The organism is Cupriavidus sp. SS-3 (assembly GCF_035818815.1).
Lineage (GTDB): Bacteria > Pseudomonadota > Gammaproteobacteria > Burkholderiales > Burkholderiaceae > Cupriavidus > Cupriavidus taiwanensis_C.
Map to the genome: position 1 here is coordinate 1 of NZ_JAYLVT010000025.1, position 56,777 is coordinate 56,777.

General features: G+C 68.2%; 48 protein-coding genes (1 of these 48 running past the window's edge). 15 read left to right on the forward strand and 33 right to left on the reverse strand.

The genetic code is table 11. The annotated features are described in order from the left end of the window. Positions 1-104: 104 nt before the first annotated feature. The 8 genes from U9J39_RS26940 to U9J39_RS26975 form a co-directional block, all read right to left on the reverse strand. On the reverse strand, positions 105-1,244 hold the full coding sequence (locus tag U9J39_RS26940) for an MFS transporter (RefSeq protein WP_326348557.1): 1,140 nt from the start codon (positions 1,242-1,244) through the stop codon (positions 105-107). A gap of 230 nt (positions 1,245-1,474) precedes the next feature. Then, complete coding sequence (locus tag U9J39_RS26945) at positions 1,475-2,482, reverse strand: tripartite tricarboxylate transporter substrate-binding protein (RefSeq protein WP_326348558.1); 1,008 nt, start codon at positions 2,480-2,482, stop codon at positions 1,475-1,477. Positions 2,483-2,627: 145 nt separating this feature from the next. Next, a complete protein-coding gene (locus tag U9J39_RS26950) occupies positions 2,628-5,351 on the reverse strand; it encodes a nitrate reductase (RefSeq protein WP_115712675.1) in 2,724 nt (907 codons plus the stop codon). A gap of 40 nt (positions 5,352-5,391) precedes the next feature. Further along, positions 5,392-6,633: an NAD(P)/FAD-dependent oxidoreductase gene (locus tag U9J39_RS26955; RefSeq protein WP_116313610.1), complete on the reverse strand. Its 1,242-nt coding sequence runs from the start codon at positions 6,631-6,633 to the stop codon at positions 5,392-5,394. A 61-nt stretch (positions 6,634-6,694) separates the two neighbouring features. Next, entirely contained in the window at positions 6,695-7,078 is a 384-nt protein-coding gene (gene nirD / locus U9J39_RS26960; protein WP_115712679.1) for a nitrite reductase small subunit NirD, read from the reverse strand. A 26-nt stretch (positions 7,079-7,104) separates the two neighbouring features. Continuing rightward, entirely contained in the window at positions 7,105-9,666 is a 2,562-nt protein-coding gene (nirB, locus tag U9J39_RS26965; protein WP_115712680.1) for a nitrite reductase large subunit NirB, read from the reverse strand. A gap of 65 nt (positions 9,667-9,731) precedes the next feature. Then, positions 9,732-11,051 (reverse strand): NarK family nitrate/nitrite MFS transporter, encoded by a 1,320-nt coding sequence (locus tag U9J39_RS26970; protein WP_115712682.1) that lies wholly within the window; start codon positions 11,049-11,051, stop codon positions 9,732-9,734. Between the two features lie 329 nt (positions 11,052-11,380). Then, positions 11,381-11,857, reverse strand: coding sequence for a winged helix-turn-helix transcriptional regulator (locus tag U9J39_RS26975; protein WP_326348559.1), 477 nt, complete (start codon positions 11,855-11,857; stop codon positions 11,381-11,383). Positions 11,858-11,935: 78 nt separating this feature from the next. Between U9J39_RS26975 and U9J39_RS26980 the strand changes: the two genes are divergently transcribed. Continuing rightward, complete coding sequence (locus tag U9J39_RS26980; RefSeq protein ID WP_116313612.1) at positions 11,936-12,517, forward strand: GNAT family N-acetyltransferase; 582 nt, start codon at positions 11,936-11,938, stop codon at positions 12,515-12,517. 19 nt (positions 12,518-12,536) lie between these two features. Here the strand turns inward: U9J39_RS26980 and U9J39_RS26985 are convergent, their stop codons facing one another. Beyond that, positions 12,537-13,349, reverse strand: a complete 813-nt coding sequence (locus tag U9J39_RS26985) for an EamA family transporter (protein WP_231942326.1) — start codon at positions 13,347-13,349, stop codon at positions 12,537-12,539. 208 nt (positions 13,350-13,557) lie between these two features. After that, the gene (locus U9J39_RS26990) at positions 13,558-13,980 is read right to left on the reverse strand and encodes a Fur family transcriptional regulator (RefSeq protein WP_115699928.1); all 423 of its coding nucleotides are present in this window, start codon (positions 13,978-13,980) and stop codon (positions 13,558-13,560) included. A gap of 99 nt (positions 13,981-14,079) precedes the next feature. Here U9J39_RS26990 and U9J39_RS26995 point away from each other — a divergent pair, with 99 nt between their 5' ends. Further along, a complete protein-coding gene (locus U9J39_RS26995) occupies positions 14,080-16,251 on the forward strand; it encodes a TonB-dependent siderophore receptor (RefSeq protein ID WP_326348560.1) in 2,172 nt (723 codons plus the stop codon). A 9-nt stretch (positions 16,252-16,260) separates the two neighbouring features. Further along, positions 16,261-17,433 (forward strand): DUF1624 domain-containing protein, encoded by a 1,173-nt coding sequence (locus tag U9J39_RS27000; RefSeq protein ID WP_326348561.1) that lies wholly within the window; start codon positions 16,261-16,263, stop codon positions 17,431-17,433. 27 nt (positions 17,434-17,460) lie between these two features. On the opposite strand, the gene U9J39_RS27005 is transcribed toward U9J39_RS27000, so the two are convergent. From U9J39_RS27005 to U9J39_RS27055, 11 genes are all read right to left on the reverse strand, one after another. Next, positions 17,461-19,368: an efflux transporter outer membrane subunit gene (locus tag U9J39_RS27005; protein ID WP_326348562.1), complete on the reverse strand. Its 1,908-nt coding sequence runs from the start codon at positions 19,366-19,368 to the stop codon at positions 17,461-17,463. A gap of 38 nt (positions 19,369-19,406) precedes the next feature. Then, positions 19,407-21,368 carry a glycosyltransferase family 2 protein gene (locus tag U9J39_RS27010; protein ID WP_115712695.1) on the reverse strand — a complete coding sequence of 654 codons (1,962 nt, stop codon included), beginning with the start codon at positions 21,366-21,368 and terminating at the stop codon, positions 19,407-19,409. 2 nt (positions 21,369-21,370) lie between these two features. Then, a complete protein-coding gene (locus U9J39_RS27015) occupies positions 21,371-22,705 on the reverse strand; it encodes a hypothetical protein (protein ID WP_326348564.1) in 1,335 nt (444 codons plus the stop codon). A gap of 23 nt (positions 22,706-22,728) precedes the next feature. Next, positions 22,729-24,129 carry an HlyD family secretion protein gene (locus U9J39_RS27020; RefSeq protein ID WP_115712698.1) on the reverse strand — a complete coding sequence of 467 codons (1,401 nt, stop codon included), beginning with the start codon at positions 24,127-24,129 and terminating at the stop codon, positions 22,729-22,731. Positions 24,130-24,587: 458 nt separating this feature from the next. After that, a complete protein-coding gene (locus U9J39_RS27025; RefSeq protein WP_115712700.1) occupies positions 24,588-26,054 on the reverse strand; it encodes an MFS transporter in 1,467 nt (488 codons plus the stop codon). 45 nt (positions 26,055-26,099) lie between these two features. Then, positions 26,100-28,028, reverse strand: coding sequence for a TRAP transporter large permease (locus U9J39_RS27030; protein WP_116313623.1), 1,929 nt, complete (start codon positions 28,026-28,028; stop codon positions 26,100-26,102). Continuing rightward, positions 28,025-28,654: a TRAP transporter small permease subunit gene (locus tag U9J39_RS27035; protein WP_326348565.1), complete on the reverse strand. Its 630-nt coding sequence runs from the start codon at positions 28,652-28,654 to the stop codon at positions 28,025-28,027. The genes U9J39_RS27030 and U9J39_RS27035 overlap by 4 nt, the downstream gene beginning before the upstream one ends. A 17-nt stretch (positions 28,655-28,671) precedes the next feature. Next, positions 28,672-29,715, reverse strand: a complete 1,044-nt coding sequence (locus tag U9J39_RS27040; protein ID WP_232348311.1) for a TRAP transporter substrate-binding protein — start codon at positions 29,713-29,715, stop codon at positions 28,672-28,674. Positions 29,716-30,118: 403 nt separating this feature from the next. Further along, the gene (locus U9J39_RS27045; RefSeq protein ID WP_115712708.1) at positions 30,119-30,814 is read right to left on the reverse strand and encodes an intradiol ring-cleavage dioxygenase; all 696 of its coding nucleotides are present in this window, start codon (positions 30,812-30,814) and stop codon (positions 30,119-30,121) included. A 63-nt stretch (positions 30,815-30,877) separates the two neighbouring features. After that, complete coding sequence (locus tag U9J39_RS27050) at positions 30,878-31,087, reverse strand: hypothetical protein (protein ID WP_115682935.1); 210 nt, start codon at positions 31,085-31,087, stop codon at positions 30,878-30,880. 332 nt (positions 31,088-31,419) lie between these two features. Further along, the gene (locus tag U9J39_RS27055) at positions 31,420-31,887 is read right to left on the reverse strand and encodes a nucleoside deaminase (RefSeq protein WP_115712710.1); all 468 of its coding nucleotides are present in this window, start codon (positions 31,885-31,887) and stop codon (positions 31,420-31,422) included. Positions 31,888-32,106: 219 nt separating this feature from the next. On the opposite strand from U9J39_RS27055, the gene U9J39_RS27060 reads away from it, so the two are divergent. Beyond that, positions 32,107-32,778, forward strand: coding sequence for an ankyrin repeat domain-containing protein (locus U9J39_RS27060; RefSeq protein WP_326348566.1), 672 nt, complete (start codon positions 32,107-32,109; stop codon positions 32,776-32,778). A gap of 108 nt (positions 32,779-32,886) precedes the next feature. Next, a complete protein-coding gene (locus U9J39_RS27065; protein ID WP_115714206.1) occupies positions 32,887-33,417 on the forward strand; it encodes a MarR family winged helix-turn-helix transcriptional regulator in 531 nt (176 codons plus the stop codon). Positions 33,418-33,463: 46 nt separating this feature from the next. Here U9J39_RS27065 and U9J39_RS27070 read toward each other — a convergent pair whose 3' ends face one another. The 10 genes from U9J39_RS27070 to U9J39_RS27115 form a co-directional block, all read right to left on the reverse strand. Continuing rightward, positions 33,464-33,979 (reverse strand): aromatic-ring-hydroxylating dioxygenase subunit beta, encoded by a 516-nt coding sequence (locus U9J39_RS27070; protein ID WP_172582345.1) that lies wholly within the window; start codon positions 33,977-33,979, stop codon positions 33,464-33,466. Between the two features lie 37 nt (positions 33,980-34,016). After that, complete coding sequence (locus U9J39_RS27075) at positions 34,017-35,306, reverse strand: aromatic ring-hydroxylating dioxygenase subunit alpha (protein ID WP_326348567.1); 1,290 nt, start codon at positions 35,304-35,306, stop codon at positions 34,017-34,019. A 12-nt stretch (positions 35,307-35,318) separates the two neighbouring features. Next, positions 35,319-36,599: an NAD(P)/FAD-dependent oxidoreductase gene (locus tag U9J39_RS27080; RefSeq protein WP_326348568.1), complete on the reverse strand. Its 1,281-nt coding sequence runs from the start codon at positions 36,597-36,599 to the stop codon at positions 35,319-35,321. A 10-nt stretch (positions 36,600-36,609) separates the two neighbouring features. Next, a complete protein-coding gene (locus U9J39_RS27085; RefSeq protein WP_115682929.1) occupies positions 36,610-36,915 on the reverse strand; it encodes a non-heme iron oxygenase ferredoxin subunit in 306 nt (101 codons plus the stop codon). A gap of 82 nt (positions 36,916-36,997) precedes the next feature. Then, on the reverse strand, positions 36,998-38,041 hold the full coding sequence (locus tag U9J39_RS27090; RefSeq protein WP_116314706.1) for a branched-chain amino acid ABC transporter permease: 1,044 nt from the start codon (positions 38,039-38,041) through the stop codon (positions 36,998-37,000). Then, positions 38,041-38,925 carry a branched-chain amino acid ABC transporter permease gene (locus U9J39_RS27095; protein ID WP_116313629.1) on the reverse strand — a complete coding sequence of 295 codons (885 nt, stop codon included), beginning with the start codon at positions 38,923-38,925 and terminating at the stop codon, positions 38,041-38,043. The genes U9J39_RS27090 and U9J39_RS27095 overlap by 1 nt, the downstream gene beginning before the upstream one ends. A 12-nt stretch (positions 38,926-38,937) precedes the next feature. After that, positions 38,938-39,675, reverse strand: a complete 738-nt coding sequence (locus tag U9J39_RS27100; protein WP_115712723.1) for an ABC transporter ATP-binding protein — start codon at positions 39,673-39,675, stop codon at positions 38,938-38,940. Beyond that, positions 39,672-40,445 carry an ABC transporter ATP-binding protein gene (locus tag U9J39_RS27105; protein WP_115712725.1) on the reverse strand — a complete coding sequence of 258 codons (774 nt, stop codon included), beginning with the start codon at positions 40,443-40,445 and terminating at the stop codon, positions 39,672-39,674. The genes U9J39_RS27100 and U9J39_RS27105 overlap by 4 nt, the downstream gene beginning before the upstream one ends. Before the next feature lie 8 nt (positions 40,446-40,453). Further along, entirely contained in the window at positions 40,454-41,671 is a 1,218-nt protein-coding gene (locus U9J39_RS27110; protein WP_115712726.1) for an ABC transporter substrate-binding protein, read from the reverse strand. A gap of 167 nt (positions 41,672-41,838) precedes the next feature. After that, positions 41,839-43,455 (reverse strand): MFS transporter, encoded by a 1,617-nt coding sequence (locus tag U9J39_RS27115; RefSeq protein WP_326348570.1) that lies wholly within the window; start codon positions 43,453-43,455, stop codon positions 41,839-41,841. A 452-nt stretch (positions 43,456-43,907) separates the two neighbouring features. Here U9J39_RS27115 and U9J39_RS27120 point away from each other — a divergent pair, with 452 nt between their 5' ends. The 8 genes from U9J39_RS27120 (at position 43,908) to U9J39_RS27155 (ending at position 52,714) form a co-directional block, all read left to right on the forward strand. Then, positions 43,908-44,870, forward strand: a complete 963-nt coding sequence (locus U9J39_RS27120; RefSeq protein ID WP_116313634.1) for an amidohydrolase family protein — start codon at positions 43,908-43,910, stop codon at positions 44,868-44,870. A gap of 20 nt (positions 44,871-44,890) precedes the next feature. Beyond that, positions 44,891-45,643, forward strand: coding sequence for a maleate cis-trans isomerase family protein (locus U9J39_RS27125; protein ID WP_115682921.1), 753 nt, complete (start codon positions 44,891-44,893; stop codon positions 45,641-45,643). A gap of 9 nt (positions 45,644-45,652) precedes the next feature. Beyond that, entirely contained in the window at positions 45,653-46,519 is an 867-nt protein-coding gene (locus tag U9J39_RS27130; protein WP_116313636.1) for an alpha/beta fold hydrolase, read from the forward strand. Further along, positions 46,510-47,568, forward strand: coding sequence for a 2,5-dihydroxypyridine 5,6-dioxygenase (locus U9J39_RS27135; RefSeq protein ID WP_116313638.1), 1,059 nt, complete (start codon positions 46,510-46,512; stop codon positions 47,566-47,568). Before U9J39_RS27130 ends, U9J39_RS27135 begins: the two co-directional genes overlap by 10 nt. Next, entirely contained in the window at positions 47,568-48,194 is a 627-nt protein-coding gene (locus U9J39_RS27140) for an N-carbamoylsarcosine amidohydrolase (protein ID WP_115712738.1), read from the forward strand. The genes U9J39_RS27135 and U9J39_RS27140 overlap by 1 nt, the downstream gene beginning before the upstream one ends. A gap of 115 nt (positions 48,195-48,309) precedes the next feature. Next, positions 48,310-50,706, forward strand: coding sequence for a xanthine dehydrogenase family protein molybdopterin-binding subunit (locus U9J39_RS27145; RefSeq protein ID WP_115682917.1), 2,397 nt, complete (start codon positions 48,310-48,312; stop codon positions 50,704-50,706). Between the two features lie 3 nt (positions 50,707-50,709). Continuing rightward, positions 50,710-51,537, forward strand: coding sequence for an FAD binding domain-containing protein (locus U9J39_RS27150; RefSeq protein ID WP_326348571.1), 828 nt, complete (start codon positions 50,710-50,712; stop codon positions 51,535-51,537). A gap of 10 nt (positions 51,538-51,547) precedes the next feature. After that, positions 51,548-52,714, forward strand: coding sequence for a xanthine dehydrogenase family Fe-S subunit (locus tag U9J39_RS27155; RefSeq protein WP_326348572.1), 1,167 nt, complete (start codon positions 51,548-51,550; stop codon positions 52,712-52,714). Positions 52,715-52,759: 45 nt separating this feature from the next. On the opposite strand, the gene U9J39_RS27160 is transcribed toward U9J39_RS27155, so the two are convergent. Further along, the gene (locus U9J39_RS27160) at positions 52,760-53,356 is read right to left on the reverse strand and encodes a helix-turn-helix domain-containing protein (protein WP_115682914.1); all 597 of its coding nucleotides are present in this window, start codon (positions 53,354-53,356) and stop codon (positions 52,760-52,762) included. Positions 53,357-53,484: 128 nt separating this feature from the next. Between U9J39_RS27160 and kbl the strand changes: the two genes are divergently transcribed. After that, a complete protein-coding gene (gene kbl / locus U9J39_RS27165) occupies positions 53,485-54,687 on the forward strand; it encodes a glycine C-acetyltransferase (RefSeq protein ID WP_116313641.1) in 1,203 nt (400 codons plus the stop codon). After that, positions 54,684-55,640, forward strand: coding sequence for an L-threonine 3-dehydrogenase (locus tag U9J39_RS27170; RefSeq protein WP_111521121.1), 957 nt, complete (start codon positions 54,684-54,686; stop codon positions 55,638-55,640). The genes kbl and U9J39_RS27170 overlap by 4 nt, the downstream gene beginning before the upstream one ends. Before the next feature lie 3 nt (positions 55,641-55,643). On the opposite strand, the gene ccmI is transcribed toward U9J39_RS27170, so the two are convergent. Next, positions 55,644-56,777 carry the 3' portion of a c-type cytochrome biogenesis protein CcmI gene (gene ccmI, locus U9J39_RS27175; protein ID WP_326348573.1) on the reverse strand. Its footprint extends 66 nt past the window's final position, so 1,134 of the gene's 1,200 nt are visible here — the last part of the coding sequence; its start codon lies beyond the right edge, outside the window; its stop codon occupies positions 55,644-55,646.

The following is a 56,777-nucleotide window of genomic DNA, read 5'->3' on the forward strand; positions in this document are numbered from 1 at the left end:
TCATCGCCAGGCTCTTATTGTGCAAAACCCCTCGACAGCGTGTGCTGCGAGGGGTTTTTGCTTTGGCGCGGCGGAAACGCTGCGCTCGCATTTTCTTGCTGGAGCTAACGACGCCGTACCGTGGCACTTCCGATGGCCCCAGCCAGACAGATCCCGCCCAGCAACGCCGCGGCAGGCGTGACCAGGGACGTGGCCGACGCGCTTGCAGCGACCGGCAACAGCATCAGTACGGCCACGTTATTGACGCTTTCCGACGCCGCCAACACCTTTCCTTTGTTTGCGCCCGCCCGCTGCGCAAGGATGGCGGTGCTGGCAGGTGCCGCGATACCCAGCGCCACTCCCCAGACCAGCAGGCATCCCAGCGCCACCGGCAGCCCGATCGCGGCCGTCAGGAATAATGTCATGGAGCAGGCGACCACCACGGTAGCGAGAACCAGGATGTTTTCTTCGCGCTGGTAACGCCGGCTGCAATGTCCCGCCAGCATATTGCCGACTCCCAGGCCCAGACCGAATACGGAGACGGCAACGCCGACGGCTCCTACCTCGAGCCCATATCGCATCCGCAGCACTTCGCCCGCAAAGACATAGCCCGCCACTGCGCTGCCATTCCAGGCGCCTTTTGCGAGCAGAAGGCAGAAGATACCGGCGCCTGCATTCTTGATGGACGATTCCTTAATCATGCAGGCGCTTGGCCGATCGTGCGGAATCACGCACCAGCCCGCGCCGAAGGCCACAAGGCAGCTCCCGGCGATCAACAGAAACGGCGTGCGCCAGCCCCAGGCTTCTGTCAGCAAACCGGCCACGGCGGGCCCAGCCGCGATCCCCGCGGTCATACCGAGCATGACGCTACCCATGGCGCCTGCCTGCTTTGCTGGCGGTATCCGATCGGCGATCAGGGCGAAGACGGTGGGGATTGTTGCGGCCGCGGCGAGGCCCCCAAGAATTCGCAAGGCCATGGCGGCGTGCAGTGTCGGCACCAGCCTCAGCGCAATGCTATCGGCGGCGAACAGCAGCGTGGCAGCGAGCAGCACCCGGCGCCGTCCGGCGCGATCCGAGAGCCAGCCCATCAGCGGTGCCGCCGCGGCGTACGACAGGGCATAGGCCGAGACCAGTCCCGAGGCATGCGCCGGGGATGTGTGGAAGGTCGATGCGAGCGGGGCCAGCATCGGGGCGAGCATGAACTCCGCCGCCCCGACCATGCAGACGGCAAGGGCCAGGACGGGCAGAAGGAACGGCGATGGCATCGGAAACTCCGGGGTGGGATGACGGACAGCCGAAGCGCGCGTCATGACGGCGCAACGCAACGGCATCGATGGCTAAAGCCAGCTAAATCGGGGAATTGAGCGGCGCCGCAGGAGTCGGGCGCAGACAGAAGCGGTGCGCGGGGGGCACCGGTCAGGCGGGAGGGGCGGACCAGAAAGGTCCGCCCGGAAGATGGAAGATTCTAACGTATCGCGGGGAAAGGAGCGTGGGCTTAGTCTGCCTCTACCTTCATCGACTTCAGCAGTGGCTGCCACTTGTCGCTTTCCGCCTTCAGCAGCGTCCGCAGGCCTTCCGGCGTCTGCTTGTCGACCGGAACAATTTCCGCGCCGAGTCCGTCCAGCTTCTTGATCACGGCCGGATCCTTCAGTCCTTTTTGCAATGCCTTGGTGAGGCGTTCGACGGCAGCCTGCGGCGTGCCCCTGGGCGCGTAGATGCCGTGCCATACCTTGACGTCAAAGCCTTTCAGCCCGCCTTCCTGCAACGTCGGGGCCTGCGGCAGCGCCTTGATCCGTGCCGGCGTGGTAACGCCGAACAGGCGCACGCGATCGGCCTGGATATGCGGCAGGGTGGCCGTGGTCTGGTCGCACAGCAGGTCGACCTGGCCGCCCAGCAGCGCGGTCAGCGCGGGGCCCGCGCCCTGGTAGGGGATGGCGTTCAGCCTGACGTGCACCGATTGTTCGAACAACAGCCCGCAGAGCTGGGAGACGGCACCCAGGCCGGCATTGGCCAGCGACACCTTGTCCTTGTTCTGCGTCACGTACCGGATCAGTTCGGGCACCGTCTTCGCCGGCAGGTCCTTGCGACCCATCAGCGTCATCGGCACGTCCGCCACCTGGCCGACATACTCGAAATCCTTCAGCGGCGCATACGACAGCTTCTTGTACAGCGCTGGCGCGGTCGCCATGCCGTTGTGGTGGATCAGCAGGGTATAGCCGTCGGCCTGCGCGCGGGCGACGAAGGCGGCCGCCACGGTGCCGCCGGCACCGGTGCGGTTTTCCACCACAATGCTCTGGCCAAGGTCTTGCGACATCGCTTGCGCCAGGGTGCGCGCGACGACATCGGTCGGGCCGCCGGCGGAGTAGGGCACGACCAGGGTGATCGGCTTGGCCGGATAGGCATCGGCCGCTGCCGCGCCTGAGGCGCCTGCCATCGCAGAAGCCGTTACCAGCATGCCCGCCAGCCATCGCGGCCCGGCGAGCCGATACTTCGCATCCTTCATTGCTGTCTCCAGATAGGTGCCGCGCCGTGGGTCCGGGGCGGCTCGTCAGGGTTGCGCGGCTAGCATGGCGGCAAGCCGCGGCGACAGCAATCTGGTTCTCGTGAAGGATGCCTAATGCATGGTGAAAGATCAGTCTGGTAAAAGATCAGGCCGCTTCGGCCACGCGCACCTCCACCAGCAGCTTTTTCAGCTCCGGCACGCACGAGCCGCAGTTGCCACCGGCCTTGACGCAGGCCGTGATCTCCGCGGGCGTTTTCAGGTCGTGCTTGCGCACGGCATCGCAGATGGTGTTGCGCCCCACGCCGAAGCACGAGCACACTGTCGGGCCGGTGTCGGCGCCTTTCTCCATCGGCTGTCCGAGCAGCAGCCCGATGCGGTCGGCGTCTTCCAGGCGCTCGCGACCGAAGAGGCCGGCAAGCCAGGCGCGCGACGGCAGCTCGGGGCGTGTCGAGACATAGACGCAGGCCTCGAGCCGGTCGTCGACGACATGGCCCGCGTGGTACACGCCCGCGGCCCGGTCCTCGTATTCCAGCCAGTCGGCGTCCGGATCGGTTACGCCGAGCAGCGCGCGCGCCCAGGCGGTGCGATCGGTCACGGTGTCGCGGCCGGCGAATTCATAGCGCTGGAACTGGCGGCCCTGCACGCGCGTCCAGTAGGTCAGCGCTTCGGCAGGTAGCGCGCGGCGGCTCAGCATGAAGCCATGCCAGTGCACGCCGAACGGCTCGACCCGTACCGGCGTGTGCTTGAATTCGGGCTCGCCCGAAACAGGATCGACCACCGGATTGACCAGCGCGCCGACCCGCGCGTCGGAGCTGAACTGCCCGTTCCAGTGGATCGGCACGAACACGCTGCCGCGCGGAATGCCGCCGCCGTGGCGCACGCGCGCTACCATCGCGCCCCAGCGCGTGCTGACGCGCGCGAGCTTGCCTTCGCCCACGCCGCACAGCAGCGCGTCCTGCGGATGCATGTCGACAAAGGGCTCGGGCAGGTGGTCGGCCAGCTTGGCCGACTTGCCCGTGCGCGTCATGGTGTGCCACTGGTCGCGCACGCGGCCGGTGTTCAGGATCAGCGGGAAGTCGTCGTCGGGCGCGTGGGCCGGCGCGCGCGGCGGCGTGGCGACAAAGCGGGCGCGGCCATCGGCGTGGGCGTAGCGGCCATCGCCGAACAGTCGGCGGGCGTCCTGTGTGCCTTGCGCGGGCACGGGCCACTGCACCGGTTCCAGCGCGTCATAGCGCACCCGGTCCAGGCCGGCCAGCCCGCCGATATCGAACGCGCGTGGGGCGTCATCATTGCGCCATGCGCTCAGGCGCGCGTGTTCGTCGAAGATCTGGTGCGGCCCGGCATAGTCGAAGCCGCTGAAGCCCATGCGGCGTGCCACCTCGCACAGGATGTCCCAGTCCGCGCGCGCTTCGCCCGGTGCCGGCAGGAAGGCGCGCTGGCGCGAAATGCGCCGCTCCGAGTTGGTCACGGTGCCATCCTTCTCGCCCCAGCCCAGCGCGGGCAGCAGCACATGCGCGGCGGCGTTGGTGTCGGTGCGCTCGATGATGTCGCTGCTGACCACCAGCTCGCACCTGGCCAGCGCGCGGCGCACCTGGTCGGCGTCGGGCAGGCTCACCACCGGGTTGGTGGCGATCACCCAGACCGCCTTGACGCGGCCGGCTTCGATGGCCTCGAACAGCTCCACGGCCTTCAGCCCGGGGCGATCGGCCACCGCCGGCGATTGCCAGAAACCTTGCACCACCTCGCGATGCAACGGGTTGGCCAGTTCCATGTGCGCGGCCAGCATGTTGGCCAGGCCGCCGACTTCGCGCCCGCCCATCGCGTTGGGCTGGCCGGTCAGCGAGAACGGGCCCATGCCCGGCTGCCCGATACGGCCGGTGAGCAGGTGGCAATTGATGATGCTGTTGACCTTGTCGGTGCCGGCCGACGACTGGTTGACGCCCTGCGAGAAGGCGGTCACGGCCTTCTCGGTCTGCGCGAACAATGCGTAGAAGTCCAGCACATCCTGCAGGTTCAACTTGCACGCGCGGGCCACGGCAGCCGGATCGGCGCAGGTGGCGTCAGCGGCTTGCAGGGCTTCATCCAGTCCCGCGGTGCTGGCGCCGACGAAGGCGGCGTTGGCGTGCCCTTCACGCGCGAGGTAGCTCAGCAGCCCGTTGAACAGCCACACGTCGGTGCCCGGGCGGAGCGCCAGGTGCAGGTCGGCCAGCTCGCAGGTGGCGGTGCGGCGCGGGTCGATCGCCACGATCTTCATCTCCGGGCGCGCTTCCTTGGCCCGGGACAGGCGCTGGAACAGGATCGGGTGGCACCACGCGGTGTTGGAGCCCACCAGCACCACCAGGTCGGCCAATTCCAGGTCTTCGTAGTTGCCCGGCACCAGGTCTTCGCCGAAGGCGCGCTTGTGGCCGGCCACGGCCGACGACATGCACAGGCGCGAGTTGGTGTCGATATTGGCGCTGCCGATGAAGCCCTTCATCAGCTTGTTGGCGACGTAGTAGTCCTCGGTCAGCAACTGGCCCGAGACGTAGAGCGCGACCGAATCCGGACCATGGCGGCGGATGATGTCGGTGAAGCCCTGCGCCACGGTGTCGAGTGCACGGTCCCATGACACCTGCTGCAAGCGGCCCTCGGCATCGCGCTGCTTGGGATGGAGCAGGCGGCCTTCCAGGTCGACCGTTTCGCCCAGCGCCGAGCCCTTGACGCAGAGCCGACCCTGGTTGGACGGATGTTGCGCGTCGCCCGCGATCTCGACCTGGCCGTCGGCGCGCACCGTGGCACGCACGCCGCAGCCGACGCCGCAGTACGGGCAGGTCGTGGCGGTGGTAGTGGTCAGGGTTGCAGAGACAACCGGGATGTCGGACAGGTTCACGCGTTCTCCGTGCGGGGGCGTTATATGGCTTGGGGTGATGCTAGGCAGCGAGCGCTTCGCACTGCGCCTTGCCGAACAGCAGGCGCTGGCGCAGCGCGGCCACCGGCGTGCGTTGCTGGATCAGCTCGAAATACCAGGCACCGTCCTGCACGTCGCCGTACAGAACGGCGCCGACCAGGCGCCCGTCCTGCAGTACCAGGCGCTTGTAGACGCCGCGGCGCGCGTCGCGCAGCACCAGGTCTTCGCTGCCTTCGCCGCCGATGAAGTCCCCAGCGGAGTACAGGTCGACGCCAGTCACTTTCAGCTTGGTCGCAGTGGCCTGCTGCACGTAGCGGCGATGGCCGGCGCCGGCGAGATGGGCCGCGCAAACGCGCGCCTGGTCCCAGATCGGCGCCACCAGCCCGAAGGTGGCCTGGCGATGCTGGACGCACTCGCCGACGGCATAGATGCGCGGATCGTAGGTCTGCAGCGTGTCGTCGACGACGATGGCGCGCTCGCAATGCAGGCCGGCGCCTGCGGCCAGTTCGATGTTGGGGCGCACGCCGGCGGTCATTACCACCAGGTCGGCGGGGATCTCGCTGCCGTCCTTGAAGCGCACGCCGGTGACGCGCCCGGTGCCGAGAATTTCCGCGGTCTGCGCGCTCAGCAGGAAGCGCAGGCCCTTGCGTTCCAGCGCGCCTTTGAGCAGCGTGGCAGCGGGCTTGTCGAGCTGGCGCTCCATCAGGCAGTCGGCCAGGTGCACCACGGTCACGTCCATGCCCTGGCGCAGCAGGCCGTTGGCCGCCTCCAGCCCGAGCAGGCCGCCGCCGATCACCACCGCATGGCGGTGGTTGCGCGCGGCATCCAGCATGGTCTCGACGTCCTGGATGTCGCGGAATGCGATCACGCCTTCGAGCTGGTGTCCCGGCACCGGAATGATGAACGGCCTGGAGCCGGTGGCCAGCAGCAGGCGGTCATAGCGCACCTCGCGCCCCGAGGCGGAACGCACCATGCGGCGCGGCCGGTCGACCGATACCACCGGATCGCCGGCGAGCAGCTCGATGCCGTTCTCTTCGTACCACTCGCGCGTGTTGAGCATGATGTCCGCCACTGTCTTCTCGCCCGCCAGCACCGGCGACAGCAGGATGCGGTTGTAGTTGCCGTGCGGCTCGGCGCCGAACACCGTGATGTCGTACAGGTCCGGGGCGAGCTTGAGCAGTTCCTCGACGGTGCGCATGCCGGCCATGCCGTTGCCGACCACGACCAGGCGCGGGCGGGCTCGAGGGTTGGCTGAAGGCGTCATGCCGGCATCTCCGTTGGCAGGGCAGATAGACAGGGGCAGCATCGATTGACCGGGGCCTGGGTCAGGCGGCGAGTTCTTCCTCGGCCTCGCGCATGGCCGCGGCGGCGGCGATCCACACCTTGCCGTCATAGACGCGCGCGGGGTAGGCGTTGACCGACTGTTCAGGTGCCTCCAGGCATTCGCCCGTGCGCAGATCGAAGTGGTGCTTGTAGATCGGCGAGGCCACCACCAGCCGCTCGCCCAGGTTGCCGACCAGCCCGCGCGACAGCACCGCGGCCTGCGCGTTGGGATCGAAGTTGTCGATGGCGTAGACCTCGTCGCCGCGGCCGATGCGGAAGACCGCGACCTGCCGGTCGTCGACCAGCGCGCACACACCAGTATTGGGCACGATATCGCGTACGGTGCAGACGGCGGTCCAGGTTTCGGCATGGTGGGGATGGCTCATCACGTTCTCCTTGGTTGCTGGCACGGTCAGGCGGCTTTCGCGGGCATGGAGACCACGGGAATGTGGCTCAGCCGGGAGCGCTGCAATTTCCGTTCCTCCGGCGTGGCCGGGCGAATCTGGCCGCGCTCTTCGATGAAGACCAGGTTGTCGTCGCGGCGGTCGCTGTTGACGAAGTGGCGGAAGCGCTTGCGCGTCTCGGGGTCGGTCACGGCCTTCTTCCACTCGTCTTCATAGGTGTCGACCACGTGCTGCATCTCGGCTTCGAGCTCGGCGGCGATGCCCAGCCTGTCGTCGAGCACCACGGCCTTCAGGTAGTCCAGCCCGCCTTCCAGGTTGTCGCGCCAGACGCTGGTGCGCTGCAGGCGGTCGGCGGTGCGCACATAGAACATCAGGAAGCGGTCGATGTAGCGCACCAGCGTGTCGTGGTCGAGGTCGCTCGCCAGCAGTTCGGCGTGGCGCGGCTTCATGCCGCCGTTGCCGCAGACGTACAGGTTCCAGCCCTTGTCGGTGGCGATCACGCCGACGTCCTTGCCTTGCGCCTCGGCGCATTCGCGCGTGCAGCCCGATACGCCGAACTTGATCTTGTGCGGCGCGCGCAGGCCCTTGTAGCGGTTCTCCAGTTCGATGGCGAGGCCGACCGAATCGCCCACGCCGTAGCGGCACCAGGTGGAACCCACGCACGACTTCACCGTACGCAGCGCCTTGCCGTAGGCATGGCCGGATTCAAAGCCGGCGGCGATCAGCTCTTCCCAGATATAGGGCAGTTCCTCGGCACGCGCACCGAACAGGTCCACGCGCTGGCCGCCGGTGATCTTGGTGTAGAGGCCGTATTTCTTCGCGACCTGGCCCACGGCGATCAGGCCTTCGGGCGTGACCTCGCCGCCCGGCATGCGGGGCACCACCGAGTATGTGCCGTCCTTCTGGATGTTGGCGAGATAGTAGTCGTTGGAGTCCTGCAGGCTCGCGTGCTCTTCCTTCAGCACGAACTCGTTCCAGCACGACGCCAGGATGCTGCCCACGGTGGGCTTGCAGATGTCGCAGCCCATGCCGCTGCCATGCGCTTCCAGCAGCGCGTCGAAGGTCTTGAACTTGCCCACGCGCACCAGGTGGTAGAGCTCCTGGCGCGAGAACGGGAAGTGCTCGCAGAGATGGTTGTTGACCGCCATCCCTTGCTTCTTCATCTCGGCCTTCATGATCTGCGTCACCAGCGGCACGCAGCCGCCGCAGGCCGTGCCGGCCCTGGTGCAGCTCTTGAGCGCGCCGATGCTGGTCGAACCATCGCAGACGGCGGCGCAGATCTCGCCCTTCGATACGTTGTTGCACGAGCAGATCTGCGCGGTGTCGGGCAGGGCGTCGGCACCCAGCGCCGGCCTGGCCTTGCCGCTGCTGTCGGGCAGGATCAGGAACTCGGGCGACTCGGGCAGCTCGATCCTGTTCAGCATCATCTGCAGCAGCGTGCCGTACTCGCTGGCATCGCCGATCAGCACGCCACCCAGCAGGTACTTGCCGCAGTCGGACACCACCAGCTTCTTGTAGACCTCCTTGCGGTCGTCGCTGAACTGGTAGATGCGCGCGCCCGGCACGGTGCCATGCGGGTCGCCGATGCTGGCCACGTCCACGCCCATCAGCTTGAGCTTGGTGCTCATGTCGGCGCCGCCGAACTCGGCCGCCTCGCCGCGCAGGTGGCGCGCGGCCACGCGGGCCATGTCGTAGCCGGGGGCCACCAGGCCGTAGATCTTGCCGTCCCACAGCGCGCATTCACCGATGGCGTAGATGTCCGGGTCGGAGGTGCGGCAGTTGTTGTCGACCGCGATGCCGCCGCGGGCGCCGACTTCCAGGCCGCTGGCGCGCGCCAGTTCGTCGCGCGGGCGGATGCCGGCGGAGAACACGATCATGTCGGTGTCCAGATGGGTGCCGTCGGCGAACACCATGCGATGGGTACCGTCCTCGCCGTCGACGATCTCGACGGTGTTCTTGCCGGTGTGCGCGGTCACGCCCAGGCCCGCGATCTTCTGGCGCAGCATGCGGCCACCGCCTTCGTCGACCTGCACCGCCATCAGGCGCGGCGCGAATTCCACCACATGCGTCTGCAGGCCCATGTCGCGCAGCGCCTTGGCGCATTCGAGGCCAAGCAGGCCGCCGCCGACGACCACGCCGGTCTTCGAGCGCGCGCCGCATTCCTGCATCGCTTCCAGGTCTTCGATGGTGCGATAGACGAAGCAGTCCTTGCGGTCCTTGCCCGGCACCGGCGGCACGAACGGATAGGAGCCGGTGGCGAGGATCAGCTTGTCATAGGACAGGGTCTCGCCGGTGGAGACCCTGACCGTGCGCGCGGCGCGATCGATCTCCACCGCACGGGCGTTCAGGCGCAGCAGCATGTTGTCGTGCTGCTCGAAGAAGCCCGCCGGCACCAGCGACAGGTCTTCCGCCGACTTGCCGGAGAAGAACTCGGACAGGTGCACGCGATCGTAGGCGGGACGCGGTTCTTCGCACAGCACGGTCACTTCCAGGTTTTCCGCACCGGCTTCCGCCAGCGCTTCCAGGAACTTGTGACCCACCATGCCGTGGCCGACGATGATCAGTTTCATGATGCTTTCCTTGTCCGGTAGTCAGTCTTTGCTGCTTGATGTTGCGGTGGGGCGATGCCTGGGAATCAGTTGGCCAGCGCGCTGTCGTAAAGCGCCTGCTCGCGCGCCTTGTGCTCGGCGCTGAAGCGGATGGCGATGGCGCACAGCGCCGCGATGGTGGCCAGCACGCCCAGCACCGTCAGGGTCTGCTGCACGTTGCCCAGGCCCTTGAGCAGGAAGCCCGCGGCCACCGCGCCGACGTTGCCGCCTGCGCCGATGATCCCGGCCACGCCGCCCAGCGCCTTGCGGTCGATAAAGGGCACCAGCGCATAGGTGGCGCCGCAGGCCATGTGGGTGAACAGGCCGAACATCAGCATTGCCACCACCGCAAGCGCCACGTTGCCGGCCTGCGCGAACCACAGCAGGCCCAGGCCTTCGCCCAGGATCAGCACGAACAGCAGCGTGGCGCGTGCATCCAGGCCGCGCCGGCGCGCCGCCTTGTCCGACAGCCAGCCCCCCAGCGCGCGCGCAAACAGCGCCAGCAGGCCAAAGCTCGCGGCGGCCATGCCGGCGGCCTTCAGGCTCAGGCCGAAGCGGTCGACGTAGTACATCGCGGCGATGTTGTGGATGAAGATCTCCACGCCGAAGCAGGCGCCGTAGGTGATGAACAGCAGCCACACGCGGTAGTTGGCGCTGGCGGCGCGGAAGCTGGCCCAGCCGCCACCCTTGCCGCCATCCTTGCCGCTGATCTCGATGCCGCGCGCGCGCAACTCCGAGTAGTTGCCTTCCGGGCAGTCCTGGGTGAAGCGGTAATAGACCACCGCCATCACCAGCATCAGCACGCCCGGCACCAGCAGCGCGATGCGCCAGCCGAAGGCGTGGTCAGCGCCCGTCATCAGCACCGCGGCCAGCACCAGCGGCATCAGCGCCTGCGCGGCGCCACCGCCGGCATTGCCCCAGCCGGCCGTGGTTGCGTTGGCGGTGCCGACCACGTTGGGCGCGAACATCACCGAGGTGTGGTACTGCGTGATCACGAAGCTGGCGCCGACCGCGCCGATCAGCAGGCGGAACACCAGGAAGGTCTCGTAGTTCTGCGCCAGCGCCACGCCCAGCACCGGCAGCGCGCCCAGCGCCAGCAGCCCGGTGTAGGTCTTGCGCGGGCCAAAGCGGTCGCACATCGGGCCGATCACCAGGCGCACCAGGATCGTCACCGCGACCGCGGCGATATTGATGTTGGCGATCTGGCCGGCGCTCAGGCCGAACTCGCCCTTGAGCACCGGCATCAGCGGCGCGCAGGCAAACCACGCGAAGAAACACACGAAGAACGCCATCCAGGTCAGGTGGAAGGCGCGCATCTGCGGAGTGCTCAAGCTCAGCAGCTCGATGCGGGTGGCTTTGCCGGTCATCGTCACTTGCTCCAAAAACAAATGGCGTCCCGCAAACCGGCCGTGAAGCCGGTTCAGGGGACGCCGTTGTCCTGACAGCCGCTACAAGGGATAGGGGCTGTGTGTGTGGGGGTGGGCCGGTCGCCGTTGACGGGCCCGGACCCAATTACGCAAGGGGTGTGCCAGCCCGTTATGTGACGGGCAATGGCGTCTGACGGCCGGTCGGCGGGGGCGCAAGCGCTTTGGATGCGCTGTGGTGGGGCGGGCGGCGGGCGCGCGGCACGCTCATGGTGCAGTGCGGTGGACTGCGCTGGTGCGGTGCGGCACCGGCGGCAAGGAAGGCTTTGGCGTTAGCCGCCGCCGGCGGGCTTTCGCACCGGAATGATCTGCATGTCGCGCGGCGACACCTCGGCGCCGTCCTCGTCGACCAGCGCGGCGCGCACCAGCTTGCCATTCGCGCGCGAGCGGACCTCGACCGGGCCGCCGTCGGGCGCCATGTGGCAGTCGCCCCATTGCATCAGCCCGACCAGCACCGGCAGCAGTTCGACCGCGGCACGGGTGGGGCGGTACTCGAAGCGCTCACGTTCGCCGGGTTCGCGGTAGCCGACCTTGCGCAGCAGGCCGGCATCGGTCAGCGTCTTGAGCCGCGCCGACAGCACCGCGGGCGAGCATTCCAGCCGGCGCAGGAAGTCGTCGAAGCGCGTCACGCCGTGGAAAACGTCGCGCAGGATCAGGATCGTCCACTTTTCGCCAATCAGCGACAGCGTGGAGGCGATCGAGCAATGGCGGAGGTCGGACGCAGTGGTGGTCATGATGCCGTGAAGCATAGCATGCTGACTTCATTTGCAAAAGTCAGGTTATCTCCTATACTCTGGCTACAGATTATGAATCCAGAGGGTGGCAGCATGGATCTCCAGGGCTCGGCGCGCGGCGGCGTGACGGAAAGCTGGACGGCGGGACGGGGCACGCAGGTGACGCTGCGCCGCACCCAGGTTCAGGATGGCGCGGCATTGCGTGCGATGGTGGAAGCGCTGTCGCGGGAAAGCCGCTACTTCCGCTTCCTGACTGGCGGGCGCGTGGTCGATGAAATCGTCGCCGGCCTGGCCGCGCCCGGAGACGGTGGCGTGGCGCTGGTCGTGGTCGCGCCCGGTGAAGACGGCAGCCAGACCATCGTCGCCAGCGCCGAATATGTGGTGTCCGGCCAGATTGCCGAGTTCGCGGTGGTGGTGGCCGACGCCTGGCAGGGGCAGGGGCTGGGCCGGCGCCTGATCGCCAGGCTGTGCGAGCTGGCGCGTGCCGCCGGGCTGCACGGCCTGCGCGGCGACGTGCTCAGCGAGAACCGGCGCATGCTGGCGATCCTGCAGGGGCTGGGCTTTGCCAGCCGCCGCAATCCGCAGGACAGCTTCCTGCATGAAGTCTCGCTGGCGCTGGCGCAGCCGGCGCGCAGCGCGCAACGGCTGCCGGCGGACTGGTTCAGCGCGCGCTGACCGGCAGCGCGCTCAAGCCTCAGCCGGCTTCGCGCTTGCCGCGCGAAGTCATGGTACAGCCGACCGAGGCCGTGATGATGCTCGCGATCGCCAGCCACTGCACCGTGCTCAGTTGCTCATGCAGGAACACCAGCCCGGCCAGCGCGCCCATGGCCGGCTCCATGCTCAGCAGGATGCCGAAGGTGCGCCGGTGCAGGCGCTTGAGCGCCACCATCTCGAGCGAATAGGGAATCGCGCTCGACAGGATGCCGACCGCCAGCCCGAACAGCAGCAGGGTCGGACTGAACATCGCGGTGCCCGCGTGCGCGAGGCCGAACGGCAGCACCACCAGTGCGGCCATGGTCAGCCCCAGCGAGGTCGCCTGCCCGCCGTGGGCGTTGCCGGCCATCTGCCCGAACACGATATACAGCGCCCAGCCCACGCCCGCGGCCAGCGCATAGCCGATCCCGACCGGATCGAGCGTGCCGGCGGCATCGCCGACCGGAAGCAACAGCAGCAGCCCGGTCACCGCGAACGCAATCCACAGGAAATCGATCGCGCGCCGCGACGACAGCACCGCCACCGCCAGCGGCCCGGTGAACTCGATCGCGATCGCCAGCCCCAGCGGAATGGTCCGCAGCGACATGTAGAACAGCAGGTTGGTGGCGCCCAGCGCTGCGCCGTACAGCGCGATCGCGCGCGCGTTGGCGCGCGTCAGCGGCATGCGCCACGGCCGCCAGACGCACAGCAGGATCAGCGCGGAAAAGCTCACCCGCAGCGCCGTGGTGCCCTGCGCGCCCAGCGCCGAGAACAGGCTCTTGGCAAACGAGGTGCCGATGCACAGCGAGGCCATCGAGCCGGTCAGGGCCAGTACGGCGATCAGGGTCGAGTGGCGGTGGGCGGTGGCGTGCTGCAAGGTCGGGTCCTGTATCGAGGTTGGGGGCCGGTGCGAATGCTGCCGCATCATGCGGCATGCGCGGCGCGGGCGCCATATACAGGTGCGCGCAGGCGGCTCAGTACAGTTGCGCCGCGTGCGGCCGCAGACCGGCCCCTGCTGCGGCTCAGTGCTCCCGCGCCGCGGCCTTGCGCCGCTTGCCGGGCTTGCCGGCGCAATCCGGGCAGCGCCCCAGCAGCGTCAGTTCGTGGTGCTCCACCACGAAGCCCGGCGGCGTGATCTCTTCCAGGTGGCCGGGACATCCTTCCAGCGGGAACACGCGGTCGCACGTCAGGCACTGGAAATAGTGGCGGTGCGTCACCGCGCCCGGTTCCTCCGCCAGTTCATAACGGTCGGCCTGGCCGGGCAATTCCACCGCGTGCACCTGCGCATCGTCGAGCAGGGCGCGGAGATTGCGATAGACCGTGGCCAGGCCCAGGGACGGCACCTGGCGCTGCGCCGCGGCCAGGATCTCGGCCGGGCTCAGCGGCCGGCCGGCTTCGCGCAGCGCGTCGATCACGGCGCCGCGTTGACGGGTCATGCGTTCCATGCCTAGAATCTTAGTGAGAATTTATTATCATTAGTGAGTCGCCGCGGTTTGCCAGTCGGATGGCCGCCGCGGCGACTCGTTTTTTTCGGGGTGTTCCTTATGCTGCTTGCGCAGCCCAGCCGTGCCCGGCACCCGGTGCCGCTTTCCTTCCTGCGCGTGGTATTCCGGCCAGTACCCGCGCGGCGGCCACTGGCCGCGCTGATGCTGGCGATGTCCGGCCTGGCCGATGCGGCGGAACCCGCGCAGGCCTCCGATATTACGCTGCCGGCGGTGTCGGTGACCGGTACGGCCACCGCATCATACAACCCGCCCGACGCCTCGGGCGCGACCCGCACCGACACGCCGCTGCGCGAGATCCCGCAGTCGGTGCGCGTGGTGCCGCGCGCCATGCTCGACGACCTTGCCGCGACCCGCTTCGACCAGACCTTCGACTATGTCAGTGGCGTCGCGCGCCAGAACAACTTCGGCGGGCTGTGGGACAACTTTGCCATGCGCGGCTTCACCGGCAACGAGAACACCGGCGCCGGCTACCTGGTCAACGGCTTCGCCGCCAACCGCGGCTATACCGCGCCGATGGACGCGGCCACCATCGAGCGCGTCGAAGTGCTCAAGGGCCCGACCTCATCGCTGTACGGCAGCAGCGAGCCCGGCGGCACCTTCAACGTGGTCACGCGCCAGCCGCAGTTCCGGCCCGCGCAGCGCTACGGCTTCGAGCTGGGCACGCGCGACGGCTACCGCGCCAGCGCCGACGTCACCGGCGCGCTGGGCGAAGACATCGCCGGCCGGCTGATCGCGGTGGCCGACCACCAGGGCAGCACCCGCGACTTCATCCACAGCCAGCGCTACCTGGTCGCGCCGTCGATCACGTGGATGCTCGGCAACGACACCATCGTGCAGTACGCGGCGGAATTCCAGCGCTACACCACGCCGATGGACCGCGGCGTGGTCGCCGTCAACGGCCAGTTGGGCCGCATCCCGCGCTCGCGCTTCCTGGGCGAGCCCGGCGACGGCAGCCTGCGCCTGGACAGCCAGTCGCACCAGCTCAGCGTGGAGCACGAGTTTTCGCCGCAGTGGCAGGGCAGGCTCGGCCTGTCGTACCGCGGCGGCGCGCTGGCGGGGCATTCCAGCGAAGCCGCCGCGCTCGCCGCCGACGGCCGCACGCTCTGGCGCCAGCACCGCTACCGCGACTTCCAGTCCGACGATGTCTCGCTGCAGGCCAGCGTGACCGGCAAGTTCAGCACCGGCCCGGTCGGGCATGAACTGCTGCTGGGCGTCGACGCCTACCGCTTTGGCAACACCATGGCGATCCTGCGCAAAAACCCCAGCGCCGCGGCACCGTACGCGATCGACATCTATGATCCGGTCTATGGCCAGCCGGCGCCGCCGCTGGCCTGGAACATGGACACCTACGAGCGCCAGCACAATGTCGGCGCGTACGCGCAGGACCAGCTGCGCCTGGGCGAGCGCTGGCGCGTGCTGGCCGGCGTGCGCTTCGACAGCTTCAGCCAGTCGCTGGACGACCACCTGCGCGGCACCCGCACCACGCAGCACCACAACGCGGTGTCGCCGCGCGTGGGCGTGAGCTACCTGGCCAGCAACAACCTGTCGCTGTTCGCCAATGCCAGCCAGTCGTTCCGCCCCAATGCCGGCAGCGACGCCGCCGGCCAGCCGTTCGAACCCGAGCGCGGCCGCGCGCTGGAGGCCGGCATCAAGTTAGACAGCGACGACCGCCGCACCGGCGCCACGCTGGCCGTGTTCGAGATCCGCAAGCGCAATGTGCTGGCCGCCGACCCGGCCGATCCGTCGTTCTATCTCGCCGCCGGTGAGGCCCGCAGCCGCGGCGTCGAGCTCGACGTGGCCGGGCAGCTTGGCACGCACTGGCGCGTCTCGGGCAGCTTCGCGCTGACCGATGCCGAGATCACGCAGGACACCCGCCTGGCCCCCGGCACGCCGTTGTCCAACGTGCCGCGTACCAGCGCCAGCCTGCTGGCGATTTACGAGGACGCGGCGCCGGTCGGGCAGCGCTATGGCGCAGGCGCCGGCCTGCGTTATGTCGGACGGCGCCCGGGCGACGTGCAGGACAGCTTCTCCTTGCCCGCCTACGTGCTGGTCGACCTGCACGGCTACTGGCAATACAGCCGGCACGTGCGCGTGTCGCTCAACGTGGGCAACCTGTTCGACAAGACCTATTACGCCAGCTCGTACAGCAGCCTGTGGGTGGCGCCGGGCGCGGGCCGCAGCGTGCGGCTGGGCGTGCAGCTGAGCTACTGACGGGGACCGATGATGCCGACACCACTGGCGATTGCCCGGGGCCCGACCCACCGGCTGCTCTCCATCGATGCGTTGCGCGGGCTGGTGATCCTGATCATGCTGCTGGACCATGTGCGCGATATGTTTTTCCTGCACGTGCCGGTCGCCGATCCGATGGATGTCGCCGCGACCTCGCCGGCGCTGTTCTGTTCGCGGCTGCTGGCCCACCTGTGCGCGCCGGTGTTCATCGCGCTGGCGGGCGTGTCGGCCTGGCTCTACGGCAACGCCGGGCACGACCGGCGCGCGGTCGGCGGCTTCCTGCTCAGGCGCGGCCTGTTCCTGGTGTTGCTGGAGCTGACCCTGGTGGGCTTTGCCTGGACCTGGCGCCTGCCGCCGCAGGTGATCTACCTGCAGGTGATCTGGGCCATTGGCCTCAGCATGATGGCGCTGGCCGCGCTGGCATGGCTGCCGCGCGCGGCGCTGGTCGCCACCGGCGTTGCCCTGGTGGCGGGGCACAACCTGCTGGATCCGCTGCACTTTGCGGCTGACAGTGCCTGGCACGTGCCCTGGGCGATCCTGCACGACCGCACCTGGATCGAGGTGGCCGATGGCCTGCGCGTGCGCACTTCATATCCGGTGCTGCCGTGGATCGGCGTGATCGCGCTGGGCTATGCGGCGGGGCCGTGGTTTGCCGCGACCATGCCTGCCCGCGCGCGCCAGCTGAGGCTGGCCACCTGCGGCCTGGCGGGGATGGCCGGGTTTGCGTGGCTGCGCGCGCTCAACGGCTACGGCCAGGAACAGAAATGGATCCCCGGCGCGGATGCCCTGCATACCGCGATGAGCTTCCTCAACGTGACCAAGTACCCGCCGTCGCTGCTGTTCCTGCTGCTGACGCTGGGCGCCGGCTGCCTGCTGCTGCTGTGGCTGGAGCGCGCGCAGGGCGGCCGGGCGGCGCGTTGCCTGGCCGTGTTCGGCGCAGTGTCGATGTTCTTCTACCTGCTGCACCTGTATGTGCTGCAGGGCCTGTACCAGCTTTGCGTGTACCGCTGGGGCCTGAACCAGGGCCGCGTATTCGGCCTGGACCATGTCTGGCAGCTGTGGCTGGCGGCAGCAGTGCTGGCGCTGCTGCTGTGGCCGGCGGTGCGCTGGTTCGCGGTGCTGAAGGCGACGCGGCGGGACTGGCGCTGGCTGAAGTACTTCTGACCAGCGCCGCGAGCCGCCGCGCGAGCCTTAGCGTGGTGCAGTGGCGGCAGCGGCCGGCTGCACCGTCGCCGGGGCCGGTGCCGGTGCCGGCGCCTGCGCCTGCGCCGCTGGCTGCGGCTGTGCGACGGGCTGTTGCTGTGTGACGGCTTGAGGCTGCGCGACCGGCTGTTGCTGTGCGACGGCTTGCGGCTGCGCGACCGGCTGTTGCTGAGCAACGGCTTGCGGCTGCGCAATGGCTTGTTGCTGCGTGACAGCTTGCGGTTGCGCCACCGCCTGAGGTCGCGCGACGGCTTGGGGTTGCGCCACCGCCTGAGGTCGCGCGACGGCCTGCGGCTGCGCCACCGCCTGGGGCCGCACCGCGGCTTGCGGGCCGGCGGCGGGCGCGCCGTTGGCGACCGGAGCGGCCTCGGTCAGTTCACGCCAGCCGCCGCCCAGCGCCTTGTACAGCGATACGCGGCTGGTCAGCCCGGCCAGCTTGTAGGTGATCAGCGCCTGCTGCGCGGTGTAGAGCTCGCGCTGCGCGTCGAACACGCCGAAGTAGTCGTCCACGCCGTTCTTGAAGCGCATCTCCGACAGCCGCCGGGTTTCGCTGCCTTCGCGCACCAGCGCTTCCTGCGCCTGCACCTGGCGCTCGTAGGTGGCGCGGGCCGCCATGCTGTCGGCCACTTCGCGGAACGCGGTCTGGATGGTCTTCTCGTAGTTGGCGACGTTGATGTCCTTGCGCACGTTGGCCGCGTCGAGGCCGGCGCGGTTGCGTCCCGCATCGAAGATCGGCACTGTCAGCTGCGGCGCGAAGACCCACGCCATGCCGCCCGAGAACAGCCCCGCAAGGCTGCTGCTGGCCACGCCCAGCGCGCCGGTCAGCGAGATGCGCGGGAAGAAGGCCGCACGTGCCGCGCCGATATTGGCGTTGGCGGCCTTGAGCCGGTGCTCGGCGTCGAGGATGTCGGGACGGCGCACCAGCACGCTGGAGGGCAGCCCTTCGGGGAACTCGCGCATCAGCATGCGCGCGTCGAGCGGATCCGGCGCGGGGGCATTCGGATTGGCGGGCGCGGCACCGGCATCGGTGACCGACTTGGGCAGCGGCCCGCCGATCAGCAGCGCCAGCGCGTTCTCGTCCTGCGCGACTTGCCGGGTGTATTGCTCCACGCCCACCTGCGCGGTCTGCACCTGGGTTTGCGCGCGATGCTGGTCCAGCTGCGCCATCGCGCCCACCTGGTGCCCGCGCCGGACCATCTCCGCCGCGTCCTGTTGGGTCTTGAGCGTGTTCTGCGACAGCTGCAGCAGCGCGCGGTCGGCACGCAGCGTCAGGTAGGCGCTGGCCACCTCCGCCACCAGGCTGATCTGCGCGCTGCGGCGCGCCTCTTCGGTGGCCATGTATTCCTCCAGCGCGGCATGCTTGAGGCTGCGCACGCGGCCGAAGAAGTCCAGTTCGAATGCGGTCAGGCCGATGCCGGCGTTGTAGGTGGTGATCTGCGGCGACTGTCCCGCCGCGCGCAGCCGTTGCGGCAGCCGCTGCGACACCATGCCGGCATTGCCCTCCACGGTGGGGAACTGCGCCGCGCGCTGGATCTGGTACAGCGCGCGCGCCTCGTCGATGGCCAGCGTGGCCATGCGCAGGTCGCGGTTGTTGGCCAGCGCCAGCTCGATCAGCTGGCGCAGCTGCGGGTCGACGAAGACATCGCGCCAGCCCAGGTCGGCGGCCGAGGGGCCGGGGGGCTGCGCCGGCTGGCCCGGCTGCGCCGCGCCGTTGGCCGGTTTGGCCTGCGCGGTGCGGTAGGCCGCGCCGTCGGGCCATGCCGACGGGATCGGGGCTTCGGGGCGCTGGTATTGCGGCTCCAGCGTGCACGCGGCAAGCGCCAGTACCAGCGCGCCAGGCAGCAGCAGGCGTGGCGGGAGGGGGGCACGGCGGCGGGGACGGGGCAGGCTTCGCATGGATGGTTCCGGAGAGAGAGAAACGGGAGCAGCAGGGGTCAGCCCATCAGCGCACGGCGCATGAAGCGCGAGATCGCCAGCTTGGGCTGCCCCTGTCGGGCAATGTTGTGGGCGGGATCGGTGAACAGCAGCCGGATCAGCGCGTGGCGCGCGGCCATGCTGGTATGCAGCGCGATCCCCAGCAGCTGGCCGTCGCGGCGTACCACCCGGCACGGGATCCAGCCGGTCTGCGCCAGCCACAGCGCGCCTTCCATGCCGGGGCGGAAGGCCGGTGCCAGCGGCGTGATCACGGCCACGCCGTTGCAGGACAGGTCCCGGGTGGCGACGCGGTACTCGCGCCCGTCGACGCGCAGCAGCGCGGCGGCATGGTGCGGAAAGCGCTCTTCCTTGCGCGGCCGCGGCAGTTCCACGCACACCAGCAGCGAGGCCAGGTACAGCATCAGCGCCACGCCGGTCCAGATCGTGTTGAAGGCCAGGCCCTGCGCATCGGGGTCCACCACCAGTGCGCGGCCGAGGCCGAGCGCGGAGAACCCCAGCAGGCCGGCGTACAGCGCGGCGAACTTGCCGTGGATCACCAGCTTGGAGCGGTCCAGCCCTTTGTTGGTGACCTTGAACGGCCGACCGAACGGCTTGAACATCGCGCTGACCAGCGACGCGGTCACCGCCAGCGCCGCGACGATCTGGGTCACCTCGGTAAAGATCGGCAGCGCGCGCTGCCCGGTGATCCAGATGCTGTACGCCCAGTACGCCACCAGCGCGGGCAGTCCGTAGGCCAGGAATTGCAGCGGCTCGCCGTACAGCGTGGAGACGCCGAAGTACCAGTACAGCAGCGGCCCCGCCAGCAGCATCAGCGTGAACGGGCGCGACAGCCAGTGCAGCAGCCCGTGCACATAGTGCAGGCGCTGCATGAAGGTGTAGCCGCGCCCGCGCAGCGGACCGTCGGCGGTCAGCGCCACCTGGATCGTGCCCAGCCCCCAGCGGCTGCGCTGGCTGATGTATTCGGGCAGGCCCTCGGCCGACAGGCCCACGCTCAGGCGCTCGTTGAGCCAGCGCGTGATATAGCCGTGCGGCAGAAGCCGGTAGGTCAGGTGGATGTCTTCGGTCACGGTGCCGGTGGGGAAGCCGCCGATCAGCTCGATCAGGTCGCGCCGCACCACGAACGAGGTGCCGATGCAGAACGCCGCGCCCCACGCGTCCTTGGCCGGCTGCATCACGTCGAAGAAGGCGCGCTGCTCGTCGACCCAGCATTCGGTGGCGCGCAGGTTGTACTGGATCGGATCGGCGTTGTAGTAGAACTGGGGCGTCTGCACCACGCCCACGCGCGGGTCGCCGAACAGGCCCACCGTGCGCAGCAGGATGTTGCGATGGGGCGCGAAGTCCGCGTCCAGCACCAGGATGTAGGGCGCACCGCCGGCCGCGGCGCTGTGGCGCAGGCCGTTGTTGAGGTTGCCCGCCTTGGCGTGGGCGTTATCGGGACGCGTCACGTAGTTGGCGCCGACGCGCTCGCAGAACTCGCGCAGCCAGTCGCGGCGGGTGTCGTCGAGCACCCAGACGCGGAAGTCCGGATAGTCGATCGCCAGCGCGGAGACGATGGTCTTCTCCAGGATCTCCAGGCCTTCGTTGTAGGTAGCGATGAAGATGTCCACCGGCGGCACCCGCTGCGCGCGGCGCAGCGCCGCTTCGCCGGCGTCGGCATCGGGCGTGTGGTTGCTCGTGCGCGACAGCACCACGATCGACAGCAGCGTGTAGGCCAGCGTCATGCATTCGAAGATGAAGAACACATGGGCCCACACGCTGGCGAAGGTCATCTGCCAGTCGGGCAGGGTTTCGCGGATGCGCCAGGTCAGGTACACGCCCAGCAGCAGCGCGGTGACGCCGCCGAACAGGATGCGGTCCGCCGGCCGTTCGTGCCGGCACAGCAGCGACAGCAGCACCGTGGCCAGCAGCACGCCGCCGTTGATGATCAGCAGCGTCTGGTTTTCCAGGAAGAGGGCGAACATCGTCAGTCCTTGTCGGGGGTGGGGCTGGCGGCGGCAATCGCCGGCGGCGGGCAGGATGGCTCCAGGCAGCCGCCCGGGCGGAACGGGTTCCAGCGCGCGGCGGCCAGCACCGCCCACGCGGTGGCGCCCAGGTGCGGCAGGTGGAAGTAGTGGAAGTCCTCGGTGGTGGAGGTGGGGCCGATCGACAGCCCGGTGCTGACGCGCGCCTGCGGCGTGGCGTAGAGCATGCCGGACGGCGCGCGCTGCGCCCGCAGCAGCGGCCACAGCGGCGCGGCCTGCTGCGCCTGGCCGGCGGCCTGCAGTACCAGCGCGGCCTGTCCGGTGCCTTCGGTCCAGATGCCGTCGGGGCTGCCCTTGAAGCCGTAGCCGGCGCCGGCGCGATGCCTGGCTTCGACCCAGGCCAGGTTGCGGCGCCAGTCCTGCGGCGGATCGGGGAAGGCGATCAGCGGCCACAGCACGGCGTCCAGCGCCGAAGGCCCGGCATTGGGCGAGCGCCCGTCGTCGTGCGTGCCGATGATGAAGCGGCCCTCGCGCGGCTGCCACATGGCGCTGACAAAGCCGCGCGAGCGCGCCGCGCCGTCGCGCCAGCGCGGCTCGTTGCGCAGGCTGGCCAGCCAGCTGAAGGCCGCATAGGTGTCGACGTTGTGCTCGGTCGATTTCCAGCCCTGGCGGATCTGCTTGGGCTCATGGCCGAAGAAGCCGCCGATATAGCCGGCCGGCGCGGCGGGGTCAGGCACGGTGGCATGCACCCAGCCCATCAGCGCCGCGGCGCCGTCGAGATAGCGTGCATCGCGCGTGGCGTCATGCACCGCCAGCAGCAGCAGCGCGGCCCAGGCCACGTTGCCGGTGGCGGTGCCGGCCTGGTAGGCGTCTTCGAACCAGCGCTTGCTGGGTTCGTCCCACCAGCCCGGCAGCGGCGCCGGGCCCGCTGGCAGCGGCCCGGCGCGGTAGGCGTTGCGCAAGCGCGCGTCGCGGAAGTGGCGGTCCTGGCGGGTGGCCTGCAGCACCGCGTCGGCAATGCGGCGCGCTTCCGCGGGCCGCTTGCAGGCGACCAGCGCGATGCCGGCCAGCGCGTTGTCGTAGACGAAGGCGGCATTGCGCAGCGCCGGCGACAGCGGTTCGCCGCCGGGCGCGGGCTCGTAGCTGGGCAGGAACAGCGGGCCATTGCCGCCGGCGCGGGCGACCTGGTCGGCCAGCGCCTTGCAGCCTTCTGACAGCAGCGCCTGCTGCGCGGGATCGGCGGCGCGCGCCGCGCTCGGCGCCAGCGCCAGCAGGACGGGAAGCAGCGCGCCGGCGATCATGCGGGGCAGACGCGCGGTCGGGATCGGCAATCGCATCCGGCTCTCCTTGGCGCGGGCGCTTACAGCGAGGCCCGCAACTGGCCCAGCCAGCTCTGGTTCAGCGTGACGCGGGCCCAGCGGCCCATGCCGCAGTGTCCGGACTGCGCCGGCGCTGCCGCCGCTGCCGTGCCTGCGGTAGCGGGCGCGGCCGCGCTGCCCGATGCCGCGCCGGCCTTGGCCGGCAGGTTGCCGAGCGGGCGGTCGAGCTTGGCGATGACGTAGATCTCGTTCTTCTCGATCGGCGGGAACGGCACGAAATAGCGCGCCTGGTCGCCGTCCGGCGCGCGCGGCAGCACTTCGGCCACCGAGGCCGGCAGCGCCGTGGGCACGCCGTCGACCTGCACGTTCAGGCGCGCACCGGGTAGCAGGTTGTCGCTGAGGCTGCGCGGGAACACCGCCACCACGCGCGTCTGCGCGCAGTTGCTGGCGCGCGCCAGCGTGGCGCCGGCGGCGACGCGCATGCCCGGCTGCGCGATCAGGTCTTCGATGGTGCCAGGCTCGGGCGAGCGGATCTCAAGGTTGGAGAGGCGGTCGATGCGTTCCTGCTCGGTCGCGATCATTGCGTCGACCGACTTGCCGTAGGCTTCCAGCTGCTCCAGCTCCGCCGTCAGCTGTGCCGCTTCCGCGCCCAGCACCTGGCGGCGCTGCGCGAGCGTGGCGCTGGGGCCGTCGGTGGACGACGCATAGACTTTGTTGCGCGACGCCTGGCTTTCGCCGATGGCATTGTCGAGCTCGGCCTTGGCCGCGGCCTTGGCGTTGGACAGCATCGACAGCTGGTAGCGCGAGGCATTGGTATAGGCCTCGCTGACCGCGCCGGCCCACTGCATGCCCTGGTTGCGGTTGACCACTTCCTGCTGCTGGTCCTCCTGCGCCTTGGCCGAAGCCAGCCGCGCTTCCAGCGCGCGCACGCGCGCGGCATGCTCGCGCTGCGCGGCGCTGTTGTAGCGCTGCAGGTCCTGGTCGGTGGCAGCCATCAGCCGTCGGTTGCTTTCCAGCCGCGCCTTGGCCGAGTCATAGCGCTGCTGGTTGTCGAGCTTCTTGCCGGTCAGGTCGACCAGCAGCGAACGGTCGATGTTGGGGTTCTGCACCACCATCAGCGCCTGGTTGGCCGTAAACGGCTGGCCCGCGGCCACCATCTGCTTCATCACCACGCCCTCCACCGGCGACGTCACCAGGCTGACGGGGCTGTTCACCACCGCGCGTTCCGACGAGCGCGTAAACACATTTGGAAACATGATCGTCAGCACGGCCCAGATGATGAACAGCACCACGCCGTAGCCCGCCATGCGCGGCACGATATGCCACAGCGGCACGGCGACCGGCTGCGGGCGCTGCACCAGCCCGTCGCCCTGGGGTTGGCGCAGCGGGGCAGGGGTCAGCGAGTGGGGGCGCGGCGGTGGGTTGTTGCGCTGGTCGGCCATGGTGTTGTTCTCCGGCAAGCAAAGTCAAAAAAACATCCCCGCCGGCATCCGGCGCATGGATGCCGGGCGAGCGTATCCGTCAGGCAAGCGTGTGGCGTCGCGCAAGGGCTGTCGCGCGTGGCCCGGCTTGCAAGTCCCCAATTCAGCTTGTTGTCTGCAGCACGCGCGATGTGGCTGGGCCGTATCGGCGCACTTTGCAATCGGACCGACATACCGCATGCAGCGGCGTGCGGTCCGTGGAGTTGCCCGGCTTCATCCAGGCAGAGTTGAACAATGGCCAGTTGATTGGCCAAGACATGGCGGCCCGCTGAAGCAAAGATTCACGCACTCAGGCCGCCGCAGGTGAGTTAAGGCTAGTCAGTTGCCCCTTTGCTTGCTGTAAGAATGTGTAAGAGGAGGCTGTAGCACTGCTTAACACGGCATGGAGAAGTGGCGCAGAATTGCGCCGCGCAGCGTCTCTATTCGTCGCTGCCGAGCGGCGGCGCGATATGCTCCAGCGGGCGCCGTTCGGCATCGATGCCGAAGCGCAACGCCAGCAGCCCGGCGACGATCACCAGCGCCGCGCCGAAGCCGTAGCCCGCCGCCACTGCTTCGCGGCTGCCGCTCTCGATCAACGCGCCCAGCAGCAGCGGCGCGATGAAGCCGCCGGTGCCGGTGCCCACGGCGTAGAACACCGAGATCGCCAGCGCGCGCATTTCCAGCGGGAATACCTCGCTCGCGGTCAGGTAGGCGGAACTGGCCGCGGCGGAGGCCAGGAAGAACACGGCGGACCAGCACAGCGCCTGCGTGCGCGCGTCGAGCCAGCCCTGCACGAAGGCCCAGCCGGTCAAGGCCAGGCCAACGCCGGACAGCACGTAGGTGGCGGCGATCATGCGCCGGCGCCCGACGTGGTCGAACAACGGCCCCAGCAGCAGCGGGCCCAGCGCGTTGCCGAGCGCGAACGGAAAGATATACAGCGCCACGCGCGCTTCCGGCACGCCGTAGAAGCGCGACAGCACCAGCGCATAGGTGAAGAAGATCGCGTTGTAGAAGAAGGCCTGCGCCACCATCAGCGCCAGCGTGATCAGGCTGCGCTGGCGAAAGCGCCGCAGCAGCAGGCGCATGACCTCGCCCACGCCGGGCGCGGCGCGGCGGCGCATCGCCACCGCCGCGCAATCGGGCGACACCGGCGGCAGCGGCCCATGGCTGGCGCGCACTTCGGCCTCGATCGCGGCGATGATGCGCTCGGCCTCGTCCAGCCGCCCGTGCGTGGCAAGCCAGCGCGGGCTCTCCGGCACATGCCGGCGCACCAGCACGATCGCCACCGCCAGCACCGCGCCGAGCGCGAAGCAGGCGCGCCAGCCCCACACCGGACCGAATACGCGCGCATCCAGCAGCACCAGGCTGAGCCCCGCGCCCAGCGCCGCGCCCAGCCAGAAACTGCCGTTGATGGCCAGGTTCACGCGTCCCCTGACGCGCGCGGGAATCAGTTCGTCGATGGCCGAATTGATAGCGGCATATTCGCCGCCGATGCCCAGGCCGGTGCAGAAGCGGCAGGCCGCAAAGAAGGCAAAGTCGGGTGCGAACGCGGTCGCCAGCGTGGCCACCATGTAGACCGCGAGCGTGGCCAGGAACAGCCGCTTGCGGCCGAGCCGGTCGGCCATGCGCCCGAACACCAGCGCCCCCAGCACCGCGCCGGCGATGTAGAGCGAGCCCGACCAGCCCACCTCGGTCGCGCTCAGCCCGAGCGTATCGGGACGCTCCAGCACCGCGCCGACCGAGCCCACCAGCGTGACCTCCAGGCCATCGAGCACCCACGCGACGCCCAGCGCGATCGCCACGCGCCAGTGCCAGCGCGACCACGGCAGGCGGTCAAGCCGCCCCGGAATGTCGGTGTGGAAGGTGGTGCCGGGAGGCGGGCTGGCGAGGGCGGTATCGGTTGGCATTGCCAACCAGTATAGGAAACGGGCGCCGCGGCAACGATGCGGCGCTCAGCGGTACAGCACGGTCGGCAGCCAGAGGCCGATTTCAGGGAAGACGTAGAGCAGCACCAGCGCAATCAGCTGGATGCCCATGAACGGCAGCATGCCGAGGAAAATCTGGTTCAGCGTGACATGGGGCGGCGCCACGCCTTTCAGGTAGAACGCGGCCATCGCCACCGGCGGCGACAGGAAGGCGGTCTGCAGGTTCAGCGCCACCAGCAGCCCGAAGAACAGCGGATCGATGCCGAAGTTGTCCAGCAGCGGGATAAAGATCGGCATGAAGATGATGATGATCTCGGTCCACTCCAGCGGCCACCCCAGCAGGAAGATGATCAGCTGCGCCAGGATCATGAACTGCACCGGCGACAGGTTCATCGACAGCACCCATTGCTCGACCAGCGCCTGCCCGCCCAGCAGCGCGAACGCGGCCGAGAAGATCGACGAGCCCACGAACAGCCAGCACACCATGGCGCTGGTCTTGGCGGTCAGCAGCACCGATTCCTTGAGCACGCCGAAGGTCAGCTGGCGGTAGGCGGCGGCCAGCAGCGCGCCGCCGAGCGAGCCGACCGCGGCGGCCTCGGTGGGCGTGGCCAGCCCGAACACGATCGAGCCCAGCACGGCGAGGATCAGCAGCGCCAGCGGGAAGAACGACGTCAGCAGCATCTTGAAGATTTCCACCCGCGCAAAGCTGAATCGCCAGTAGAAGTACACCAGTGCCAGCCCCACCACCGCCAGCGTGATCCAGAACCAGCGCGGTGCCGCGACGGCCGCGGCGGCAGGCGTCGATGACGCCCGGGCGTCGGTTTCGGTGGCGGCGGGCGTGGCGGACGTGGCCGGCGCGGCAGGCGTGGCCGGTGCCGCGGCGGCCGGAGCCGCCGGTTCCTCCGACGGCGGTGCCGCCAGGTCGTCCACCGCCGCGCTGCTTTCCTCTGCGCCACCCAGCGACAATGGCGCCTCGACCGCGATGCTCGCGGCCGGCGCGGTGACCGCGCTGTAGATCGTCCCCATCACCAGCGCCGTTGCCAGCGCGGGCAGCAGCACGATGCCAAGCTGGCGCGCGAACACGGCACTCGGCACCTCGGCGTTGCGCGGGCCCTTGAGCGCGCGCATCAGGCCCGCGCCCAGCGCCGGCAGGGCATGGGTGGCACCGCGTGCTTCCAGCGCGCGCGCCACCGCCGGCAGCGGCACCACGCGTTCGGAAGCTGGCAGCGGCGGCGCCAGTGCGGGCTTGACCTTGGCCAGCAGCACGATGTAGACGATATAGAGTCCGGTCAGCATCAGGCCGGGGAAGAAGGCCCCGGCATAGAGCTGCACCACCGACACGCCCGCGGTGGCACCGTAGACGATCAGCAGCACCGAAGGCGGTATCAGGATCCCCAGGCAGCCGCCGGCGGTCACCGCGCCGGCCGACATCGACGTGCTGTAGCCCGCGCGCAGCATGGCCGGGAAGGCCAGCAGGCCCATCAGCGTGACCACCGCGCCGACAATGCCGGTGGCGGTGGCGAAGATCGCGCAGGTCACCAGCGTGGCCACCGCGAGCGAGCCCGGAATCCACGCCAGCGCCAGGTGCAGGCTACGGAACAGCTTCTCGATCAGGTTCGAGCGCTCGACCAGGTAACCCATGAACACGAACAGGGGGATCGAGATCAGGACATCGTTGGTCATGACCGCATAGGCCCGCTGCACCATCAGGTCCAGCGTCTGCTGTACCGCGATCTCGGGGTTGGCGTTGCGGTAAGCCAGCCAGGAAAACAGCACGCCCATGCCCATCAGCGTGAACGCGGTGGGAAAGCCCAGCATGATCGCCACCACGATCAGCGCCAGCATCAGCAGGCCCAGGTGCCCGCTGGTCCAGTCCCCCGGAGCCGGCATGAACCAGGCCACGGCACCGACGATCAGCACCATCAGCGACATGCCAAACCACAGTTCCTTCCTCATCGGCCGGCTCCCGGCGGGTTGTCGCGAGGCGGCGGAGCGTCGACCAGCTCGGCCGTGGGCGTGCCTTGCACCATCTCCTTGAGCTTGTCGACGTCGACTTCCTCGACATCGCCTTCGCGCAGCGGCCAGCTGCCACTGCGCAGGCACATGACGCAGCGGATGGTCTCGGCCACGCCCTGCAGCAGCAGCAGCGCGCCGGCCACCGGGATGACCGCCTTGAACGGATAGATCGGCGGGCCGTCGGCGGCGATGGAAGAGTGTTCGTTCTGCGCCAGCGAGACCTCGAAGAAGTCGATGCCGGCCCAGGCCAGCGCGATCACGCCGGGGAAGAAGAAGGCCAGGTACAGCACCAGGTCGATGCTGGCCTGCATCTGCGGCGACAGGAAGCCGTAGAGGATGTCGCCGCGCACGTGGCCGCGCTTGGCCAGCGTGTACGCGCCCGCCAGCATGAACAGCGCGCCGTACAGCATGTTGCTGGCGTCGAATACCCACGCGTGCGGCGTCCCCAGCGCATAGCGCGAGAACACCTCATAGCTGATCATCAGCGTGAGCCCGATGATCAGCCACGAGGCGGCCTGGCCGACGAAGGTGCTGAGCCAGTCGATGCGCAGCAGCAGGCGTTGCACGGCGCGCGTCCCGGGGGTCAGCCGCGCTTGGAGAAGTAATGGCTGGTGGCCAGCCGGTAGTCGACGTTGGTATCGTTCTGCCAGCGCGTGGAGCGCTGCGCGAAGGCCTTCATCGAATCATTGACCTTCTTGAACATGGGGTTCTCTTTTTCCTTGCGCGCCACGATCTCGTCCCAGATCTTCAGCTGCGCCTGCAGCACCGAGTTGGGGGTGGCGTAGAACTTCACGCCCTGCTGCTGCAGCGCCTGGTAGTCCTTGGAATAGCGGTCGATGGCCTTCATCGACATGTCGGCCGAGGCCGCGTCCACCGCGTTGGCGATCAGCGCCTTGAGCTTGGCCGGCAGCGCGTCGTAGCGCTTCTTGTTGAACAGGATCTCGAACTGCTCCGAGCACTGGTGGAAGCTGCGCAGCATGCAGATCTTGGACACGTCCTGGAAGCCCAGCGCACGGTCGGAGCTGGCGTTGTTGAACTCCGCCGCGTCGAGCAGGCCGCGGTCCAGCGCCGGCACGATCTCGGCGCCCGGCAGCGCGTTCACCGCGGCGCCCAGGCCGGTGAAGATATCGATCGACAACCCGACGGTGCGGAACTTCAGCCCCTTGAAGTCTTCCGGCTTGGTGATGGGCTTCTTGAACCAGCCCAGCGGCTGGGTCGGCATCGGCCCGTACAGGAACGACACCACGTCCAGGTTCAGGCTGCGGTAGATCTCCTGCTGCAGTTCCTTGCCGCCGCCGTACTTGTGCCAGGCCAGCAGCATGTTCGGATCCATGCCCCAGGCCGGGCCCGAACCCCACAGCGCCAGCGCCGAGTTCTTGCCGTACCAGTACGCGATCACGCCATGGCCGCCGTCCAGCGTGCCCTTGCTGACTGCGTCGATCAGATCGAAGGCCTTGACCACCGCGCCGGCGGGCAGCAGCTCGATCTTGAGGTCGCCGCCCGACATGTCGTTCACCTTGGTGACGAAGTCGCCGGCAAACTCGTGAAAAATATCCTTGGTCGGCCAGGTGCTCTGCCAGCGCATCGTGACCGGCCCCTGCGCCTTGACGATGGCCGGGAAGCCCATGGCGGCCGCCCCCGCGGCCGCGCCGGCGGCGCCGCCCAGGAAGCCGCGGCGGGACACGCTGCTGCCATGGCCGCTACCCTGACCGCTGCTCCGCTCCTCTGATTTCCTCGCCCTGGATGCCATGACCGTCTCCCTCTGATGAGTGTGGGACTACCCGCGAGCGTGCCGGCCATGGAGGACCGAGGCCGCTCGCCACTGACGCGAACACCGGAAAAGTCGGGAAAAACTGGAGCATGCGGGGCCAGCGGACGCGCGGCAGGCCTGCCGACGGGCAGGGGTGCCGGGCAGGTGGCCCGTGATTCCCTTCATGGTAGGAAAGGCACAGGGAACCACAATCTAGGGATTACCCGCGCGGTGTGCGCCGACGCACTTCGTGGCCGCGGACGAGCGACGTGCGGCCGGCTCAGGCGCGCGCGATGCCGACCGTGAAGCCGGCTTCGAGCAACCCCGGCGCTCCGGCGGCCTCGCGCACTGCCATCAGGTTGGGGCGTGGACCCGCGATCGGATCCTGCACGGTGGCGCGCGCCGGCACGCCGTGCGCACGGTAGGCCGGATGGCTGCCCAGGACCTGGCGGTTGAGCGCGTCGCTGAAATACAGCTGGCTGGTCAGCGCCTCCGCGCGCCCGAGCAGGACCTTGAAGTGGATATGGATGGCGCGCGGCGCGTACCAGCCGGGATAGATCGAGGTGAAGGTGGCGATCCCGTCGCTGTCCGCCGGCTGGACCCCTCGAAGGAAGCGCGCCTGCCGGTCGCCGCCGCCTTCGCCGCTGTAGTGGCCTTGCGCATCGCAGTGCCAGATGCTGACCAAGGCACCCGGCACCGGCGCGCAGCCATGCCCGGCATCGACCACCCGTATGCGCAGCCGCAAGGGCTGGCCGGGACGGCCATCGCGGATATCGGCGCGCACCAGGGCATCGTCCAGGTAGAACGGGCCTTCGGTGGCGGCCGGCGTCAGCAGGCAGGCCGCGGGCGTCGCCGCCGCGGCCGTGCCCGGCGCTATGCCGGCCGCCGCCAGCAGGCCGAGGTCGCGCAGGAAGCGGCGGCGCGCCGCGTCGGGGTCTGCGGGGACGCCGGCATCAGGCGCCGGGCCCGTTGTCATGGAGGCCTCCGTGGGGTTGCGGGTGGGCTGGACGGCGCTTGCCGCGAATCGGCCAACGCGGCCTCAGCGTCCCATGGCCTTGAGCATGGAATAACCGTGGCTGGTGATGCGCGGCGCCTGGCGGCGACCGTGCAGGACTTCGAGGTGAACCAATCGCTTGTCGACCAGGGCCTTGAGGTCGGTGGGATCGATCTGGCGGGAATCGGTGGAATCGAGGGAATCGGGGCCGTCGCTCAGCAACAGCAGCGTGGCAAGTTCATGCGGGCTCAGCACGTTCGTCTCCTTGGCTAGAGGGGGGCGTTTGCTGGGAGTCTGCGCGGCGACATCGCGCCGGCGGGAAGGCGTAATACGATCGTCGGGACGACGCGGCCACATGCGTTGCACATGTTGCGCCGCAATGCGCAGCGCTGCCGCCGTCTCGCAATCCATTGGTTTGACGGGAGGCTCCGCGCGCGGTTCCTTGCTGCCGCCGGCCGTTACATGTGACCCACTGTCGCAGCGCCGTCATCTCCATACTAGCCGGCCCCGGTGACAAAGCGATGGCCATGCCGGCATCGTGGGCAAAGGGAGCGGCAGCCGTCCGCTCCCGGGCTTGCCCCTCGCCCTTATTGCGCTTGCCGCGCGCGCCAGGCTTCGTACAGGTCGACGCCCTCGTCGCGCGCCGGCACGTAGGCCAGCCTCATCTCGCGCTGCTCGAGCGGACGGGCCAGCTCGACGTAGCCGCGCTCGGCGGACAGGTCGTAAGGGGCGCCATCCTCGTTGGAATACGCGTAGTAGACCGCCTCGACCCCGGCCAGGTACATCGCCGTCAGGCACATCGGGCAGGGATGGCCGCTGGCGTATACAGTGCAGCCGCTCAGGTCGGGCTTGCCGAGCGCGCGGCTGGCGGCGCGCACCGCCTGCATCTCGGCATGCGCGCTGGGGTCGCAGGTGGCATCGACCTCGTTGACCGCGCGCGCCAGCACCGTGCCGTCCTTGACCACCACGGCGCCAAAGGGCCAGGTATTGCGCTCGCGCACGTTCTCCATGGCGAGGCGGATGGAATCCAGCAGATAGGCTTCGGTTGTCGACACGCGTTGTCTCCGTTCAGGCCTGGCCCGCGCAGGCGGACATGATGCGGGCCTCGCGACTATAGGACAGCTTGCGCGGGCACGGTGGCGCGGGTTGTTATAGAGCGTATTCGGGCGCCGGCGGGCTATTGCGGCTGGCACTGGCGCGCATTCGAATCCTTAACTTCGCGTGGCGCGGGCGGCGTGCCAGAATGCGCCCGATGTATTCCTGAAGGATTCCACATGCTGGTGGCGCGCCTGTTCGTTTCCCTGTCCCTGTTCATTGCCATGCTGACATCCGTTCCCGCCGCTGCGAGTGCAACGCCCGAGCAACAACTGCGCGGCGCCGCGGCGCGCGGCGACGTCGCGCAGGTCAGCGCGCTGCTGGCCCAGGGCGCCAGCATCGACGCGCGCGACGCGCAGGGACGCACCGCGCTGCTGCTGGCCACGCACCACAACCGCGTGCAGGCGGCGCGGGTGCTGATCGATGCCGGCGCCGACGTGAACGCGCAGGACGCGATCCACGACAGCCCCTACCTGTATGCCGGCGCGCGCGGCCACAACGAGATCCTGCGCATGACGCTGGCGCACGGCGCCGACCTGCGCAGCACCAACCGCTACGGCGGCACCGCGCTGATCCCCGCCGCCGAGCGCGGCCATGTCGAGACCGTGCGCCTGCTGATCGCGGCCGGGGTGGCGGTGGACCATGTGAACCGGCTCAAGTGGACGGCCTTGCTCGAGGCCATCATCCTCGGCAACGGCGGCGCCGCCCATACCGAGATCGTGCGCCTGCTGGTCAACGCGGGGGCCGACGTGAACCTGGCCGATGGCGACGGGGTCACGCCGCTGCAGCATGCGCGCCAGCGCGGCTATACGCAAATCGAGCGCCTTCTCCGCGACGCCGGCGCGCGTTGAGACCGCTGCGCCCTGTGGCCTGCGTGCCATCGGCTGCGACCCGTTTTCGGGGGCGCCGTGACCGAGCCTCATATATACTGTCAGTGTGCATACAAAATGGTGAAGGCGATGGCTTCGAGAGCAAAGCGCAGTGCAACGACTGAAAGCGGCAGCCTGGCTACTGCAGTGTCGGAAGCGGATCCGGCCAAGGAACTGCTCTGGGCACGTCCCGGGTTTCTGGTGCGGCGGCTTCACCAGATCCACGTGGCGATGTTCTTCGAGGAGTGCAAGGCGCCCAATATCACGCCGGTGCAGTACGCCATCCTGACCGTGCTGTCGGTGCTGCCAGGGCTGGACCAGACCTCGCTGGGACAGGAGGTGGGCCTGGACCGAACCACGACGATGGACGTGGTGCGCCGGCTCGAAGAGCGAGGCCTGGTCGAGCGCCGCGAGAATCCCGCGGACCGGCGCACGCGCCACGTCCACCTGACGCGCGAAGGCAAGAGCGTGGTCACGTCGCTGCGTGCCGACATGGCGCGCGCGCAGGAGCGCATGCTGGCGCCGCTGAAGCCGGCGCAGCGGGAGGTATTCATGGAATTGCTGGCCACACTGGTGGAGGCCAACAACCAGTACAGCCGCACCGTTTTGCGGAGCATGTAAGCACCACGGCGGGCCCAAGGCCCGCCGTTTTTCATTGCGATGTGGCTCAGACCGGATAGACCAGGTCGTTCGCGATGATGGTGGTGTCGTACACCACCTGGCGCTCGCGCAGCAGCAGCCTGCCGCCCTGGCGGCGGAAGCGGTCATGGTAGGTCCCGGCGAGGTGGATCGTGGTGGGGCCTTCGACCAGCGTCTGCAACAGCATGAAGTTGGCCTGCGCCACGATATCGCCGTCGGCGGTCTCGTCGCTGACCCGCGTGTTTGTCACCAGGTGCAGGTTGTAGCGCGGGGCGAACATCTGCGTATTGGCAATCGCCGCGGCGCGGTCGCGCAGCATGCCGATGCCTTCGGCATACACCAGCCCGACCGGCAGGTTGCGTTCGGCGTTCTCGCGCGCGGTGATGCGGTAGAGCGCATCGTCGGTGAAGAAGCCCGGCCAGCGCTCGACCATGCCGGCGTCCAGCGCCGCGCAATAGTCGGCGTGAAAGGCATCGATCTCCAGCCGCAGTTCGGCCGCGCGCGCGGTGCCGAGGGTGCTCTCGCGATAGAGGGAGTAGTTCATCGGTTTCATATGCTTTTGGATTCCCGTCAGGCCGCGTTCAGAATCCCATCACGCCGCGGTAGTACTGGTACATCGCGCGGATCGCGGATTCGGAGATCAGGGAACTGGAAGTGCCGATCTGCTGGGCGTCCAGCTTGAGCACGTTGAGGTCGCTGCTGGAGCGGCGCACGCCTTCCTGCACGAACTTCATCGCCTCATTGTCTTCCAGCCCGAGAAAGCCGGCGGGGCCCATCAGGTTGCCCTGGCGCAGGCGGTGCTGCGTCATTTCCTCGGTATCGTCCTCGTAGCCGAACATGGTCCACAGCATCAGCATGCTGTCGGGGCCGTTGGGCACGATCTGGCGCACGCCCAGCGTGTTCATCTCGCGCTGCACGATCAGGTTGGGCCAGATCGTCTGCATCGTCACCGACCACGGTGAGTCGAACTCGCGCACGTACTCCAGGAAGCGCTCGTCCTCCAGCCGCATGCCTTCGTGGTACGAGCGCATCTCCATTTTGTTCTCGTCGCTGACGGCCGCATACTTGTCTTCCTTCTTGGCCGATGCCATGGTGCCGTGGCGGCCGTGCGCGGGGTCGGCGATCATTGCCGACTCGTTGCCCGCCACCAGCAGGCCGAACACCACCAGGAAGGAGTGCAGCAGCGTGGCGTGGTAGGGGTCCTTCAGGTTCTCGTGGTACATCTTCCAGTTGCACGGCAGTTCGTTCTTGTAATAGCCGAGCACCTTGAGCGGCTTGCCGTTGAAGACCACGTCGAAGTCCTTCAGGATCTCCGGCGTCATGTAGTCTTCCAGGCTTTCCATGTCCGGCGCGTAGGAGGCAAAGATCACGCCGTTGCGCGTTGCCACGTGCAGCTTCACCAGTCCGTGGTCTTCGTTGCGGAAGTCTTTGGGCATGCCGCCGGCGCGGTTGACGCCGCGCTTGAACGGAACGCCCTGCAGGTTACCCTTGAGATCGTAGGACCACTGATGGTAAGGGCAGACGAATTCCTTGGCGTTGCCCTGGCTGTGGCGGCAGAACTCGGCGCCGCGGTGCGCGCACCGGTTCTCGAACACGTTGATCGAGCCGTCCTCGGCGCGCGACACGACCACCGGCGTCGCGCCGACATACGAGCGCTTGAAGTCGCCTGCATGCGGGATTTCGGCTTCGAGCGCGACATAGTTCCACGAGCGGCCGCGGAAGATCTTCTGCAGTTCCAGGTCATGCACGGCCTGGCTGGTATAGACCCAGTCGGGGATATAGTGCAGCCCGTCCTCGGGCCAGCGGCATTCATCCAGCGACGGGTTCTTCTTGCCCAGCGTGTGCTGGATCACCGCTTGTGTCTGGTACATGTGGGGGTCCTCTCAGAGTGTGATAGAGCTGTCTGCTTCGGCCTGGCGTTCGCGGACGACCTGGCGCAGCGGCAATCTGTCGTCGCACAGGCGTGCCAGATGGGATGAGACGTCGCGTCCAACCAGTGCCCGCAACTGGCGCAGGTCGCCGCCTGCATTCACGGCAATGGCGTGGCTCAGGCGGCCCTGGCGGGTGCCCAGCAGCATGAACTTCGGCGCGGCGTCATCGTGGGCGGCGCTGCCGCGCCAGGCATAACGGAGTTCCGGATGCGCGGCGCCGAGCATCTGTACGTTGCAGCCGAACTGGTCAGTCCAGAACCACGGCAGGGCTGCGGGTTCGGCATCCACGGCCATCATGGATGCTGCCGCGATGCGCGCCTGCTCATTGGCGCTTTGCCACGACTCGAGCCGCACCTCGGTGCCGAACAGCGGCTGGTACTGGCTGCAGCAGTCGCCAGCGGCGTAGACGCTTTCGGCGCTGGTGCGGCACCGGGCGTCGACCTGGATGCCGCCGTTCTGCGGATGCAGAGCCAGCCCGGCGCCCGCCGCCAGCGTGACTTCCGGGGTGAGGCCGATGGCAATCACCACCAGGGGAGCGCGCAGCGAAGCGCCGTCGTCGAGTTGCATCCGCACGGCGCCGCCCTGGACATCGCAATGAACGATGCCGCAGCCGAGGCGCAGGGTCACGCCTTGAGCCTGCACCCGGTCGGCCAGCCACGTGGAAAGCTCAGCGGGCAGCGCGCGGGCCAGCAGGCGGTGTGCATGCTCGACCAGCGTAACCTTCAGGCCCATGGCCGCGGCCGTCGAAGCGGTCTCCAGGCCAAGGAAGCCACCGCCGATCACCACCAGTTCACCGGCGCGCGGCATGGCGTCGCGCAGGCGCGCCGCGTCATCCAGCGAGCGCAGGTAATGCACATGGGGCGTGCCCGGCGGCAGCGCCGGCAGCACGCGGGCATTGCCGCCGGTGGCGAGCAGGCAGGCGTCGTAGCCGATGGCGCTGCCGTCTGCCAGGTGCGCGACATGGCGGGCTGCATCGAGCGAGGTGACGCTGGCGCCCAGCCGCAGTTCGATGTCCTGGTCGGCATAGAAGCTGGCGGGGTGCACGCCGATCTTGCCGTCCTGTCCGACGTCGGCGAGCACGGACTTGGACAGCGGGGGGCGTTCGTACGGCGCGTGCCGTTCGCCGCCTGCCATGACCAGGCGGCCGCCGTAGCCCAGGCCACGCAGCGTGGCCGCGGCCATGGCGCCGGCCTGGCCGGCACCGACGATCAGGATGGGCGTGTGCTGTGTCATGACCGCCTCCTTACAGCTCGACCCACACCCGGCTGTCTTCGATCTTGACCGGATAGGTGCGGATATCGCCGGTTGCGGGCGCGCACATCGCCTTGCCGGTGCGGATGTCGAAGCGGGCCTGGTGCAGAGGGCATTCGATGCAGCCGTCTTCCAGATAGCCGTCGGACAGCAGGGCGTACTGGTGCGTGCAGACGTTGTCGGTGACAAAGAACGCGTCATCGCTGCGATAGACGGCAAGCTGGCGATCGCCCAGCGTCAGCGGCATCACCTCGTCGTTCTGCAGCGTGTCGGCCGCATCGATGTGAATCCATGCCATGGTCATCTCCGTAAATCTAATTTGTCAGTATGCTGAGTATATAAGGTCAGTGTACTGATGTTTTGGGCGCGAAATATCCTTGTTAACCCTGACTAGTGCGGGCCGTCCCGGTCGTCGCCGCGGCGCCGTGCTGCAGCGTGGGACGTGCCTGCCACCGCGCCAGGATCTCGCCCATGATGCCGCGGCGGAACGTCAGCACGCAGACCACGAAGATCAGCCCGGTCACCATGCTGACCGACTCGCCCAGCGTATCGAACCAGCCGATCCCAGTCATCGCCGCCAGCGCGTTGCCCGCATCCCCCAGCTTGTTCTCCAGCGCGACAATGACCAGCGCGCCGACCAGCGGGCCGGACAGGGTGCCCATGCCGCCGACCAGTGTCATCAGGATCACCGAGCCCGACATCATCCAGTGGACGTCGGTCAGCGTGGCGAAGCCCAGCACCAGAGTCTTGAGCGCGCCCGCAAGCCCGGCCAGCGCCGACGACAGCACGAACGCCAGCAGCTTGAACCGGTCCGCGTCATAGCCCAGCGAGACCGCGCGCGGCTCGTTTTCCTTGATCGCCCGCAGGATCTGCCCGAAGGGCGAGTTGACGATACGCATGATGCCGAGGAAGGCAGCGACCGTGATCGCCAGCACCACGTAGTACATGGTGTGGTCGGACGCCAGCGGCAGCAAGCCGAACAGCTCGCCGCGCGGCACCGCCTGCATGCCGTCTTCGCCGCCGGTGATTGGCGCCTGCAGGCAGAAGAAGTAGAACATCTGCGCCAGCGCCAGCGTGATCATGGCGAAGTAGATCCCCTGGCGGCGGATCGCCAGCGCGCCGAACACCAGTCCCAGCAGCGCACCGAAGGCGGTGCCGCCGAGCAGCGCCAGTTCCGGCGCGAGCTGCAGCGACTTCATTGCATAGCCGCAGGCGTAGGCAGCGCCGCCGAAGAACGCGGCATGGCCGAACGACACCAGCCCGGTATAGCCCAGCAGCAGGTTGAAGGCGCAGGCAAACAGCGCGAAGCACAGCAGCTTCATCACCAGCACCGGGTAGGCGCCCAGCCAGGGCGCGAGCAGCAGCGCCGCCAGCAGCAGTCCGTATGCGAGCCGCGGCCGCGTTGCGTAAGTGGGGCTTGCCATCATTTCTCCTTTCCAAACAAACCGGCCGGCCGCACCAGCAGCACGCAGACCATGGCGACGAAGACAACGGTCGCGGACGCTTCGGGGTAGTAGACCTTGGTAATGCCTTCAAACACACCCAGTCCCAGGCCGGTAAAGATCGAGCCGAGGATCGAGCCCATGCCGCCGATCACCACCACCGCGAACACCGTGATGATCAGGTTCTGACCCATCAGCGGGGACACCTGCATCACCGGCGCGGCCAGCACGCCGGCGAGCGCCGCCAGCCCGACGCCGAAGGCATAGGTCAGCGTCACCAGCAGCGGCACATTGACGCCGAAGGCTTCGACCATGCGCGGATTCTCGGTGCCGGCGCGCAGGTAAGCGCCCAGCCGGGTCTTCTCGATCATGAACCAGGTAGCGAAGCACACCGTCAGCGATGCCACTACCACCCAGGCACGGTAGTTGGGCAGCACCATGAAGCCCAGCTGGCTGACACCGGTCAGCGCTTCAGGGGTGGGGTAGGGCAGCCCGGAGACCCCGTAGACCGAGCGCAGCAAGCCTTCGATCAGCAGGCAGATGCCGAGCGTCAGCAGCAGCCCGTACAGGTGGTCGAAGCGGTACAGGTGGCGCAGCATGGTGCGCTCCAGTACAACGCCCAGCGCACCGGCCACCAGCGGCGCCAGCAGCAGCATCAGCCAGTAGCTGATCCCAAGGTAGTTCAGGCCCATCCACGCCAGCACCGCGCCCAGCATGAACAACGCGCCGTGCGCGAAGTTGATCACGTTGAGCAGGCCGAAGATCACGGCCAGCCCCAGGCTCAGGATCGCGTAGAACGACCCGTTGACCAGCCCCAGCAGCAGCTGGCTCAGCAGCGCGGGCAGGGGCACTCCAAACAATTCCATGACAAGGTCTCCTTACACGCCCAGCAGGGCGTTGAGCGTGGACATCTTCCGTTCCAGCTCGCTGGCAGCGAAGGCCTCCACGATGCGGCCGTGCTCCATCACGAAGAAGCGGTCCGCCAGCGGCGCCGCGAAGCGGAAGTTCTGCTCCACCATGACGATGGTGTAGCCGCGCCGGCGCAGCGTGGCGATCATCTTTGCGAGCTTCTGCACGATCACCGGTGCCAGCCCTTCCGAGATCTCGTCGAGCAGCAGCACGCTGGCGCCGGTGCGCAGGATGCGCGCCACTGCCAGCATCTGCTGCTCGCCGCCCGACATGCGCGTGCCCTGGCTCTTGCGCCGCTCATGCAGGTTGGGGAACATCTCGTAGATCTCGGCGACCGACATGGGCTCGCGCAGACCCGTCGCGCCCGGCGCTGCCTCGAAGGCCGGCGGCAGCAGCAGGTTCTCTTCGCACGACAGGCTGGCGAAAATGGCGCGCTCCTCCGGGCAGTAGCCAAGCCCCAGCGGCGCAATGCGGTGCGTCTTCATGCCGATCGTTTCCCGGCCGAATACGCGCACCGAGCCCTTGCGCGTGCCGGTCAGTCCCATGATGGCGCGCAGCGTGGTGGTGCGCCCGGCGCCGTTGCGGCCCAGCAGCGTGATCACTTCACCCGGATGGACTGCCAGGTCGACACCGTGCAGGATGTGCGATTCGCCGTACCAGGCATGCAGGCCCCGCAATTCGAGGGCCGGGGTGGCGGTTGCGGTCATGCGGCCTCCTGCTGGTCTTCGGTGGTTCCCATATAGGCTTCCTTCACCTGCGGATTGCGCGAGATTTCGTCGTACGTGCCCTCGGCCAGCACGGCGCCGCGCTGCAGCACCGTGATGCGATCGACGATCGACGACACCACGCTCATGTTGTGCTCCACCATCAGCACGGTCCGTCCCGCGGACACGCGCTTGATCAGCGCGGTCACGGTCTCGACGTCCTCGTGGCCCATACCCTGCGTGGGCTCGTCCAGCAGCATCAGTTCCGGATCGGTGGCTAGCGTGGTGGCCAGCTCGAGTGCGCGCTTGCGGCCATAGGCCAGCTCCGCCGTGCCAAGGTGCGCGAAGCCGGCCAGGCCCACCTCGTCCAGCAGTTCCATGGCGTGCGCATCCAGCCGTGACAGCGAGCGCTTGCCGCGCCAGAAATGCCACGACGTTCCCAGCTTGCGCTGCAGCGCGATGCGCACGTTCTCCAGCACGGTCAGCTGCGGGAACACCGCGGAAATCTGGAACGAGCGGATCACGCCCATGCGGGCGATCTGCGCCGGGCGCAGCGCGGTGATGTCGGCCCCGTTGAAATGAATGGAGCCGGACGACGGCGCGTGGAACTTGGTCAGCAGGTTGAAACAGGTGGTCTTGCCGGCGCCGTTGGGGCCGATCAGCGCATGGATCGAGCCCCGCCGCACCGACAGGCTGACATCGCTGACGGCGGTAAAGCCCTTGAACGCTTTGGTCAGCCGCTGCGTGCGCAGGATCACGTCTTGCTCAGGCATTGGCGCGCTCACTTCTTGACCAGCGGGCATTCACTGGCGGAGAGGGGGCGGAAGGCCTCGTCGCCGGGAATGGTGCCGATGTACTTGACCAGGTCCCACGGGCCTTTCGACTCCGCCGGCGTCTTGGCCTGGGCCAGGTACATGTCGTGCACCATGCGGCCATCGATCCGGACCTTGCCATTGCGCACGAAGGCGTCGTTGACGGGCAGCGCGCGCATCTTGTCCGCCACCGCGGGGCCCTCGACGGTCCTGGCGGCTTCCACGGCCTTCAGGTAGTGCAGCACGCCGGAATAGACGCCGATCTGCCCGTGCGTGGGATACGCCTTGTGGCGCTTGTGGTAGCGCTCGACGAAGTCCTTCGACTTCGCGTCGAGGTCGAGCCTGAACGGATCGACATAGGTCAGGCCCTGCGCGGCGGGCAGACCCAGACTTTTGATATCGGTGATGAAGGTGGACGGCGTGATGACCGTCTGCCCCGCCTTGATCAGGCCGAACTCGCCGGCGGCCTTGACGCCATTAATCATGTCGTTGCCGGCGTTGGCCAGCACCACCACCTTGGCCTTGGAGGCCGACGCCGCGACCACCGGGCTGCTGAAGTCGCTGGCATTGAGCGGATGGCGCGTGCTGCCCACGTTCTTGCCGCCACCGGCATCCACGGCCTTGCGGAAATCGGCTTCCAGCGACTGGCCAAAGGCATAGTCCACGGTGATGTAGTACCAGCTGTTGCGGCCCTGGTCGATCAGGCGGCGGACCAGCGGATACGACACCGAGTAGGTGTCCCAGGCCCAATGGAAGCCTGTGGGCGAACAGTTCTGGTTGGTCAGCGCCATGGCGCCGCCGGTGGAGACGATGTCGATCTTCTGCTTCTGGCGCGCCACTTCCTGCACCGCGAGCGCGGTCGACGAGTTGGGGAAGTCGATCACCATGTCGACGCCGTCGGTATCGAACCATCGGCGCGCCAGCGACGAAGCGATATCGGCCTTGTTCTGGTGATCGGCGGACAGCACCGTGACGGGCTTGCCCAGCGCCTTGCCGCCGAACTCATCGACGGCCATCTGGGCGGCGACGACCGAGCCTTTGCCGGACAGATCGGCATAGGAGCCGGACATATCGGTGATGACGCCGATCTTCACGCCGCTGGCGTCGGCCAGGGCGGGCGTGGCCTGCGCCAGGCCGAGCAGGGCGGACGACGCGGCTAGGGTGCGTAGGATGCGAGAGGTGGACATGGGGGCTCCAGGTTGTCTGCGCGAAGGGATGGAAGTTGGCGATGGCTGCATGCGCCCGACGCGGGCGCCATCGCTGCGCGCGCTCGGGACGAAAATCAGTATGCTGAATATATGCCGATGAAAAGGGGCGGAATTCTCCGCCCTGCTAGTGCGCCGGGTAGCAGCGCTCAGGTGGACAGGTCGCGCCCGCGCGTCTCCGGCACGAACACCATGCCGATGACGAAGGCGAGGCCGGCGATAACCACCGGGTACCAGAGGCCAAAGTACACGTCGCCGCTGGAGACGTTCATCGCCGTCACCACGAATGACAGCATGCCTCCGACCCAGCCCGCACCAAGGTGGAAGGGCAGCGACAGCGAGGTGTAGCGCACCCGGGCCGGGAACAGCTCGACCATGAAGGCGGCCATCGGCCCATAGACCATGGCCAGGAACAGGATCGGCACCAGCAGCAGCATGAACACCATCGGCGTATTCATCCTGGCGGGATCGGCGCGCTCCGGCCAGCCGGCCTCGACCAGTGCCGTCTTGATGGCGGTGCGGTCGAAGCCCTGTAGCGTGCGCGCGCCGATCTGGATTTCCGCCCGGGCCGGGTCGCTGGCCGGCACGAAGGTGTAGCCCACGCCCAGGTCGGTCAGGTAGCCGCGGATCTTGTCGCAGGCCGACACCGGTTCGCCGAACAGGCGCGCCTTGCAGTCGCCCGCGGTCACCTGCACCGTGCCTTGCCGCTGGAACTGCTCCAGGGCGGGATTGGCGTAGTGGGTCAGCCCCTTGAACACCGGCTGGGTGCAGAGCGCAGCCAGCAGGCAGGCGGCCATCATGATGTACTTGCGGCCGATGCGGTCCGACAGCCAGCCGAAGAACAGGTAGCAAGGCGTCGCCACCACCAGGGCGATCGCAATCAGCTTGTGCACGGTTTCGATCGGCACGTGCAGCGTCTTGTTGAGGAAGAACATGCTGTAGAAGTGGCCGGTGCCGAAGATCGCGCCCAGCCCGGCGGCCACCACGAACAGCAGCAGCACCGACTTCAGGTTCTGCCACTGGGTGAAGCTCTCGCGGATGGGGGACTTCGAGGTGGCATTGCCAGCCTTCATGCGCGCGAACACCGGCGATTCATGCAGCTTGCCGCGGATATAGACCGAGATCACCAGCATCACCAGCGACACGATGAACGGGATGCGCCAGCCCCACGCGCGGAATTCCGCTTCGGTCAGGAAGGTCTTGAGCAGGTAGACCACGAACAGCGAGGACAGCAGCCCCAGCGTGGCGGTGGTCTGCAGCGAGCTGGTGTAGAGGCCGCGCTTGCCTGCCGGCGAATGCTCGGCGACATACGTGACCGCGCCGCCCACTTCGCCGCCCAGCGCGAGGCCTTGCAGCAGTCGCAGCAGCACCAGCAGCACCGTGGCGGTGATGCCGATCTGCTCGTATGTCGGCAGCACGCCGACGCCCACCGTGGCCACGCCCATCAGCAGGATGGTGACCAGGAAGGTGTACTTGCGGCCGATCCGGTCGCCCAGGCGCCCGAACACCAGCGCGCCCACCGGCCGGATCAGGAAGCCGGCGCCGAAGGTGGCGAGGCTGGCCAGGAAGGCGGCCGTTTCATTGCCCGGCGGAAAGAACAGTGCGCCGAAATACACCGCCAGCGCCGCGTAGATGTAAAAGTCGTACCACTCCATCAGGGCGCCGAAGGATGAGGCAAGGATGACCTTGCGTTCTTCGGCGGTCATGCCGGAGGCCGGGGCACTCGTCTCGGCGCGCGTCTTGGCGCGGGTCAGGCTGATCGTCATGGCGGGGGCTCCTTTTGGTCAGGCCGTATGTCTCTATTGTTTGTTTGCTTCCCGGTGGTGCCGGCCCCGATGGCGCGGGTCATTCCTGACCCGGCACTGTGCGGTGCCGCATCCTGCCGGTGCATCAGTCAGTATGCTGATGAGAAGCGCAGTATGCTGAGCAAAATGCGGGCCAGAGCCGGCACCTGGGATATTGCGAAGGCGCCGGAAAGCCCGATTTAAATGGTTGTTTCATATCATCAGCATACTGATCATCTGGGGCCAGTGTAATGAGCGGTTCCGGCCATCGTTATAGGTGTTAACCCTCCGCGCTCCTTCTGGACTTTTGAAAATCCGCTCACTAGAATCCGAAAACTAATCAGTGTACTGAGTAATCGGCTAGGCGACGCATCAGCGCACGCGGAACAAAGCTCGGCACGCACCGATTCCATCCATCAGGAGCCCCCACCAGCATGACTTACGTGAAGAAGATCGCCCTGGAAGAGCATTTCATGACCCCCGGCTTCCAGGCTTATTCCAAAGGGTTCACGCAGCATATCGATCCGGCGGTGTTCGCCGAGCTTGGTCGCCGTCTTGCCGACTTCGACGAAGAGCGGCTAGCCGAGATGGACCGGTGCGGCATCGACATTACCGTGCTGTCGCAAACCGGACCCGGCGTGCAGGGCGAAGCCGATCCCGGACTGGCGCTGACCCGGGCGCGCCAGAGCAATGACTTCCTGGCGGCGCAGATCGCCCGCCATCCGACGCGCTATGCCGGCTTTGCCGCGCTGCCGATGCACGATCCCGGGCAGGCTGCCGCCGAACTGGAGCGTGCCGTGCTGCAGCTCGGCCTCAAGGGCTCGCTGGTGAACGGCCATACACATGGTCGCTATTACGACGCCCCGGCGTATGACGCGCTCTGGGAACGCATGCAGGCGCTGGACGTGCCGATGTACCTGCATCCGACCGATGCCTTCGTGTCGCCGCAAGTGCTCGCCGGCCATCCGGAGCTGGCCGGAGCCGCGTGGGGGTGGGGCGTGGAAACCGCCTCGCACGCGCTGCGGCTGTTGTTCAGCGGCGTGTTCGACCGCTTCCCGCGCCTGAAGCTGATCCTCGGCCATATGGGCGAAGGCCTGCCTTACCAGCGCTGGCGCTTCGACAGCCGTTTTGCGGTCTATTCGCATGGCGTCAGGCTGGAGCGCGCGCCGTCCGAGTACATCGGCAGCAATATCGTCATCACCACCTCGGGCGTGTGTTCGCACGGCGCGCTGATGGGCGCCCTTGCCGAACTGGGACCGGAGGCGGTGATGTTCTCCGTCGACTACCCCTATGAGTCCACCGAAGTGGCCGCGCGGTTCATCGACAGCGCGCCGCTTGACGACACCACGCGCGCGCTGGTCTGCCGCGGCAACGCGCAACGCCTGCTCAAGCTCTGATTGCCCAACCTGGAAACTCCATGCAAAAAGTCTTTCGTATCGGCCAGATCGTCCCCAGCTCGAACACGACGATGGAAACCGAAATCCCCGCCATGCTGATGGCGCGCCAGCAGATCCGCCCGGAACGCTTCACCTTCCATTCAAGCCGCATGCGGATGAAGAAGGTGGTCAAGGAAGAACTGGCGGCAATGGATGCCGAGTCCGACCGCTGCGCGGTGGAGCTGAGCGATGCCCGCGTCGACGTGCTTGGCTATGCCTGCCTCGTCGCGATCATGGCGATGGGCCATGGCTACCACCGGCAATCCGAACAGCGCCTGAAGGCACATACCACAGCGAACGGCGGCGACGCGCCAGTCATCACCAGTGCCGGGGCGCTGGTGGATGCGCTCAAGGTGATGGGCGCGAAGCGCATTGCAGTGGTCGCGCCCTACATGAAGCCGCTGACCGAACTGGTGGTGGACTACATCCGCAACGAGGGCTACGAAGTCGTGGACTACCGCGCGCTGGAAATCCCCGACAACCTCGACGTCGGCCGCCATGATCCGTCGCGCCTGCCGGAGATCGTTGCGCAGATGGACACGCGGGACGCCGACGTGATCGTGCTGTCTGCCTGCGTGCAGATGCCATCGCTGCCAGCGGTGGCCAAGGTCGAGGCGATGACCGGCAAGCCGGTGCTCACCGCCGCCATTGCCACCACCTACGCCATGCTGCGCGCGCTGGACCTGGAACCGGTCGTGCCGGGCGCGGGTGCGCTGCTGTCCGGCGCTTACTGAGGGGGGGCCATGAGTACCTTCCAATACGGAGGCCAGGTTCATGCCAATGGCATCCGCCAGCATTACCTGCGCTACGGGGGCAATGAGGGCGAGCGTGGCGGGCGTGACGCCGTCGTTATCGTGCCCGGCATCACCAGCCCCGCGATCACATGGGGTTTTGTCGGCGAGCAGCTCGGCGTGCACTTTGACACCTACATCCTCGACGTGCGCGGCCGCGGGCTGTCGTCGGCGGAGCCGGGGCTCGACTATGGCCTCGATGCGCAGGCGCGAGACGTCGTCGCCTTTGCCGAAGCGCTGGGCCTGCGGCGCTACAGCGTGGTCGGCCATTCGATGGGCGCACGGATCGGCCTGCGTGCCGCGGCGGCAAGGCCGCACGGGCTGGCGCGGCTGGTGATGGTCGACCCGCCTGTCTCGGGCCCCGGGCGTCGCCCATATCCGGCGCAACTGCCGTGGTACGTCGATTCGATCCGGCTGTCCCGGGAAGGCACCGGCCTGGAAGGCATGCGCCGCTTTTGCACGACCTGGACCGACGAGCAACTGCGCCTGCGCGCCGAATGGCTGCACACCTGCAATGAAGACGCGGTGGTGCGCAGTTTCGAGGACTTCCACCGTGACGACATCCACGCCGACATGCCGCGGGTAAGGGTGCCCACGCTGCTGATGACCGCAGGCCGTGGCGACGTCGTCCGGCCCGAAGACGTCGCCGAGATCCGCACGCTGCTGCCCGGCGTGCTGGTCAGCCACGTCGCCAATGCCGGCCACATGATCCCGTGGGACGACGAAGCGGGTTTTTACTCGGCGCTGGGGGACTTCCTCGGCGCGCCGCTGGCGCAAGCGCTGGGACAATCAGCGAGCAAGGAGCCGACATGCCGGTAAGTGACCACCAGATGATCGAGGCCTGGCGCAAGGTGCTGCGGCTGTCCCGGCTGGAGCCGGGACAGACCGTCACCATCCTCACCAGTGCCGCCACCCACCCGCAGACGCTGTCCACCGCGCTCACCGCCACGCAATCGATGGGCGCCATCGTCAACCGGCTCGACCTGCCGCCCGTCAACGGCGAGAAGGCACTGAGCCGCGATGCGCTCGCCTACCTCGGTACCACGCCGCTGACCGGTAATCCGGCGGCCATCGCCGCACTGAAGGCGAGCGACCTGGTGCTGGATCTGATGACGCTGCTGTTCTCGCCGGAGCAGCACGAGATCCTGCAGGGCGGCACCAAAATCCTGCTCGCCGTCGAGCCGCCCGAGGTGCTGGCCCGGTTGGTGCCCTGCGAGGCCGATCGCGAACGCGTGAAGGCGGCGTCGCAGCGGCTGGCAAGCGCGAAGGAAATGCACGTCGTCTCGCCCGCCGGCACCGACCTGCGCTGCCCGCTGGGCGAATTCCCCGCCATCGGCGAGTACGGCTTTGTCGACGAGCCCGGGCGCTGGGACCACTGGCCCAGCGGCTTCGCGCTCACCTGGCCGAACGAAGGCGCTGCGCACGGCACCATCGTGCTCGATAAGGGCGACATCCTGCTGCCGCAGAAGAGCTACGTCACCGAGCCGATCCGCCTGACGGTCGAAGCGGGCTTTGCGACGCGCATCGAAGGTGGGCTCCATGCCGAACTGCTGAGCGAATACATGGCGTCATTCAACGATCCCGAAGCGTATGCGATCTCGCATATCGGCTGGGGGCTCCAGCCTCGTGCACATTGGTCGACGCTGGGCCTGTACGACCGCGAGGCCACCATTGGCATGGATGCGCGCGCGTTCGAGGGCAACTTCCTGTTCTCGCTCGGCCCGAACAACGAGGCCGGCGGCCATCGCACCACGGCCTGCCATATCGACATCCCGGTGCGCCGCTGCACCGTGCGCCTGGACGGCGTCGACGTGGTGACTGCGGGCAAGGTGACCGACGGCTTCCGCTACCCGGAGGACAAGTCGTGATGCACAGGGAAATCGGCGCGTACCAGCGCCAGGGCTTCGGCAATGCGCTGGAGCTGGATGGGCCCTTCGGGCTGCTGCTCGTGGACTTCGTCAACGGCTTTGCCGATCCGGCGGTGTTCGGCGGCGGCAATATCCGCGAGGCCATTGCCAGTACCGTGCCGCTGCTCGCGGTGGCGCGGCGCGAAGGCTGGCCGGTCGCGCACAGCCGCATCGTCTATGCCGATGACGGCGCCGACCACAACGTCTTCTCTATGAAGGTGCCGAACATGCTGACGCTGAAGGAGCATGCCTTCAACAGCGCCATCGTGGAAGAACTGGCGCCGCGCCCGGGCGAACTGGTGGTGCGCAAGACGGTGCCGTCGGCGTTCTTCGGCACGTCGCTGGCGGCATGGCTGACGCAGCGCGGCGTGCGCACGCTGGTGGTGGCCGGCGCCGTCACCAGCGGGTGCGTGCGGGCCAGCGTGGTCGATGCGATGCAGTACGGCTTCCGCCCGCTGGTGCTGTCCGACTGCGTGGGCGACCGCGCGCTGGGGCCGCATGAGGCCAACCTGTTCGACATGGCGCAGAAGTATGCAACCGTCGCCACGCGGGCAGACGGGCTTGCGGCCATTGGCGTGCGGGAATAGGCGCCTGAAGGGCCGGCATGCGGTAAAGCCGCAATTGACAGGCACTCCGGCATTTCCATAGGATTTTGGTCAGTATGCTGAATAAACCACGCTTATCATCGGAACGGACAGGGCAATGACATCGTCGATGGAACCGGATTACCCGGATAGCGCGCGCGGCCAGGGCGTCGGCGCTCGCGTGGCGCGCAAGGAGGACGCGCGGCACCTTCACGGCAAAGGCCGCTTCGTCGCGGACATCGCCATGCCGGACCTGCAGGAAGTGGCGTTCCTGCGCAGCCCGGTCGCGCACGCGCGGCTGCTGTCGGTGACCAAGCCGTCCAGTCACGCCGCCGCGGTGGTCGTGCGTGAAGACATGACGGCGGCTGCCGACATCATCGCCGACTCGGCCTTCCCGTCCTACCAGCCTTCGGCGCAGCCTCCGCTGGCCAGCGGCAAGGTGCGCTTCGTCGGCGAACCGATGGCGATGGCTTTTGCACCCACGCGCGCCGAGGCCGAGGACATCGCCGAGCAGGTCGCCGTGTCGTTCGACGAACTGCCCGCGCTTGCCGACGTAACCCAGGCCCGCCAGCTTGCCGGCGAGGTGCGCGTGCACGAGCACTGGCGCGACAACACCTTCCTGACGCTGACCGCCGACAAGAACTTCGAGGCGCGCCAGCGCGAGGCGACGGTGGTGGTGCGCCGCCAGATCGACCTCGCTCGGCAGTGCATGGTGCCGATGGAAGGCAAGGCGGTGCTGGCCTATTGGGACCACCAGTTCGACCAGTTGGTGGTCTACAGCGCGACGCAGGTGCCGCACATGATCCGCACGATCCTGGCGCACTGCCTGGGGCTGGAGCAGGAGCGCGTGCGTGTGATCTCGCCCGACGTGGGCGGCGCCTTCGGCTATAAATGCGTGCTGCAGCAGGAAGAACTATGCATCGCGTGGCTGGCGATGACGTACAAGCGCCCGTTCCGCTTTATAGAGGACCGGCGCGAGCACCTGACCGCCGGCGCGAACTCGCGCGAGCACCACTACGACCTGACTGCGTATGCCGATGCGCGCGGCCGCCTGCTGGCGCTCGATGCAAAGGTCGTGATCGATGGCGGTGCCTATTCGGTATGGCCTTTTACCATCGGGTTGGAACCGGGGCAGGCGATCGGCAACCTGCCGGGGCCGTACGCCTTTGACGGCTACCGCTGCGAAACCACTTGCGTGGCGACGAACAAGCCGGGCTTCGTACCCTATCGCGGCGTGGCGCGCACCGGCGTCTGCTTTGCGATGGAACTGATGATCGACGCCATCGCCCGCGAGGTGGGACGCGAACCGTGGGAGGTGCGCTGTGAAAACCTCGTGCCGCCCGAGGCCATGCCTTATGTCAACGTCACCAACAAGCATTTCGACGGCGGCGATTACCCGGCCAGCGTACGCAAGGCCATGGAGATGATCGGCCTGCCCGCGATCCGCGCGCGCCAGAAGGCGGGCCCGCAGGGCAACATCTATGTCGGCGTGGGTTTCGGCACCTACACCGAGCAATCGGCGCACGGCACCTCGGTGTTCGCCGCGTGGGGCACTCCGGTGATTCCGGGCTTCGATTCGGCGACGGTACGCATCACGCCGGACGGCGGGCTGGAGGTGCGCGTGGGCGTGCATTCGCACGGGCAGGGCATGGAGACCACCTTCGCGCAGATCGCCAACGAGATCCTTGGCATCGACATCGCGCGGATCAAGGTCGTGCACGGCGATACCGGCCTGACGCCGTTCTCGACGGGCACGTATGCGTCGCGCTCGCTGGTGATGTCCGGCGGCGCGGTGTCGCGCGCGTGCAAGGCGCTGCTGCCGCGCCTGCTGAGGATCGGTGCGCACATGCTGGGCCTGCCGCAGGATGCCGTGGTGTTCCGCGACGGGGCCGTGGCGGCCGGGGATGCGGGCACCGCCGACATCGCGCGCATCGCCAACGCCTGGTACATCAACCCGCACCTGTTGCCACCGGACGTCGATGCGCAGGGGCTGGAAGTCACGATGGGCTTCAAGCCCGCCGTCGATACCGGCAGCTTTACCTATGCCACGCATGCGGTGGCGGTGGAAGTCGACATCGATTCCGGCCACGTCGAGATTCTTGACTACGTCGTGGTGGAGGACTGCGGCACCATGATCAACCCGATGGTGGTCGAAGGGCAGACCTACGGCGGCGTGGCGCAGGGTATCGGCACCGCGATGTTCGAAGCGATGCATTACGACGGCAACGGCCAGCCACTGGCGTCGACGCTGGCGGACTACATGCTGCCGGGGCCGACCGAGATCCCGTCGATCCGCATCCATCATTTCGAGACGCCGTCGCCGCATACGGAGTTCGGCGCCAAGGGCATGGGCGAGGGCGGGGCGATCGCGCCGCCGGCGGCGATCTTCAATGCCGTCAACGACGCGTTGCGCGATTTCGGCGTCGAGCTGAAGGAGACGCCGCTGACACCGCGCAAGATCCTGGAAGCGCTGGATGCGGCCGAGGCCGATGCGCATAACCGGAAGGCAGCCTGACCGATGAAAGCCGTTGCATTCTCCTACCACGCACCCGGCTCGCTGCCGGACGCATTGAGCCGCCTGGGCGCGGGCACTGATGTATCCAAGGCCATGGGCGGCGGTCAATCGCTCGGGCCGATGCTGAACCTGCGCCTGACGCGGCCCGATACGGTGGTCGACGTGTCGGCGCTGCGCGAATTGCGCGACGTGACCGCAGGCGCCGACGGCATCCGCATCGGCGCCTGCGTGACCCATGCGCAGATCGAAGACGGCGTATTCGAGCCGCTGCGCGGCACCATGCTGCAGGCCGTTGCCGGCGGCATCGCCTATCGGGCGATCCGCAACCGCGGCACCGTAGGCGGCAGCCTAGCGCATGCGGACCCCGCGGCCGACTGGGTCGTGGCCATGACCGCGCTGGGCGCGCGCATCGAGATCGCATCCGCTGCCGGCACGCGCGAAGTGCGGATGGAGTCGTTCATGCTCGGCGCCTACACCACGGTGCTGGCTGACGGCGAGCTGATTGCCGCGGTGCGGGTGCCGCCGCAGACCGCGCACAGCCGCTGGGGCTACCAGAAGCTGTGCCGCAAGACCGGCGAGTTCGCCGAGGCCAGCTGCGCCGCGTACTTCGACGCCAGCCGCAGCTTCGCCCGCATCGTGCTCGGCGCGCTGGACGGCCCGCCCGTGGTGCTGCCCGGCCTGACTCGCGCCGTCGCGGCGCAGGGTGCGGCGGCGCTGACGGCCGACGCCGTCGCCGAAGCCGTCGTGCAAGCCGCGCCGGGCAAGGACGCCATCGACCGCAAGCTGTACCGAACCGTCGTGATGCGCTGCGTCACGCAACTGCTGAATTGAGGAGCGCCCCGTGCAGACCATCGAATTCACCGTCAACGGCCGCCGGGTATCCGGCGCGTGCGCGGACCGGACTCACCTGGGCGACTACCTGCGCGAAACGCATCGCCTGACCGGCACCCACCTCGGTTGCGAGCACGGCGTGTGCGGCGCCTGCACCGTGCTGGTGGACGGCAAGCCGGTGCGCTCGTGCATCACCTTTGCCGCCGCCTGCCAGGGCGCCGACATCGTCACGGTGGAGGGCTACGAGGACGACGCGGTCATGGCCGACCTGCGCGCCGCCTTCAACCGGCACCACGCGCTGCAGTGCGGCTATTGCACGCCCGGGATGCTGGCCACCGCGCGCGATATCGTGCTGCGCCTGCCCGATGCCGACGAAGCCACCATCCGGCATGAGCTGTCGGGCAACCTGTGCCGCTGTACCGGCTATATGGGCATCGTCGCCGCGATCCGTTCGGTGCTGGACGCGCGCCGCGCGGCCACCGGCGTGATCGCGCGGCATGCCCGCGCGGCAGCCGCGCCGCTGCCATTCGCGGGCTTCACGGTTGCCGACGAGGCGCTCGGCACGCAGCCGCACCTGGCTGCAGCAGGCAGCGCCGAGCCGGAGCGCTCGGCCGACCGCAAGGGCTGGTCGCGCATCGAGGGCGGCTTTACCGTGCCCTATGCGCTGGACGAGGTATGGGCCTTCATGGCGGACCTGCCGGCCGTGGCGGGCTGCCTGCCCGGTGCGGTGCTGACGGAAGTGGCCGGCGAGAAGGTCAAGGGCCATATCGCCATCAAGTTCGGCCCCATGTCGGCAAGGTTCGAAGGCGCCGCCCGCCTTCAGCGCGATGACGCGAACAAGCGTGGCGTGCTGAAGGGTGCGGGACAGGACTCGCTCAGCAATTCCAAGGCGGCGGGCGATATCGCCTACCAGCTCAGGGCCTTGTCCGCCGGCGAGACCGAAGTTGCGGTCGACCTGCAGTATTCGCTGCAGGGGCCGCTCGCGCAGTTCTCGCGCTCGGGGCTGGTGCGAGACTTCGTGCGGCGGATGATCGCCGACTTCGGCAGGTCGGTATCGCGCAGGATGGATCCGACGCTGAGCGAGGCCGAACGCAACCAGGTCGCGCGGCTGAATCCGGTGGCGATGTTCTTCGGCGTGCTGTGGGAGCGCGTGCGGCGCCTGTTCGGCCCGCGCTGAACTACCTTGGCCGGGAAGGCGGGGAGCGCGGCCTCCTTGCCCGCCTTACCCAGGATGCACTACAACCAGTAGTGCGGTGGCCGTGGTCTTGCCACCATTGGAGATCGCATGTGCGACATCGGCCGCATAGCGCGCGGTCTCGCCGTGCCGCAGCTTCTTCTCGTCGGCGCCCGCGCGCACCGTCATCGATCCGCTCAGCACCGACAGGTGCTCCTGGGTGCCGGCCTCGTGGGGCTCGGAGGCCAGCACGCCGCCGGCCTGGATCGTCAGCTCATACCACTCGAAGCGCCCGGCCAGATCGATCGGGCCCAGGATGCGCAGGTCGCAGCGCGTGTCCGGGCTCTTCAGCGAAGGGATCGCGTGCGGCTGGACCACGGTGATGCCGCCGCCGGGACGCTCCGCGGCGCCGCCGGCGAGGAAGTCGGTCAGGCTTACGCCGAGCGCATTGGCCAGCCGCCACAGCACCGCCACGGTCGGATTGGCCAGGTTGCGTTCGATCTGCGACAGCATCGACTTGGACACACCGGCGCGGCGCGACAGTTCGTCGAGCGACAGCCGCTGCTGCTGGCGCAGCGCCTGCAGCGCCATGCCGACGGCGGGCGGCCCGTCGGCCGGCGGGGTCTGGAGCAGGGCTTGCGTCATGGAATGATGTTCGTTATATTGCGCAAAATGTTCGATATACAGAACGTGTTCGATTTATCGATCGGATCGTAGCACATCCGCCTGCACACCAATCGACCGATCCACCATTCAGACCCAGGAGCCAAGCCATGCCGAATGCCCAGGCGTTCTATGCGTCCATCCGCGACGAGCTGCAATCCATCCGCGACGCCGGGCTGTACAAGAACGAGCGCGTGATCGCGACGCCGCAAGGCGCGCGCGTGCGCACCAGCGACGGCCGCGAGGTCATCAACCTGTGCGCCAACAACTATCTGGGCCTGTCGTCGCACCCGCGCGTGATCGAGGCCGCGCACGAAGCGCTGCGCACGCACGGCTTCGGCCTCAGCTCGGTGCGCTTCATCTGCGGCACGCAGGACCTGCACAAGACGCTCGAGGCCCGGCTGTCGAGCTTCCTCGGCACCGAGGACACCATCCTCTACGGCTCGGCCTTCGACGCCAATGGCGGCCTGTTCGAAACGCTGCTGGGGGCGGAAGACGCGGTCATCAGCGATGCGCTCAACCACGCCTCGATCATCGATGGCATCCGCCTGTCCAAGGCGCGGCGCTACCGCTACCAGCACAACGACATGGACGACCTGCGCGCGCAGCTGGAGCAGGCCCGCGCCGACGGCGCGCGCTACACGCTGGTGTTCTCCGACGGCGTGTTCTCGATGGACGGCACCGTGGCACGCCTGGACCAGATGCGTGCGCTGTGCGACGAGTACGGGGCGCTGCTGGGCATCGACGAATGCCATGCCACCGGCTTCATGGGCCAGCGCGGCCGCGGCACGCACGAGGCGCGCGGCGTGTTCGGCAAGATCGACATCATCACCGGCACGCTGGGCAAGGCGCTGGGCGGCGCGTCCGGCGGCTTCACCAGTGCGCGCAAGGAAGTGGTGGCGCTGCTGCGCCAGCGCTCGCGGCCGTATCTGTTCTCGAACACGGTGGCGCCGGCCATCGTGGGCGCGTCGATCGCGGTGCTCGATATCCTTGAAGGCAGCACCGAGCTGCGCGACCGGCTCGAGCGCAACACCAGGTTCTTCCGCGCCGGGCTGGACCAGCTGGGCTACGACGTCAAGGCCGGCGACCACCCCATCATCCCGATCATGGTCTACGACGCCGACAAGGCGCAGCAGCTGGCGCAGCGGCTGCTGGAGCTGGGCGTGTACGTGGTGGGCTTCTTCTACCCGGTGGTGCCCAAGGGCCAGGCCCGCATCCGCGTGCAGATGAGCGCGCTGCATGACGAGGCCACGCTGCAGGCGGCGCTGGACGCCTTCGGCCAGGCCGGCCGCGAACTGGGGCTGATCCGATGACCGACGGCACTCCCAGGATCCTGATCGTCGGCGCCAACGGCCAGATCGGCTCCGAGCTGGCACTGGCGCTGGCCGAGCGCTACGGCCGCGGCAGCGTCATTACCTCCGACGTGGTGCCGACCGGCCGCCACGTGCACATCACGCACGAGATGCTCAACGCCACCGACCGCGGCGAACTCGCCACCGTGGTCGAGCGCCATGGCATCACGCAGGTCTACCTGCTGGCGGCGGCGCTGTCGGCCACCGGCGAAAAGGCGCCGCAGTGGGCCTGGAACCTGAACATGACGAGCCTGCTCAACGTGCTGGAACTGGCGCGGCAGACCGGGCTGGAGCGCGTGTTCTGGCCCAGCTCGATCGCGGCGTTCGGCCCGACCACGCCATCGGTGGATACGCCGCAGAAGACCGTGATGGAGCCGACCACCGTCTATGGCATCTCCAAGCAGGCGGGCGAGGGCTGGTGCCGCTGGTACCACGCCAACCACGGCGTCGATGTGCGCAGCGTGCGCTATCCGGGGCTGATCTCGCACAAGACGCCGCCTGGCGGCGGCACCACCGACTATGCGGTCGATATCTTCCATGCTGCCGTGAAGGGCGAGCCCTACACGTGCTTCCTGAAGGAAGACGAGGCCCTGCCGATGATGTACATGCCCGACGCGCTGCGCGCGACCATCGAACTGATGGAGGCACCTGCGGAACGGCTGGGCGAACGCGGCAGCTACAACATCGCCGGCACCACCTTCACGCCCGCGCAGATCGCCGCGGCGATCCGCAAGCATGTGCCGGACTTCGAGATCCGCTACGAACCCGACTACCGCCAGGCGATCGCGCAAGGCTGGCCGGATTCGATCGACGATTCGGTGGCGCGCGCGGACTGGGGGTGGAAGGCGCAGTACGGCCTGGAGGAAATGGTCGCGGACATGCTGGCCAACCTGAGGGCGACGCTGGCCGCCTGAACGCTATGGCACGGCAGCGTCGATCGCGATCCGCACGCCTTCGCTGCCGACTGCCAGCGGACCGCTGCGCCCGACCAGGTCGCCCGACTGCGGCATGGCATTGCCGCTTGCTGAAACGCGCGCCTCCACCACCACCTGCGTGTGCGCCGACAGCTTGCGGTCGGGCCGCATCGCCATTGCGTCGTCCAGCGTGAACGTCAGCGGCAGGTCGCGCGCCTGCCGGCGCACCACCGCCAGCGGCATGCGCGAGCCGTCGGCGGGCAGGGCGTAGACGAACAGGGTGTCGCCCGGCTGCGGCGTGCGCCCGGCCCTTTCGCTAAGGGTGACCATGCCGGTGATCTTCGCCGGCGGCGCGGCGGAATCGCCGCGCGCCGCGACAAGGCTTGCGGCCACGCGCGCCGCGGTCTGCGAATCCGGGGGCAGCAGCCGGTGCAGGTGTTCCCAGTAGCCGATCGCCGCCTGTTTGTCGCCGCGCTCCACCGCCGCGCTGGCCGCCAGCGCCAGGGCCTTGGGGTCATCCGGGTCCAGCGCCAGCGCCCGGCCGATCTCCGCCATTGGCAGGCCTTGCAGTGAGCCATGGTTGAGACTGGCCAGCACATCGGCGTAATCGGCGCGCAGCGATGCCACCTCTGGCGCCAGCTCGACGGCGCGGGCGTAGGCCGCCGCAGCGTCGGCATGCCGCTCCAGCACGCTGTAGGAGCGCGCCAGCATGGCCCAGCCTTCGGGATCGGCCGGCGCTTCGCGCAGCCGCTGCGCCAGCTGGTTGACCATGCCTTCGACCTGCCCGCCGCTGAGCTGGTGCTGGCTGCCGCCAACGTCCGGCATGTCGCCGGCGCGCCAGAGCGCGACGGGGTTGCCCAGGTGCAGGTAGAGCAGGATGGCGGCGCTCGGCAACGCCGCCAGCAATGCCGCGGCGAGCAGGGGGGAAGTGCTGGCGCGGTGCGTGCCGGTGGCGGTGTCCGCGGCTTCATCCAGCAGCCGGCGGCCGAGTTCGTCGCGGGCTTCGGCATGCCGGGTCGCGCTCAGCGTGCCGGTGCGCAGGTCGGCGTCGAGCTCGCGCAACTGGTCGCGGTACAGGTCGACCAGCAGCGTGCGCTCCGGTGTGCCAGGGTCAGGAGTGGCGAGGCGGCGCAGCAG

Bases quoted from the DNA above. Each gene is read 5' to 3' on its own strand.
- U9J39_RS27085 (WP_115682929.1), bottom strand. From the start codon at position 36,915: ATGGCATGGATTCACATCGATGCGGCCGACACGCTGCAGAACGACGAG.
- U9J39_RS27010 (WP_115712695.1), bottom strand. From the start codon at position 21,368: ATGTTCGCCCTCTTCCTGGAAAACCAGACGCTGCTGATCATCAACGGC.
- U9J39_RS26940 (WP_326348557.1), bottom strand. From the start codon at position 1,244: ATGCCATCGCCGTTCCTTCTGCCCGTCCTGGCCCTTGCCGTCTGCATG.
- U9J39_RS27120 (WP_116313634.1), top strand. From the start codon at position 43,908: ATGACTTACGTGAAGAAGATCGCCCTGGAAGAGCATTTCATGACCCCC.
- U9J39_RS27115 (WP_326348570.1), bottom strand. From the start codon at position 43,455: ATGACGATCAGCCTGACCCGCGCCAAGACGCGCGCCGAGACGAGTGCC.
- U9J39_RS27080 (WP_326348568.1), bottom strand. From the start codon at position 36,599: ATGACACAGCACACGCCCATCCTGATCGTCGGTGCCGGCCAGGCCGGC.
- U9J39_RS27090 (WP_116314706.1), bottom strand. From the start codon at position 38,041: ATGGCAAGCCCCACTTACGCAACGCGGCCGCGGCTCGCATACGGACTG.
- U9J39_RS27105 (WP_115712725.1), bottom strand. From the start codon at position 40,445: ATGCCTGAGCAAGACGTGATCCTGCGCACGCAGCGGCTGACCAAAGCG.
- U9J39_RS27135 (WP_116313638.1), top strand. From the start codon at position 46,510: ATGCCGGTAAGTGACCACCAGATGATCGAGGCCTGGCGCAAGGTGCTG.
- U9J39_RS26990 (WP_115699928.1), bottom strand. From the start codon at position 13,980: ATGGAACGCATGACCCGTCAACGCGGCGCCGTGATCGACGCGCTGCGC.
- U9J39_RS27015 (WP_326348564.1), bottom strand. From the start codon at position 22,705: ATGCGATTGCCGATCCCGACCGCGCGTCTGCCCCGCATGATCGCCGGC.
- U9J39_RS27110 (WP_115712726.1), bottom strand. From the start codon at position 41,671: ATGTCCACCTCTCGCATCCTACGCACCCTAGCCGCGTCGTCCGCCCTG.
- U9J39_RS27045 (WP_115712708.1), bottom strand. From the start codon at position 30,814: ATGACAACGGGCCCGGCGCCTGATGCCGGCGTCCCCGCAGACCCCGAC.
- U9J39_RS27025 (WP_115712700.1), bottom strand. From the start codon at position 26,054: ATGCCAACCGATACCGCCCTCGCCAGCCCGCCTCCCGGCACCACCTTC.
- U9J39_RS27125 (WP_115682921.1), top strand. From the start codon at position 44,891: ATGCAAAAAGTCTTTCGTATCGGCCAGATCGTCCCCAGCTCGAACACG.
- nirD (WP_115712679.1), bottom strand. From the start codon at position 7,078: ATGAGCCATCCCCACCATGCCGAAACCTGGACCGCCGTCTGCACCGTA.
- U9J39_RS27040 (WP_232348311.1), bottom strand. From the start codon at position 29,715: ATGGGCTTCCCGGCCATCGTCAAGGCGCAGGGGCCGGTCACGATGCGC.
- U9J39_RS27150 (WP_326348571.1), top strand. From the start codon at position 50,710: ATGAAAGCCGTTGCATTCTCCTACCACGCACCCGGCTCGCTGCCGGAC.
- U9J39_RS27000 (WP_326348561.1), top strand. From the start codon at position 16,261: ATGATGCCGACACCACTGGCGATTGCCCGGGGCCCGACCCACCGGCTG.
- U9J39_RS27130 (WP_116313636.1), top strand. From the start codon at position 45,653: ATGAGTACCTTCCAATACGGAGGCCAGGTTCATGCCAATGGCATCCGC.
- U9J39_RS27005 (WP_326348562.1), bottom strand. From the start codon at position 19,368: ATGCGAAGCCTGCCCCGTCCCCGCCGCCGTGCCCCCCTCCCGCCACGC.
- U9J39_RS27170 (WP_111521121.1), top strand. From the start codon at position 54,684: ATGACCGACGGCACTCCCAGGATCCTGATCGTCGGCGCCAACGGCCAG.
- U9J39_RS27065 (WP_115714206.1), top strand. From the start codon at position 32,887: ATGGCTTCGAGAGCAAAGCGCAGTGCAACGACTGAAAGCGGCAGCCTG.
- U9J39_RS26970 (WP_115712682.1), bottom strand. From the start codon at position 11,051: ATGACCGGCAAAGCCACCCGCATCGAGCTGCTGAGCTTGAGCACTCCG.
- kbl (WP_116313641.1), top strand. From the start codon at position 53,485: ATGCCGAATGCCCAGGCGTTCTATGCGTCCATCCGCGACGAGCTGCAA.
- nirB (WP_115712680.1), bottom strand. From the start codon at position 9,666: ATGAAACTGATCATCGTCGGCCACGGCATGGTGGGTCACAAGTTCCTG.
- U9J39_RS27070 (WP_172582345.1), bottom strand. From the start codon at position 33,979: ATGAACTACTCCCTCTATCGCGAGAGCACCCTCGGCACCGCGCGCGCG.
- U9J39_RS26955 (WP_116313610.1), bottom strand. From the start codon at position 6,633: ATGACGCCTTCAGCCAACCCTCGAGCCCGCCCGCGCCTGGTCGTGGTC.
- U9J39_RS26985 (WP_231942326.1), bottom strand. From the start codon at position 13,349: ATGGCCTCGCTGTGCATCGGCACCTCGTTTGCCAAGAGCCTGTTCTCG.
- U9J39_RS27140 (WP_115712738.1), top strand. From the start codon at position 47,568: ATGCACAGGGAAATCGGCGCGTACCAGCGCCAGGGCTTCGGCAATGCG.
- U9J39_RS26995 (WP_326348560.1), top strand. From the start codon at position 14,080: ATGCTGCTTGCGCAGCCCAGCCGTGCCCGGCACCCGGTGCCGCTTTCC.
- U9J39_RS27100 (WP_115712723.1), bottom strand. From the start codon at position 39,675: ATGACCGCAACCGCCACCCCGGCCCTCGAATTGCGGGGCCTGCATGCC.
- U9J39_RS26980 (WP_116313612.1), top strand. From the start codon at position 11,936: ATGGATCTCCAGGGCTCGGCGCGCGGCGGCGTGACGGAAAGCTGGACG.
- U9J39_RS27095 (WP_116313629.1), bottom strand. From the start codon at position 38,925: ATGGAATTGTTTGGAGTGCCCCTGCCCGCGCTGCTGAGCCAGCTGCTG.
- U9J39_RS27030 (WP_116313623.1), bottom strand. From the start codon at position 28,028: ATGAGGAAGGAACTGTGGTTTGGCATGTCGCTGATGGTGCTGATCGTC.
- U9J39_RS26975 (WP_326348559.1), bottom strand. From the start codon at position 11,857: ATGCTTCACGGCATCATGACCACCACTGCGTCCGACCTCCGCCATTGC.
- U9J39_RS27160 (WP_115682914.1), bottom strand. From the start codon at position 53,356: ATGACGCAAGCCCTGCTCCAGACCCCGCCGGCCGACGGGCCGCCCGCC.
- U9J39_RS27060 (WP_326348566.1), top strand. From the start codon at position 32,107: ATGCTGGTGGCGCGCCTGTTCGTTTCCCTGTCCCTGTTCATTGCCATG.
- U9J39_RS26945 (WP_326348558.1), bottom strand. From the start codon at position 2,482: ATGAAGGATGCGAAGTATCGGCTCGCCGGGCCGCGATGGCTGGCGGGC.
- U9J39_RS27075 (WP_326348567.1), bottom strand. From the start codon at position 35,306: ATGTACCAGACACAAGCGGTGATCCAGCACACGCTGGGCAAGAAGAAC.
- U9J39_RS27145 (WP_115682917.1), top strand. From the start codon at position 48,310: ATGACATCGTCGATGGAACCGGATTACCCGGATAGCGCGCGCGGCCAG.
- U9J39_RS27020 (WP_115712698.1), bottom strand. From the start codon at position 24,129: ATGGCCGACCAGCGCAACAACCCACCGCCGCGCCCCCACTCGCTGACC.